Source organism: Microbacterium sp. NPDC087589, from assembly GCF_044743635.1.
In the GTDB taxonomy this organism is placed as follows: Bacteria; Actinomycetota; Actinomycetes; order Actinomycetales; family Microbacteriaceae; genus Microbacterium.
This window is the reverse complement of record NZ_JBIUWV010000003.1, coordinates 367,231-423,345: the sequence shown is the minus strand read 5'-3', so window position 1 is coordinate 423,345 and position 56,115 is coordinate 367,231. Positions and strand designations below refer to the sequence as shown.

Annotated in this window: 50 protein-coding genes, 1 pseudogene and 1 riboswitch (1 of these 52 only partly in view); of the genes and pseudogenes, 35 read left to right on the top strand and 16 right to left on the bottom strand. The window is 68.6% G+C overall.

Features of this window, described 5'->3' with window-relative positions; translation table 11 throughout:
* From pdhA to ACIOU8_RS10140, 4 genes are all read left to right on the top strand, one after another.
* Positions 1-987, top strand: the 3' portion of a protein-coding gene (gene pdhA, locus ACIOU8_RS10155) for a pyruvate dehydrogenase (acetyl-transferring) E1 component subunit alpha (RefSeq protein WP_400788760.1). The gene continues 114 nt to the left of window position 1, outside the view; 987 of the gene's 1,101 nt are visible here — the last part of the coding sequence; its start codon lies off the left edge, out of view; the stop codon is at positions 985-987.
* On the top strand, positions 984-2,012 hold the full coding sequence (locus ACIOU8_RS10150; protein WP_400788758.1) for an alpha-ketoacid dehydrogenase subunit beta: 1,029 nt from the start codon (positions 984-986) through the stop codon (positions 2,010-2,012). Before pdhA ends, ACIOU8_RS10150 begins: the two co-directional genes overlap by 4 nt.
* Positions 2,009-3,382 (top strand): dihydrolipoamide acetyltransferase family protein, encoded by a 1,374-nt coding sequence (locus ACIOU8_RS10145; protein ID WP_400788756.1) that lies wholly within the window; start codon positions 2,009-2,011, stop codon positions 3,380-3,382. Before ACIOU8_RS10150 ends, ACIOU8_RS10145 begins: the two co-directional genes overlap by 4 nt.
* A gap of 154 nt (positions 3,383-3,536) precedes the next feature.
* Positions 3,537-4,856, top strand: coding sequence for an MFS transporter (locus ACIOU8_RS10140; RefSeq protein WP_400788754.1), 1,320 nt, complete (start codon positions 3,537-3,539; stop codon positions 4,854-4,856).
* Positions 4,857-4,916: 60 nt separating this feature from the next.
* On the opposite strand, the gene ACIOU8_RS10135 is transcribed toward ACIOU8_RS10140, so the two are convergent.
* From ACIOU8_RS10135 to dhaK, 5 genes and pseudogenes are all read right to left on the bottom strand, one after another.
* On the bottom strand, positions 4,917-6,203 hold the full coding sequence (locus ACIOU8_RS10135) for a hypothetical protein (protein ID WP_400788753.1): 1,287 nt from the start codon (positions 6,201-6,203) through the stop codon (positions 4,917-4,919).
* A 28-nt stretch (positions 6,204-6,231) separates the two neighbouring features.
* Positions 6,232-7,887 (bottom strand): phosphoenolpyruvate--protein phosphotransferase, encoded by a 1,656-nt coding sequence (gene ptsP, locus ACIOU8_RS10130; RefSeq protein ID WP_400788808.1) that lies wholly within the window; start codon positions 7,885-7,887, stop codon positions 6,232-6,234.
* A 114-nt stretch (positions 7,888-8,001) separates the two neighbouring features.
* A pseudogene (locus ACIOU8_RS10125) lies at positions 8,002-8,706 on the bottom strand (HPr family phosphocarrier protein); the annotation flags it as partial.
* Positions 8,706-9,347, bottom strand: a complete 642-nt coding sequence (gene dhaL / locus ACIOU8_RS10120; RefSeq protein WP_400788751.1) for a dihydroxyacetone kinase subunit DhaL — start codon at positions 9,345-9,347, stop codon at positions 8,706-8,708. The pseudogene ACIOU8_RS10125 and the gene dhaL, both read right to left, overlap by 1 nt.
* Complete coding sequence (gene dhaK / locus ACIOU8_RS10115) at positions 9,347-10,339, bottom strand: dihydroxyacetone kinase subunit DhaK (protein ID WP_400788749.1); 993 nt, start codon at positions 10,337-10,339, stop codon at positions 9,347-9,349. The genes dhaL and dhaK overlap by 1 nt, the downstream gene beginning before the upstream one ends.
* 160 nt (positions 10,340-10,499) lie before the next feature.
* On the opposite strand from dhaK, the gene ACIOU8_RS10110 reads away from it, so the two are divergent.
* The gene (locus tag ACIOU8_RS10110; protein ID WP_400788747.1) at positions 10,500-11,267 is read left to right on the top strand and encodes an IclR family transcriptional regulator; all 768 of its coding nucleotides are present in this window, start codon (positions 10,500-10,502) and stop codon (positions 11,265-11,267) included.
* A gap of 4 nt (positions 11,268-11,271) precedes the next feature.
* On the opposite strand, the gene ACIOU8_RS10105 is transcribed toward ACIOU8_RS10110, so the two are convergent.
* Positions 11,272-11,883: a TetR/AcrR family transcriptional regulator gene (locus ACIOU8_RS10105; protein WP_400788745.1), complete on the bottom strand. Its 612-nt coding sequence runs from the start codon at positions 11,881-11,883 to the stop codon at positions 11,272-11,274.
* A gap of 111 nt (positions 11,884-11,994) precedes the next feature.
* Between ACIOU8_RS10105 and ACIOU8_RS10100 the strand changes: the two genes are divergently transcribed.
* The 7 genes from ACIOU8_RS10100 to ACIOU8_RS10070 are packed head-to-tail and all read left to right on the top strand — an operon-like array spanning position 11,995 to position 19,501.
* Positions 11,995-13,182 carry a thiolase family protein gene (locus ACIOU8_RS10100; protein WP_400788742.1) on the top strand — a complete coding sequence of 396 codons (1,188 nt, stop codon included), beginning with the start codon at positions 11,995-11,997 and terminating at the stop codon, positions 13,180-13,182.
* Positions 13,179-13,910: an enoyl-CoA hydratase/isomerase family protein gene (locus ACIOU8_RS10095; protein WP_400788739.1), complete on the top strand. Its 732-nt coding sequence runs from the start codon at positions 13,179-13,181 to the stop codon at positions 13,908-13,910. Before ACIOU8_RS10100 ends, ACIOU8_RS10095 begins: the two co-directional genes overlap by 4 nt.
* Positions 13,907-14,815, top strand: coding sequence for a 3-hydroxyacyl-CoA dehydrogenase family protein (locus ACIOU8_RS10090; RefSeq protein WP_400788736.1), 909 nt, complete (start codon positions 13,907-13,909; stop codon positions 14,813-14,815). The genes ACIOU8_RS10095 and ACIOU8_RS10090 overlap by 4 nt, the downstream gene beginning before the upstream one ends.
* Complete coding sequence (paaZ, locus tag ACIOU8_RS10085) at positions 14,812-16,893, top strand: phenylacetic acid degradation bifunctional protein PaaZ (RefSeq protein ID WP_400788733.1); 2,082 nt, start codon at positions 14,812-14,814, stop codon at positions 16,891-16,893. Before ACIOU8_RS10090 ends, paaZ begins: the two co-directional genes overlap by 4 nt.
* A 5-nt stretch (positions 16,894-16,898) precedes the next feature.
* A complete protein-coding gene (paaI, locus tag ACIOU8_RS10080; RefSeq protein ID WP_400788730.1) occupies positions 16,899-17,282 on the top strand; it encodes a hydroxyphenylacetyl-CoA thioesterase PaaI in 384 nt (127 codons plus the stop codon).
* Positions 17,283-17,327: 45 nt separating this feature from the next.
* Entirely contained in the window at positions 17,328-18,623 is a 1,296-nt protein-coding gene (gene paaK / locus ACIOU8_RS10075; protein WP_400788727.1) for a phenylacetate--CoA ligase PaaK, read from the top strand.
* 50 nt (positions 18,624-18,673) lie between these two features.
* A complete protein-coding gene (locus tag ACIOU8_RS10070) occupies positions 18,674-19,501 on the top strand; it encodes a HepT-like ribonuclease domain-containing protein (protein ID WP_400788724.1) in 828 nt (275 codons plus the stop codon).
* 29 nt (positions 19,502-19,530) lie between these two features.
* Here the strand turns inward: ACIOU8_RS10070 and ACIOU8_RS10065 are convergent, their stop codons facing one another.
* Positions 19,531-21,651, bottom strand: coding sequence for a RecQ family ATP-dependent DNA helicase (locus tag ACIOU8_RS10065; RefSeq protein WP_400788721.1), 2,121 nt, complete (start codon positions 21,649-21,651; stop codon positions 19,531-19,533).
* A gap of 92 nt (positions 21,652-21,743) precedes the next feature.
* On the opposite strand from ACIOU8_RS10065, the gene ACIOU8_RS10060 reads away from it, so the two are divergent.
* The 8 genes from ACIOU8_RS10060 to ACIOU8_RS10025 all read left to right on the top strand — a co-directional run bounded on the left by ACIOU8_RS10060 (position 21,744) and on the right by ACIOU8_RS10025 (position 28,477).
* Positions 21,744-22,163, top strand: a complete 420-nt coding sequence (locus ACIOU8_RS10060; protein WP_400788718.1) for a pilus assembly protein CpaE — start codon at positions 21,744-21,746, stop codon at positions 22,161-22,163.
* Positions 22,164-22,250: 87 nt separating this feature from the next.
* Positions 22,251-23,228, top strand: coding sequence for a 1,2-phenylacetyl-CoA epoxidase subunit PaaA (gene paaA / locus ACIOU8_RS10055; RefSeq protein ID WP_400788715.1), 978 nt, complete (start codon positions 22,251-22,253; stop codon positions 23,226-23,228).
* Complete coding sequence (gene paaB / locus ACIOU8_RS10050) at positions 23,228-23,533, top strand: 1,2-phenylacetyl-CoA epoxidase subunit PaaB (RefSeq protein WP_042539384.1); 306 nt, start codon at positions 23,228-23,230, stop codon at positions 23,531-23,533. Before paaA ends, paaB begins: the two co-directional genes overlap by 1 nt.
* 5 nt (positions 23,534-23,538) lie before the next feature.
* A complete protein-coding gene (gene paaC / locus ACIOU8_RS10045; protein WP_400788806.1) occupies positions 23,539-24,348 on the top strand; it encodes a 1,2-phenylacetyl-CoA epoxidase subunit PaaC in 810 nt (269 codons plus the stop codon).
* Entirely contained in the window at positions 24,342-24,836 is a 495-nt protein-coding gene (gene paaD / locus ACIOU8_RS10040) for a 1,2-phenylacetyl-CoA epoxidase subunit PaaD (RefSeq protein ID WP_400788711.1), read from the top strand. The genes paaC and paaD overlap by 7 nt, the downstream gene beginning before the upstream one ends.
* Complete coding sequence (paaE, locus tag ACIOU8_RS10035) at positions 24,836-26,017, top strand: 1,2-phenylacetyl-CoA epoxidase subunit PaaE (protein WP_400788708.1); 1,182 nt, start codon at positions 24,836-24,838, stop codon at positions 26,015-26,017. Before paaD ends, paaE begins: the two co-directional genes overlap by 1 nt.
* 70 nt (positions 26,018-26,087) lie before the next feature.
* Positions 26,088-26,858, top strand: coding sequence for an enoyl-CoA hydratase/isomerase family protein (locus tag ACIOU8_RS10030; protein WP_400788705.1), 771 nt, complete (start codon positions 26,088-26,090; stop codon positions 26,856-26,858).
* A 95-nt stretch (positions 26,859-26,953) separates the two neighbouring features.
* The gene (locus ACIOU8_RS10025; protein WP_400788702.1) at positions 26,954-28,477 is read left to right on the top strand and encodes an ATP-dependent DNA ligase; all 1,524 of its coding nucleotides are present in this window, start codon (positions 26,954-26,956) and stop codon (positions 28,475-28,477) included.
* Positions 28,478-28,495: 18 nt separating this feature from the next.
* Here ACIOU8_RS10025 and ACIOU8_RS10020 read toward each other — a convergent pair whose 3' ends face one another.
* The 4 genes from ACIOU8_RS10020 to ACIOU8_RS10005 are packed head-to-tail and all read right to left on the bottom strand — an operon-like array spanning position 28,496 to position 32,492.
* Entirely contained in the window at positions 28,496-29,005 is a 510-nt protein-coding gene (locus ACIOU8_RS10020) for a phosphoribosyltransferase (protein ID WP_056375913.1), read from the bottom strand.
* Between the two features lie 48 nt (positions 29,006-29,053).
* Complete coding sequence (locus ACIOU8_RS10015; RefSeq protein WP_400788698.1) at positions 29,054-29,899, bottom strand: transglutaminase N-terminal domain-containing protein; 846 nt, start codon at positions 29,897-29,899, stop codon at positions 29,054-29,056.
* A complete protein-coding gene (locus tag ACIOU8_RS10010) occupies positions 29,896-30,822 on the bottom strand; it encodes an alpha-E domain-containing protein (protein WP_400788695.1) in 927 nt (308 codons plus the stop codon). Before ACIOU8_RS10010 ends, ACIOU8_RS10015 begins: the two co-directional genes overlap by 4 nt.
* The gene (locus ACIOU8_RS10005) at positions 30,816-32,492 is read right to left on the bottom strand and encodes a circularly permuted type 2 ATP-grasp protein (RefSeq protein WP_400788692.1); all 1,677 of its coding nucleotides are present in this window, start codon (positions 32,490-32,492) and stop codon (positions 30,816-30,818) included. Before ACIOU8_RS10005 ends, ACIOU8_RS10010 begins: the two co-directional genes overlap by 7 nt.
* Positions 32,493-32,695: 203 nt before the next feature.
* On the opposite strand from ACIOU8_RS10005, the gene ACIOU8_RS10000 reads away from it, so the two are divergent.
* A complete protein-coding gene (locus tag ACIOU8_RS10000) occupies positions 32,696-34,450 on the top strand; it encodes a thiamine pyrophosphate-binding protein (protein WP_400788690.1) in 1,755 nt (584 codons plus the stop codon).
* Positions 34,451-34,493: 43 nt separating this feature from the next.
* Positions 34,494-34,928 carry an NUDIX hydrolase gene (locus ACIOU8_RS09995; protein WP_400788688.1) on the top strand — a complete coding sequence of 145 codons (435 nt, stop codon included), beginning with the start codon at positions 34,494-34,496 and terminating at the stop codon, positions 34,926-34,928.
* Positions 34,929-34,952: 24 nt separating this feature from the next.
* Here ACIOU8_RS09995 and ACIOU8_RS09990 read toward each other — a convergent pair whose 3' ends face one another.
* Positions 34,953-35,333 (bottom strand): VOC family protein, encoded by a 381-nt coding sequence (locus tag ACIOU8_RS09990; RefSeq protein ID WP_400788685.1) that lies wholly within the window; start codon positions 35,331-35,333, stop codon positions 34,953-34,955.
* Between the two features lie 228 nt (positions 35,334-35,561).
* Positions 35,562-37,433 (bottom strand): FAD-dependent monooxygenase, encoded by a 1,872-nt coding sequence (locus ACIOU8_RS09985; RefSeq protein ID WP_400788682.1) that lies wholly within the window; start codon positions 37,431-37,433, stop codon positions 35,562-35,564.
* Positions 37,434-37,565: 132 nt separating this feature from the next.
* Between ACIOU8_RS09985 and ACIOU8_RS09980 the strand changes: the two genes are divergently transcribed.
* Positions 37,566-38,267 (top strand): IclR family transcriptional regulator, encoded by a 702-nt coding sequence (locus ACIOU8_RS09980; protein ID WP_400788680.1) that lies wholly within the window; start codon positions 37,566-37,568, stop codon positions 38,265-38,267.
* 114 nt (positions 38,268-38,381) lie between these two features.
* Here the strand turns inward: ACIOU8_RS09980 and ACIOU8_RS09975 are convergent, their stop codons facing one another.
* Positions 38,382-39,761, bottom strand: coding sequence for an MFS transporter (locus ACIOU8_RS09975; RefSeq protein ID WP_400788678.1), 1,380 nt, complete (start codon positions 39,759-39,761; stop codon positions 38,382-38,384).
* A gap of 155 nt (positions 39,762-39,916) precedes the next feature.
* Here ACIOU8_RS09975 and ACIOU8_RS09970 point away from each other — a divergent pair, with 155 nt between their 5' ends.
* The 9 genes from ACIOU8_RS09970 to ACIOU8_RS09930 all read left to right on the top strand — a co-directional run bounded on the left by ACIOU8_RS09970 (position 39,917) and on the right by ACIOU8_RS09930 (position 49,019).
* On the top strand, positions 39,917-41,407 hold the full coding sequence (locus ACIOU8_RS09970) for a fumarylacetoacetate hydrolase family protein (RefSeq protein WP_400788805.1): 1,491 nt from the start codon (positions 39,917-39,919) through the stop codon (positions 41,405-41,407).
* Positions 41,404-42,090: a GntR family transcriptional regulator gene (locus ACIOU8_RS09965; protein WP_400788675.1), complete on the top strand. Its 687-nt coding sequence runs from the start codon at positions 41,404-41,406 to the stop codon at positions 42,088-42,090. The genes ACIOU8_RS09970 and ACIOU8_RS09965 overlap by 4 nt, the downstream gene beginning before the upstream one ends.
* Entirely contained in the window at positions 42,087-43,583 is a 1,497-nt protein-coding gene (hpaE, locus tag ACIOU8_RS09960) for a 5-carboxymethyl-2-hydroxymuconate semialdehyde dehydrogenase (RefSeq protein WP_400788673.1), read from the top strand. Before ACIOU8_RS09965 ends, hpaE begins: the two co-directional genes overlap by 4 nt.
* Positions 43,584-43,597: 14 nt before the next feature.
* Positions 43,598-44,761, top strand: a complete 1,164-nt coding sequence (gene hpaD, locus ACIOU8_RS09955) for a 3,4-dihydroxyphenylacetate 2,3-dioxygenase (protein ID WP_400788671.1) — start codon at positions 43,598-43,600, stop codon at positions 44,759-44,761.
* Between the two features lie 10 nt (positions 44,762-44,771).
* Positions 44,772-45,557: a fumarylacetoacetate hydrolase family protein gene (locus tag ACIOU8_RS09950; protein WP_400788668.1), complete on the top strand. Its 786-nt coding sequence runs from the start codon at positions 44,772-44,774 to the stop codon at positions 45,555-45,557.
* Entirely contained in the window at positions 45,542-46,345 is an 804-nt protein-coding gene (locus ACIOU8_RS09945; protein ID WP_400788666.1) for an HpcH/HpaI aldolase/citrate lyase family protein, read from the top strand. Before ACIOU8_RS09950 ends, ACIOU8_RS09945 begins: the two co-directional genes overlap by 16 nt.
* 29 nt (positions 46,346-46,374) lie before the next feature.
* Positions 46,375-47,652 carry an MFS transporter gene (locus ACIOU8_RS09940; protein ID WP_400788664.1) on the top strand — a complete coding sequence of 426 codons (1,278 nt, stop codon included), beginning with the start codon at positions 46,375-46,377 and terminating at the stop codon, positions 47,650-47,652.
* A gap of 22 nt (positions 47,653-47,674) precedes the next feature.
* Complete coding sequence (locus ACIOU8_RS09935) at positions 47,675-48,397, top strand: DUF6882 domain-containing protein (RefSeq protein ID WP_400788662.1); 723 nt, start codon at positions 47,675-47,677, stop codon at positions 48,395-48,397.
* A 61-nt stretch (positions 48,398-48,458) separates the two neighbouring features.
* Complete coding sequence (locus ACIOU8_RS09930; RefSeq protein ID WP_400788660.1) at positions 48,459-49,019, top strand: hypothetical protein; 561 nt, start codon at positions 48,459-48,461, stop codon at positions 49,017-49,019.
* A 105-nt stretch (positions 49,020-49,124) separates the two neighbouring features.
* Here the strand turns inward: ACIOU8_RS09930 and ACIOU8_RS09925 are convergent, their stop codons facing one another.
* Positions 49,125-50,003, bottom strand: coding sequence for a bifunctional methylenetetrahydrofolate dehydrogenase/methenyltetrahydrofolate cyclohydrolase (locus tag ACIOU8_RS09925; protein WP_400788658.1), 879 nt, complete (start codon positions 50,001-50,003; stop codon positions 49,125-49,127).
* A complete protein-coding gene (gene glyA / locus ACIOU8_RS09920; RefSeq protein WP_400788656.1) occupies positions 50,000-51,274 on the bottom strand; it encodes a serine hydroxymethyltransferase in 1,275 nt (424 codons plus the stop codon). The genes ACIOU8_RS09925 and glyA overlap by 4 nt, the downstream gene beginning before the upstream one ends.
* Before the next feature lie 36 nt (positions 51,275-51,310).
* Positions 51,311-51,395, bottom strand: a riboswitch (ZMP/ZTP riboswitch).
* A 52-nt stretch (positions 51,396-51,447) separates the two neighbouring features.
* On the opposite strand from glyA, the gene ACIOU8_RS09915 reads away from it, so the two are divergent.
* From ACIOU8_RS09915 to ACIOU8_RS09905, 3 genes are all read left to right on the top strand, one after another.
* Positions 51,448-52,974, top strand: coding sequence for a beta-N-acetylhexosaminidase (locus ACIOU8_RS09915; protein WP_400788653.1), 1,527 nt, complete (start codon positions 51,448-51,450; stop codon positions 52,972-52,974).
* A complete protein-coding gene (nagA, locus tag ACIOU8_RS09910; protein WP_400788651.1) occupies positions 52,971-54,137 on the top strand; it encodes an N-acetylglucosamine-6-phosphate deacetylase in 1,167 nt (388 codons plus the stop codon). Before ACIOU8_RS09915 ends, nagA begins: the two co-directional genes overlap by 4 nt.
* A 536-nt stretch (positions 54,138-54,673) precedes the next feature.
* Positions 54,674-56,115: sigma-70 family RNA polymerase sigma factor (locus tag ACIOU8_RS09905; protein ID WP_400788648.1), on the top strand; the 1,442-nt coding region annotated here is incomplete at its 3' end.

Genomic DNA, 56,115 nt, shown 5'->3' with positions numbered 1-56,115 from the left:
GCCTATCGCGGTCTCGTCGAGGGGCGCCGCATCAACGATCAGGCCAGCGCCCTTGTCCGGCAGGGCCGCCTCGCGGTCTACCCGTCGTCGCACGGCCAGGAGGCCTGCCAGATCGGCGCCGCACTCGCTCTCGCCGATGACGACTGGCTCTTCCCGACATACCGCGACTCCGTCGCGGTCATCGCACGGGGCGTCGCGCCGGCCGAGGCGATGGTGCTGCTCAAGGGCGACTGGCACTCGGGCTACAACGTACGAGCGCACCACGTCGCTCCTCAGGCCACTCCCCTCGCCACGCAGCTGCTTCACGCGGTCGGCTTCGCGTATGCCGCGAAGAGGCGCGGCGAGCGCACCGTGGTCGTGGCCCTGTGCGGAGACGGCGCGACCAGCGAGGGCGACTTCCACGAGGCCATGAACTTCGCCGCCGTCTTCCACGTGCCCGTCGTCTTCTTCGTGCAGAACAACGAGTTCGCGATCTCAGTGCCGCTCAGTCGTCAGACCGCGGCGCCCTCCCTGGCCCACAAGGCGATCGGATACGGGATGCCGGGGCAGCGTGTCGACGGCAACGACGTCGCCGCGGTGCTGGCGGTGCTCGGCGAAGCGGTCGATCGGGCGCGAGCAGGCGGCGGACCGACGCTCGTCGAGGCGCACACCTACCGGATGCAGGCGCACACGAACGCCGACGACGACACCCGCTATCGCGAGCGGGCCGAGGTGCAGGCGTGGGTCGCGCGCGATCCACTCGCGCGCCTGCGCGCCCATCTCACGAGCACGGGCGCGCTCACGGAAGAGCTCGAGGCCGAGTTCGCCGGAGGGGCTGAGCAGACGGCGTCTGCGATGCGCGAGGCCCTCAACACGGATGCCGACATCGACCCCGAGGATCTCTTCCGATTCGTCACCGAGTCCCGCTCGCCGCAGCGCGAAGAGCAGTGGCGGATGCTGAGCGGCGAGATCGAGCTCGCGCACGAACCAGCCGGAGGTGCACGATGACCATCGCCCACGACGACGTCCGCGTCGACGCGCACACGACGACCGTGTCGACCATGAGCATGGCCGCCGCTCTGAATCTCGCCCTCGCTGATGCCATCGAGCATGACCCGGAGGTCGTGGTGTTCGGCGAAGACGTCGGCGCGCTCGGCGGAGTGTTCCGTATCACCGACGGCCTCACTGCGCGGTTCGGCGAGGATCGCTGCTTCGACACCCCGCTCGCCGAGTCCGGCATCGTCGGCACGGCCGTCGGCATGGCGATGAACGGCATGAGGCCCGTCGTCGAGCTGCAGTTCGATGCCTTCGCCCTCCCGGCGTTCGAGCAGATCGTCAGCCACGTCGCGAAACTCGGCAACCGCACGCGCGGCGGGGTGCGGATGCCGCTCGTGATCCGCATCCCGTTCGGCGGAGGAATCGGCGGGGTCGAACACCACTGCGACTCGTCTGAGGCGTACTACGCCCACACCCCCGGTCTCACGGTCGTGAGTCCGTCGACGCCGCAGGACGCGTACTCGATGCTGCGCGCGGCGATCGCCTCGCCCGACCCGGTGATCTTCCTCGAACCGAAGAAGCTGTACTGGACGAAGGGCGAGGTCGACACCTCGGTGATCACCGAGATCGGCACCGCCCGGGTCGCGAGAGAGGGCACTGACGTCACCCTGATCGCCTACGGCGCCTCGGTGCCGCTCGCCCTCGAGACGGCTGAGGTCGCGGCATCGGAGGGGCGCAGTGTGCAGGTCATCGACATCCGTTCGCTGTCTCCGTTCGATGACGAGGCGGTGACCGCCGCCGTGCGTTCGACGGGTCGGGCGGTCGTGATCGCCGAAGCCCCTGGATTCGCCAGCGTGGCATCCGAGATCCAGGCGCGGGTCTTCGAGCGCTGTTTCGAGTACCTGGAGGCGCCCGTGCGCCGGGTCACCGGATTCGACACCCCGTATGCGCCTCCCAAGCTCGAGCACTGGTATCTGCCCGATGTCGACCGCGTCCTCGACGCGATCGACTCGCTGCACTGGGAGGACGAGTCATGACCGCCCTGACCGGCCGCGTGTTCCGTCTTCCCGATCTCGGCGAGGGACTGACCGAAGCAGGGCTCGTGCAGTGGCTCGTCTCCGTGGGCGACACCATCGTCATCGATCAGGCGATCGCCGAGGTCGAGACGGCCAAGAGCATCGTCGAGCTGCCCTCGCCGTTCGCGGGCGTCGTGACGGCGCTGCACGGAGAGCCCGGCGCGACGATCGACGTCGGCGCCCCGGTGCTCGAGGTCGCCGATGCGGCGCAGTCAGCGAGCGCGAACGGAACCGACGCGCCCGAGACTCCGGATGCCGCAGAGCACGAGGCCTACCGAGAAGAGGAGCGAGCGGGGTCGGGAAACGTCCTGATCGGCTACGGCACCTCCGAGAGAGCGACGACAGCCCGCCGCCGTCCGAGGGCGACGACGACGTCGTCGACACCGCCCGAGCCGACAGCCGGAGGCTCGGCGCAGTCCTCTCCTGCGGGCGCCGCACCGCGCCGCCCGGTCGCGGTGCGCTCGCCTCTCGTCCGCAGACTGGCGCGAGATCTGGGGCTCGACGTGCACGACATCACCCCGACCGGGCATGACGGCTCGATCACCCGCGCGGACGTCCTCGCCGCGGCCGTCGACGACGCGGTCGACGGTGCAGCGGCGCAGCATCGCAGCACGAGCGAGCAGGACCTCGACGGCCTCCCCGTGGTCTCCCGCGAGCGCCTGTCGGCTCTGCGCCGAGCCGTGGGCGCGAAGCTCAGCCGCAGTCGCTCCGAGATCCCCGAGGCGACCGTGTGGGTCGATGTCGATGCGACCGAGCTGTGGGCGCTGCGCGCCGGCATGACGCCCGAGGGAGGCAAGGCTCCCTCCATCACCGCGCTGATCGCGCGCTTCGTGCTGCTCGCTCTCGCGGATCACCCCGTGCTCGCCTCGCGACTGAGCGAAGACTCATCGGAGCTCATCACGTTCGACGGAGTCAATCTCGGCGTCGCCGCCGACACCGACCGCGGACTCATGGTCCCCGTCATCCCGCGGGCACACGACCTCACGGTCGAACAGCTCGACGCGGCGCTGCGTGAGCTGACGACCGAGGCGCGCGCCGGGTCCATGGCACCGGAGCGCCTGCGCGGATCGACGTTCACCCTGAACAACTACGGCGGGCTCGGCGTCGACGGCTCGGCCGCGATCATCAACCACCCCGACGTCGCGATCCTCGGGATCGGTCGCATCATCGAGCGCCCCTGGGTCGTCGACGGTCAGATCGTGCCACGCCGCATCGCACAGCTGTCACTCGTCTTCGATCACCGCGTCTGCGACGGCGGGTACGCCGCCAGTTTCCTGCGCCGTGTGACGGAGCTCATCGAGCATCCGCTGCGTGCGTTCGGGAGAGTGTGAGGGCCACTCACCTCGGTCTTCGCCGCTTTATCGACGCAGCGCTTGGACCCAGTGTCAGCGTGCGCTACTCTCGACAATTACTGACCGATCATTCGGTAAGTGCCCCGGGCGACGCGGCGTCGCTCTTCCCCCACCGCAGAACAATGGAGTTCGCATGACGTCAACAGTCTCCGCCCGCAGCCCGAGAACGAGAATGGCCCACGAGGAACGCCGGGTCCTCGCCGGCACCCTCGTCGGCACCTCGATCGAGTGGTACGACTTCTTCATCTACGCGCAGGCCGCCGGTCTCGTCCTCGCCCCGCTCTTCCTGGCCCCGATCGCCGAGGAGAACCCCGGGTTCGCGCAGATCCTGTCCTTCGCCACGATCGGAATCTCCTTCCTCTTCCGCCCGCTCGGGGCGATCATCGCCGGACACCTGGGCGACAAGCTGGGCCGCAAGAAGATGCTGGTCTTCACGCTCGTCATGATGGGCCTCTCCACGTCGCTGATCGGCGTGCTCCCGACGTACGCAGCGATCGGTGTCGCCGCTCCGATCCTGCTCATCGTGCTCCGCATCCTGCAGGGATTCTCCGCAGGCGGCGAATGGGGCGGCGCGGCGCTGATGGCCGTCGAGCACGCCCCGACGAAGCGGCGAGGCCTCTTCGGAGCGTTCCCGCAGATCGGCGTCCCGATCGGCATGATCCTCGCGACGGCCACGCTCTGGGTGCTGACGAGCTCGATGTCGCCCGAGGCCTTCCTCGCCTGGGGATGGCGCATCCCGTTCCTGCTGTCGATCGTGCTGATCGCCGTCGGCTACGTGATCAGGCGCGCGGTCGACGAGAGCCCCATCTTCGAAGATCTCCGCCGTCGCCGTCAGGAGGCCTCGGCGCCGCTGGGTCGTCTGTTCCGCAAGAACACCAAGCAGGTCGTGCTCACCGCGCTCATCTTCATCGGAAACAACGCCGCCGGCTACCTGCTCATCGCCTTCTTCGCCACCTATGCCGTCACCGCCCTCGGCATGGAGCGTCCTCCCGTGCTGCTGGCGACGACGCTCGCGTCCTTCGGGTGGCTCATCTTCACGCTCTGGGGCGGCCACCTGTCCGATCGGCTCGGGCGGGTCCGCACCTTCCAGATCGGGTACACCGCGCTCGCGCTCTGGGCAGTGCCGATGTGGTTCCTGATCGACACGGCGAACATCCTCTGGTACTTCGTGGCGCTGTTCGTGATGACATTCGCACTCGGGCTCTCATACGGTCCGCAGGCCGCTCTCTACGCTGAGATGTTCCCCGCCAACGTTCGGTACTCGGGCGTCTCGATCGGGTATGCAATAGGCGCCATCCTCGGCGGGGCCTTCGCGCCGATGATCGCCGAGACGCTGATGAACCAGTTCCAGGCGGCCTGGACGATCGGCGTCTACATCGCCGTCGCGGCCGTGATCTCCCTCATCGCAGTGTCGATGGTGAAGGAGACGAAGGGCGTCGATCTGCGGGCGTGACCGACACACTCACGCAGGCACGCAGCGGGCCGGTCGGTCACCCGACCGGCCCGCTGTCGGTCACCCGAAGACGAGGTCCTTGCGAGCCGTGGCGTCCTCGACAGTGATGCCGACGATCGTCGAGCCCTCCTCGACGACGTCGCGGTCGGCCTGGAAACGGAAGACCTGACCGTCGCGCGTCGTGACGGCGTAGTAGTCGTCGCCCGACGACGTGACGTCGACCACTGTGCCCCCGGGGTACGCGGCCATCGCATCGGCCACGGGAGCGCCGAGGCGGATGTCGCCCCGATGCGGCAGCGCGGCTCCGTCATCGAACGCCTCGTCGAGACTGCGCTCGTTCCCGACGGTGATCGACCGCACGGCATCGCCGGCGTCGACGGGCTGCACCAGGATCGACCCGGCGTCCCCGGGCGCGACGACCCTCCACGGCCCGCCGTCGTACTCAGGGTCTACGACCTGCGCGTCCTCTCCGGCTGCGGCGAGCGCGGAGTCGACCGAGTCGCCGAGGCGCAGCGGACCGACCCCGCCCACACCGATCTGCCAGTCGCTCCACACAGTGCCGGGGTCGCCGGACGGGTCGGTCTCGGCGACCGGTGGATTCTCAGTGAGCTCCTCGATCAGTCCCGCCCGCGCCTCCTCGGCGCGGGTCTGCAGCAGCAACGCGGCGGCCTCGGCATCGAAGGTGCGATCACCCGTGAAGGGCTGCCAGAGCTGCACGATCACGTTGCCCGTGGCGGCGAACGCGCTGAACGTCTGCCAGTCGAGGCCGGGATCGACGAGGGTTCCCGCAAAGGCTCGGACATCGCCGGACGGTTCGGGAATGACGGCGTCGAAGGTGACGGGCCCTCCCTTGGTGAACGCAGCGCACTCCTGCGCCGCCTGCAGGAGCTGGTCCATCCGCGCCTGCGTCTGCGCTTCGTCGGCCAACTGCAGCACGTGGAGCCGCCCGAAGCCGTAGCGGGGATCCGCCGGCACCTTCCACTCGATCGTTCTCGCGCCGACCGCGCCGAGCGACTGCTCCGCGTAGAGAGCCTCGCAGATGGAGGGATCCGCGGGATCCCCACCGCCGTCAGAGATCTGCTCGAGCACCGGTGATGAGTCCCCGACCTCGGCGGCTTCGGGCACGATCCCCATGATCTCCGCGTCGGTGAGCGCGAACGCGGCGAGCTCGTCGCCGACGAACACGATGGGCCCGGCGTAGGGCTCAGGAGCCGGAGTGGTCTGCGATGGCGAGGGCGTCGGCGAGGACGATGTCTGAGGGGTCGGGGCGCAGGCGGCCAGAGCGACCAGAGCTCCGATGCCGATCGCTCCGAGCATCACGCGCGCTCGATCCGTGGTGAAGTGCATGTCAACCCTCCAACTTCAACCTACATTCTCAGCCGATCGCGGCAGACGCGGCGGCGCGGGCATCGGCTGCCGTCGCGGCTCTCAGCACCGCCTCCGCGGCGGCATCGCACTGCTCGCCCGTGACCTCGGCCAGCGCCGCCGCGACGCGGCCCAGCGCGCGGGGCGTCATCGACAGGGAAGTGACCCCGAGGCCCACCAGCACTGCAGCGAGAGTCGGATCGGCCCCGGCCTCTCCGCATACGCCGACCGGCAGGTTCCACCGGCGTCCGGCTGCACCCGCCTGGCCGATCAATCGCAGAACGGCCGGCTGCCACGGATCGTTCAGGTCGCCCAGCTCCCCCAGCAGGCGGTCCGCCGCGAGCGTGTACTGGGCGAGATCGTTGGTCCCGATGCTGACGAAGTCGACGACCTCGAGCATCTCGGAGGCGAGGAGTGCGGCAGAGGGCGTCTCGACCATCACCCCCACCTTCTCGAGTCCGGCCGACCGCGCGCGGTCTGCGAAGTCTCGCGCCTCCTCGACCGTGGCCACCATGGGAGCCATCACCTCGACGAGCGCCGACTCAGCCGCCGCCGCGAGCGCGAGCGCCCGCAGCTGATCGTCGAGCAGCCCGGGCGACCGCCGTGCGATCCGAACCCCGCGCACCCCGAGGGCAGGGTTCTCCTCCGTGTCGGCGTTGGCGAACGGCAGCGGCTTGTCGCTGCCCGCATCGAGCGTGCGCACCACGACCCTCCGCTTCGGGAACGCCGCGAGGACGCCTCTGTACGCCTCGACCTGCTCGTCGACAGACGGCGCATCGATGCGGTCGAGGAAGCAGAACTCGGTGCGGAAGAGACCCACTCCCTCGGCCTTCGACGCGGCGGCGGTCACCGCTTCGGCCGCGCCGCCGACGTTGGCGAGCAGTGCGACCCGGCGCCCATCGGCGAGCGCACCCTCTCCGTCGAAAGGCACGACGATCGACGCGGCCTTCGCCTCGGCGATCCGGGAGCTGCTCGGGTCGATCTCGACAGTGCCCCGGTCTCCGTCGACCAGTACGCCGGCACCGGATGCGATCCCCGTCGCCCCGGCCACCCCGACCACCGCGGGGATGCCGAGCGAGCGGGCGATGATCGCGGTGTGCGACGTGGGCCCACCCTGTTCTGTCACGAGCGCGACGCAATTGCCGCCGTCCAGCGCGGCGGTGTCGGCGGGTGCGAGGTCGGTGGCCACGAGCACGAAAGGCTCGTCCCGTTCCGGAACACCCGGCATCTCGACGTCGAGGATCTCGGCGATGATCCGGTCTCTGACGTCGCGGATGTCGGCGGCGCGCTCGGCCATCCGACCGCCCAGAGCTCGGAGCCCCTTCTCGTGCGCGACAGCCGCCTCCCACACGGCGCGCGCGGCGGTGCGTCCCTTCGACCGAACGAGCGCCGTCGCATCGGCGACGAGTTCGGGGTCTGAGGCGAGCAGACGCGAGGCATCGAGGATCGCTCGCGCCTCTCCGGTGGCGTTCGACGTGCGGCGGCGCAGCTGATCGGCCACCGCCACGGCCGCCCACTCGATCGCCGACACCTCGCCCTCACGGTCACCGACGTCGAGCGTGGTGCGGGGGTCGGGCTCGTCGAGCGGCGCAGCCAGCAGCACGGCCTGCGCCGCGACCCGCCCTGCGCTCACTCCTCGCCCGCTCAGCACCGTTCCGGACTCCACGGGCGCTGTCGTCGTCGGCGAATCCGTCGATCGCGTGTGCGTGGCCTCTCTCACAGGCGAGGCGGCGTCGGTTCCTTCGCCGAACCCTTCGCCGAACCCCTCGTCGAACAGCGCGGCCAGCCGATCGAGGGCGACCTCGGCATCCGCCCCTGTCGCGGAGAGCTGCACCTCGTCACCCTGCGTGGCCCCGAGCATCAGCAGTCGTGACAGGCTGGCGGCCGCGGCCTCGGGGCCGTCCGGCAGTCGCATGAGTCGCACATCCGTCCCCGCAGAGGCCTCGGCGATCAGTGCGGCCGGGCGAGCATGGATGCCGAGCGGGTTGCGCACGGTGACCACGCGCGTCACCGTGTCGCTCGCTGCGAGCGACGGTGCGAGTGTCGGAGCGGCGACGGGTTCGTCCGGCTCGCCGAGCTGGCCGGTCTTCGCGCCCAGCGCGGCGAAGGCCTCCTCAGCAACGACCTCGAGCGATCCGCCGGCCGCCGCAGACACGACCGCCGCGAGCAGCCCTTCCACGAAGGGTGCGGGCGTGAGACGGACGGGGACGTCACTCGTCCGCAGTTCGAGGGCGAGCTCAGCGCTCAGCACCGCCGATCCGAGGTCCATCAGCACCAGCACGCCAGCGCAGTCGGCCGACAGGTCATCGATGGCCGTCGCGACGGCCACCGCATCCGTTCCCAGGACGGCAGTGCCGTCGGCATCCGTGCCCGCACCCGCCGCGACCAGGACCCGCACTCCCCCACCTCGCACCATCTGCAGGGCGAGCTCGAGGGCCGCCTCCCCGAGTCGAGCGCTGTGGGAGACGGCGACGATGCCGATCATCAGGACGATTCCGCGGTGGCCTGAGCAAGCGCCTCGAACAGCAGCGTCGTCGATGCCGCGCCGGGATCGATGTGTCCGGCACTGCGCTCACCGAGGTAGCTCGCGCGTCCCTTGCGTGCCACGAGGGGCTCCGTGGCGTCACGTCCCGCCGCCGCAGCTGCCGCCGCGGTCATCATCGCCGCGGCGAGATCCGCCCCGCCTGCGATCGCCGCGTCGAGCGCGTCCACCGCCGGCGCCATCGCGTCGAACATGGTCTTGTCGCCGGCTTCGGCCTTGCCCCGAGCGACGATCCCGTCGAGCCCCGCTCGCAGCGCACCGGCGAGCCCGGTGGCGTCCAGTTCGATCACAGGCCCGGCCGCCATGCCCATCCTCAGGAACAGCGTTCCGTAGAGCGGCCCGCTGGCACCCCCGACCGAGCTCACGAGAGTCATGCCGACCGTCTTGAGCAGTTCGTCGACCGTCTCAGGAACACCGCCGTCGAGCTTCGCCACGACCGCATCCATGCCACGGGCCATGTTCGCGCCGTGGTCCGCATCGCCGATCGCCGAGTCGAGCTCGGTCAGCCAGTCGCGCTTCTCGGCGATCACGTCACGGAACCGCCGGATCCACTCGGCGAGGGCCGCTGTGTCGATCGCCGCCATCATGCTCCCCACCGCAGTCCCGGCGTGTTCACCGGGGCATCCCACAGCCGCAGCAGCTCGTCGTCGGCCTTCAGCACGGTGAGCGAGCATCCGGCCATGTCGAGTGACGTGATGTAGTCGCCGACCAGGTTGCGGGCGACCTGCACCCCCGCCTTCTCGAGCAGCGACACGACCTCGCCGTACATCAGATACAGCTCGATCAACGGCGATCCGCCCATGCCGTTGAGCATCACGATCGCGGGTCCTGACGCATCGAGATCGGCGAGGATCGGCTCCACGAGCTGACGGGCGATCTCGGATGCCGGCGCCAGCGGTTCGCGGTGCCGACCGGGTTCGCCGTGGATGCCGATGCCGATCTCCATCTGGTCGTCGGGCAGATCGAACGTGGGCTTGCCGGCAGCAGGAACCGTGCAGCTCGTGAGCGCCATTCCCATCGAGCGACCCTGACTGTTGATGCGCTTCGCGAGCTCGACAACCGCGGCCAGATCCTGCCCCTCTTCGGCCGCCGCTCCGACGAGCTTCTCGAGCAACACGGTCAGCCCGACGCCACGACGCCCCGCCGTGTAGAGAGAATCCTGCACGGCGACGTCGTCATCGACGATCACGGTGCCGACCTCGATGCCCTCCATCGACGCGAGCTCTGCGGCCATCTCGAAATTCAGCACGTCACCCGTGTAGTTCTTGACGATGTGCAGCACGCCCGCGCCACGGTCGACGGCCTTGGTCGCCGCCTGCACGCGATCGGGAGTCGGTGAGGTGAACACCTCACCGGCGACGGCGGCGTCCAGCATGCCCACCCCCACATATCCGCCGTGCAGTGGCTCGTGTCCTGACCCGCCACCGGAGACGACGGCGACCTTGCCCTGCGCCTTCGGCGTCGCGCGCGTGATCACGTGCGTCTCGAGGTCGACCGACAGCTCGGGATGCGCGAGGGCGACGCCTCGCAGCGACTCGACCAGCACATCGGCGGGGTTGTTGATGAGCTTCTTCATCGTTCGATCTCCCTTGATCTCTGCGGTGGCGATCTTTCGCAATATTGGAAAGTTATTCGTCAATGTCGAATATGCTCGGGCGCAGTCGAGTTGTCAAGGCCTACTGAGACGACCGACGTGACTGTCCGGTTCGACGGCGAACCGGAGGAAAGGTGGCACCGTGATCCAGGCCATCGATCGTGCGGCGAAAGTGCTCGAGCTGCTGCAGGGTGCGCGCCACCTCGGCATCACCGATCTCTCTCTCGCGCTGGGCCTTCCGCCGTCGACTGTGCACGGCATCGTCAAGTCGCTTCGGGAACACGGGCTGGTCGCGAAAGAGCGTGGCGGACAGCGCTACATGCTCGGCCCCACGCTGCTGAAGCTGAGCAACGTGTACCTCGACACGCTCGATGTCAGGGCGCGCGCGATGCGGTGGACTCAGGAACTCGCTCGGCGGACGAACCTGCCCGTGAGGCTCGGTGCTCCGCACTTCCACGAGGTGCTCGTGATCCACCACGATCTGCGCCCCGACGACAGCCAGCAGATGCTCGAGACCGGCGTCGCGATCCCCGCGCACGCATCGGCGATGGGGAAAGTGCTGCTCGCGCACGATCTGGGTTTCCAGCGCACGGTCTTCGAACGGGCACTGCACAGCCTCACCGGCGACACGGTCACCGATATCGCCAGGCTGATGCTCGAGTTCCCCGCGATCATCGAACGCGGCAGCGCGTCCGAGACCGACGAGGCCGTGCTCGGAGAGTCGTCCGTCGCCGCACCGGTCGCCGACGCGTCGAACGACATCGTCGCCGCCGTCGCAGTCGTGATGCCCACCTCGCGGGCCCCCGCCTCCGACGCCGTGCTGAACGCGCTCCGCGAGACCGCCCGAAACATCTCGCGCGAACTCGGAGCGACCAGCTGGCCACCCCGGGTGGCCCCGGCCGACGACTAGCGGCTCAGCGCGACTGCAGCCCGTCCAGGCTCACTCGCAGGATGTCCTCGCCCAGCTCGTCGGGGTCGACGGGTCCACCTGGGCGATACCACTCGACGACCGAGTTGATCATGCCGAAGATGAGCCTGGTCGCGACCGCCGCATCGACATCGTCACGGATCAGCCCCTCGGACTGAGCCTCGGCGACGATCGCGGTGACCCGCTGGTCGAACGCGCGCCGACGCACGAGCGCAGCGGTCTCGACATCGCCGTTGCCGCGCACGCGCAGCAGCAGCGTGACCGACGGGAGCTTCTCGGTCAGCACCCGCACGGCTCCGCGGATGATCGACCGCAGGCGATCGGAGGCGAGCGGATGCTGCGCGGTCGCGTCGTCCACGACGGCCTCGAGGGCGTCGAGGGCGTCGTTCAGTGCGAGCTCGAGGATCGCCGACTTGGACTCGAAATGGTGGTACAGCGCCGACTTGGTGAGCCCCAGCGTCGCGCTCAGGTCGGCGACGCTGGTCGCGTCATAGCCCTGCTCGTTGAACACCTTGACGGCGACAGCGAGCACCTGCTCGCGGTCGTAACCTGGCCGGCCGCGCTTGGGGGCCGGCGCGTCGAATCCGAGCTGCACCATGGCCCAAGTCTGTCAGTCCCGATGAGTTGCCATTCGCTCCGCGATCTGAGATCGTATTCCTGACCGATCGGTCTGAAATTATCGCCAGCGTTGGCGATCGAGAGGATGACGATGTCCGAGGCCTATCTCGTCGATGGCGTCCGCACCCCCGTCGGCCGCTACGGAGGCGCGCTCGCCTCCGTCCGTCCCGACGATCTTGCAGCCCTCGTGGTGGGCGAGACCGTCACCCGATCGAGGATCCCCGCCGAGGCGATCGACGAGGTCATCCTCGGAGCCGCGAACCAGGCGGGCGAGGACAACCGCAACGTGGCGCGCATGGCCGTGCTGCTCGCGGGCCTCCCGGATTCGATCCCCGGACTGACCGTCAACCGCCTCTGCGCCTCGGGGATGTCGGCCATCGCCCTCGCCGCGAATGCTGTGCGCGCGGGCGATGCAGACCTCATCGTCGCCGGCGGCGTCGAGTCCATGACTCGGGCACCCTGGGTGCAGGCCAAGCCCGAGCGGGCGTGGGCGAAGCCCGGCGCGGCTTTCGACACCTCGATCGGGTGGCGATTCACGAACCCGCGCCTGACCGCACGCGACAAAGCGACCTATTCGATGCCCGAGACCGCGGAGGAGGTCGCCCGCGTCGACGGGATCAGCCGCGCGGATGCCGACGCCTTCGCACTTCTCAGCCATCAGCGAGCCGTCGTGGCGATCGAAGCGGGGCGATTCGCCGACGAGATCGTCGAGGTCGAGACGGGCCGCGGAATCGTCGACACCGACGAGGGACCCCGGCGGGACACCACCCTCGACGCACTCGCGAAGCTGCGCGCCGTGGTCGCCGGCGGCGAGGTCGTCACGGCGGGCAACTCCAGCTCGCTGAACGACGGAGCCTCCGCGATCGTCGTGGCGAGCGCCGAGGCCGTCGAGCGGCACGGCCTGCGTCCGCGCGCGCGGATCGTCGCGTCGGCGACGGCCGCACTCGCTCCCGAGATCATGGGCCTCGGCCCCGTGCCCGCCACGCAGAAGGCGCTCGCGAAGGCGGGCCTGCAGCTCGGCGACCTCGGCGCGGTCGAGCTCAACGAGGCCTTCGCCTCGCAGTCCCTCGCCTGCATCCGCCGGCTGGGACTCGACCCGTCGATCGTCAACGCCGACGGCGGAGCGATCGCCCTCGGGCACCCGCTCGGTTCGAGCGGGTCCCGTCTGATCGTGACCCTGCTCGGTCGCCTCGAACGTGAGGACGCACGCTACGGTCTGGCCACGATGTGCGTCGGCGTCGGTCAGGGAACCGCGATGATCGTGGAGCGTCTCGCATGACCCTGCGCATCGAGGAACAGGACGACCGGGTGGTCGCGACCCTCGACCGACCCGAGAAGCGCAACGCGATCGACCAGGCTATGGTCGACGCGTTGCACGAGCTGTGCGCGATGCTCGAAGAGACGCCGCGCACGTTGATCCTCACCGGCTCGTCCGGCGTTTTCGCGGCCGGTGCTGACATCGCCCAGCTGCGCGACCGCACGGCGGACGATGCCCGGCGAGGCATCAACGCCACCGCGTTCATCCGCATCAACGAGCTGCCGATGCCGGTGATCGCGGCGATCGACGGCTTCGCGCTCGGCGGTGGAGCTGAGCTCGCCTATGCCGCCGACATCCGCATCGCCACGCCGTCGCTGCGCATCGGAAACCCCGAGACCGGGCTCGGCATCATCGCCGCCGCCGGCGCGACCTGGCGGCTCCCCGAGATCGTCGGCGACGCGCGCGCGAGCGAGCTCCTGCTCACGGGGCGCGCACTCGACGCCGACGAGGCTCTCCGGTGGGGGCTGATCTCGTCGGTGCACCCAGCCGCTGAACTCCTGCCGGCGGCGCACGCGATAGCCGACCGGATCGTGGCGAACGACTCGCTCGCCACGCAGCACACGAAACGGGCCCTTCGCACCCCACGGGCACAGCATCCGGCGATCGAGCTCGAGCTGCAGGCCGAGCTGTTCGAATCGCCCGAGAAGCATCGCCGCATGACCGCATTCCTCGAGAGGAAGAACCGATGAGCGACCCCCACGCCCGTTCGTCGAGCGAGCGGAGCGAGACGAAGCGTCCGGACCACGCCCCCGCGGCCGTCGGCGTGCTCGGCGGAGGGCGCATGGGCGCGGGCATCGCTCACGCCTTCCTGCTCGCAGGTTCGCGCGTCACGGTCGTCGAGCGCGACGCGGCGAGCGCCGACGCGGCACGGGAGCGCATCGGCGACAGCATCCGCCGCTCCGTCGAACGCGACTCCTCCCTCGACGGAGAGGAGATCGCCGGTCGCCTCACGACAGGGACCTCGACAGAAGTCTTCGCCGACCTGGACCTCGTGATCGAGGCGGTGCCCGAGGACCGGGCTCTCAAAGACGATGCCCTTGCCCGCGCCGAGGCCGTGATGCCCGAGCATGCGGTTCTGGCGAGCAACACCTCGTCGATCTCCATCGACGACCTGGCGGCGGGCCGTCTGCGCCCCGAGCGATTCCTCGGTCTTCACTTCTTCAACCCCGTGCCCGCATCGGCGCTCGTCGAGATCGTGCGGGGTGCGGCAACCGACGCGGCAGTCGCCGAGAGCGCGAGCGGATGGGTGAACGCCCTCGGCAAGACGCCTGTCGTCGTCAGCGACTCCCCCGGATTCGCCTCATCGCGGCTGGGAGTGATGCTCGGACTCGAAGCGATCAGAATGCTCGAGGAGGGTGTCGCTTCTGCGGCCGACATCGACGCCGCGATGACGCTCGGATACCGGCATCCGATGGGCCCGCTCCGCACCACCGACGTGGTCGGGCTCGATGTGCGGCTCGGCATCGCCGAGGAGCTGGAGAGCGCACTGGGAGAGCGATTCGCTCCGCCGGATCTGCTGCGGCGCATGGTCGCCGACGGAAAACTCGGCCGCAAGAGCGGCGAAGGGTTCTACACATGGAACGAGGAGAGATGACCGAGTATCTGCCGAGCTACGTCCAGGGCGAGTGGTGGACCCCCTCGTCTCCCGCCCGATCCACGGAGGTCCGCGACGCGTCCAGCGGCGACGTGGTCACCCTCGTCTCCACCGAAGGCCTCGATCTCGCCGGTGCGCTGGAGCATGCTCGCTCTGTGGGCCAGAAGAGCCTCGGTGCACTCACATTCCACCAGCGCGCCGTGCTGCTCAAGCAGTTCGCCCTCGCCCTCACCGAGCGCAAGGACGAGCTCTACGCGCTGTCCTCCCGCACCGGTGCCACGAAGAGCGACTCCTGGGTCGACATCGACGGCGGCATCGGTGTGCTGTTCTCCTATTCGGGCAAGGGACGACGCGAGCTGCCGAACAGCCGTGTGCACGTCGACGGCCCGGTCGAGCCGCTCTCGAAGGACGGGTCGTTCCTCGGTCGCCACGTCTACACGACGCTGCCCGGCGTCGCCGTGCAGATCAACGCGTTCAACTTCCCGGTGTGGGGATCGCTCGAGAAGTTCGCTCCGGCGTTCCTCGCCGGCATGCCGACCCTCGTGAAGCCCGCGACTCCCACCGGCTACGTGGCCGAAACGATGGTGCGCATCCTCGTCGAGTCGGGGCTGCTGCCCGAAGGCTCACTGCAGTTGGTGAGCGGCAGCGTGCCCGATCTCTTCGAGAACCTGCAGCTCGGCGACATCGTCGGCTTCACGGGCAGCGCGTCGACCGCCGAGAGCCTCAAGGCCCACGCCGCCGTGCAGACCGGCGGCGTGCGCTTCACCGCCGAGACCGACTCGATCAATGCCTCGGTGCTCGGCACCGACGCGGTCGAGGGCACACCCGAGTTCGATGCCTATGTGCGCCAGCTCGTCACCGAGATGACCACCAAGGCAGGGCAGAAGTGCACGGCCATCCGCCGCGCCATCGTGCCGACCGGATCGGCGGATGGCGTGATCGCGGCCGTGCGGGCGCGCATAGCCGAGAAGACCGTGCTGGGCGACCCCCGCGCCGAGGGTGTCACCATGGGGCCGCTCGCCTCGACCGCACAGCGCGACGAGGTGCTGCGCCAGGTGGGCAGGCTGCAAGAAGCCGGCGGACAGATAGTCGTCGGGACGACGGATGCCCCCAAGGTGCGGCTCGTCGACGGCAGCGCGGGGCTCTCTCCTGACGGAGCGTTCGTCTCACCTGTGCTGCTGCGCTTCGACGACTCTCAGTCTGAGGCCGCGCACTCGATCGAGGCGTTCGGCCCTGTGTCGTCGCTGCTCACCTACGACACGACAGCAGAGGCGGCAGCGCTCGTCGCCCGAGGCGGCGGGTCGCTCGTCACCAGCATCGCCACGCATGACCCGGCACAGGCGGTCGAGTTGGCCACACGCATCGCGCCCTTCAACGGCAGGATGCTGTTGCTCGACCGCGACGACGCACGCTCGTCGACAGGCCATGGCTCGCCGCTGCCGAATCTCGTGCACGGCGGCCCTGGACGCGCGGGCGGTGGCGAGGAGCTGGGCGGTATCCGTGCGGTGCTGCACCATATGCAGCGCACCGCGGTGCAGGGCTCTCCCGAGATGCTCACCGCGCTGACCGGAGTGTGGCACGCGGGAGCCGCGGCACACGCCGATGGTCGGCATCCGTTCCGCAAGTCGCTCGCCGAGCTGCGTATCGGCGACCAGATCGTCTCCGCCTCGCGCGAGGTGACACTCGCCGACATCGAGACGTTCGCGCACTTCACCGGCGACACGTTCTATGCGCACATGGACGAGGCGGCCGCCGCTGCGAACCCGTTCTTCCCCGGACGAGTGGCACACGGCTATCTGCTCGTCTCGTGGGCGGCCGGTCTCTTCGTCGACCCGGAGCCCGGCCCGGTGCTCGCGAACTACGGGCTCGAGAACCTGCGGTTCATCACCCCCGTCTCCCCCGGCGACACGATCCGTGTCGAGCTCACGGCCAAGCAGATCACGCCGCGCGAGACCGACGAGTACGGCGAGGTGCGCTGGGATGCCGTGATCCGCAACCAGGCCGACGAGCTCGTCGCGACCTATGACGTGCTCACGCTGGTCAGCAAGGAGCCCAGCCCCGAGGTCGCGGCCGCATGAGGGCCATGATGCAGCGCGACGCCGCGTCAGCGATGCTGGGGATGGTCATCGAGATCGACGAGCCCGGCGAGGCCGTGGTCTCGATGACGGTGCGTGACGACATGCTGAACGGCTTCGCGATCACGCACGGCGGCCTGGTGTTCACTCTCGCCGATACGGCCTTCGCCATCGCCTGCAACGAGGACGAGCGGGTCACGGTCGCCGGCGGCGCCGACATCGCCTTCCTCAAGTCCACGACCGCGGGGCAGCGGCTGACGGCACATGCAGTTCGCCGGGTCGTCAGCGGTCGGAACGGGCTCTACGACGTGACGGTGACCGACGAATCGGGTGACGTCGTCGCCGAGGTGCGCGGCCGTTCACTCACCACGAACCGGTCGCACCCGGGCTGACCCGGCGCACCTGACATGGCCCTGCCCGCGACGAAGGAGTCGACGATGAATGAAACCCCTGCCGAGATCGGCACCGAGACCGAGCTGCATTCTCGTGAGGCGCTCGCTCGTCTGCAGCTGCAGCGTCTGCAGTGGACAGTGCACCACGCGTACGAGAATGTGCCGACGTACCGACGCAAGTTCGATGATCACGGCGTGCATCCCGACGACATCCGCACCCTCGACGACGTGCAGAAGCTGCCCTTCACCACCAAGGCCGATCTGCGTGAGAGCTATCCGTTCGGGATGTTCGCGGTTCCCATGCCCGAGGTTCGACGGATCCACGCGTCGTCGGGCACGACAGGGCGGCCGACCGTCGTCGGGTACACAGAGGGCGATCTCGACCGCTGGGGTGATCTGGTCGCACGGTCTTTGCACGCCGCGGGCATCCGAGCGGGAATGAAGGTGCACAACGCCTACGGCTACGGACTCTTCACCGGTGGGCTCGGTGCCCACGCAGGCATCGAGCGTCTCGGAGCCACGGTGATCCCGGTCTCCGGCGGTCAGACCGCGCGGCAGGTGCAGTTGATCGCCGATTTCGAGCCGGATGCCATCCTCTGCACGCCGAGCTACCTGCTCACGATCGCCGATGCGATGGAGGCGGCAGGCATCGACCCGACGCAGACCTCGTTGCGGGTGGCAGTGCTCGGGGCCGAGCCGTGGACCAATGAGATGCGGCGGGAGATCGAGCAGCGACTGCACATCGACGCCGTCGACATCTACGGGCTCAGCGAGGTGATGGGGCCGGGCGTAGCGAGCGAGAGCGTGCTCACGAAAGACGGCCCGCACGTCTGGGAGGACCACTTCCTTCCGGAGATCATCGACGGCGACACCGGATCACGACTGGCGGATGGCGAACTGGGCGAGCTGGTCTTCACCTCGCTCACGAAAGAGGCCTTCCCCGTGATCCGCTATCGCACCAGGGATCTGACGCGCCTGCTGCCCGGGACGACCTATCCCGCCCTCCGGCGGATCGAGAAGATCACCGGTCGCAACGACGACATGATCATCCTCCGCGGAGTGAATCTCTTCCCGACGCAGATCGAGGAGCTGGTGATGGGCATCGAGACTCTCACGCCGCACTTCGTGCTGGAGCTGCACCGCGCCGCCCAACTCGACACCATGACCGTGCGCATCGAAAGGCACCCGTCGTTGAGTGTCGAGGAGTGCGACGCCGCCGCTGCAGTGCTCACGCATCGCATCAAGGTGCACATCGGCACCAGCGTCGAGGTCAAGGTCGAGGAGCCTGGCACGCTGCCGCGGAGCGAGGGCAAGTACAAGCGGGTCTATGACCTTCGATAGACGTCGGGAATCCATCCCGAAATATCGCGCTTTCGCGATACTCTGAATGCATGAGTCGAGCCGCCACGTTGATCCGCTATGCCCGCCGACAGAGCGGGCTGACGCAATCGGCACTGGCGAAGTTGGCCGACATGACGCAGAGCGTCGTCAGCGAGTACGAGAACGGCAGGCGCGAACCGTCATTCGACGCTGTCGACAGACTGATCTCAGCGGCCGGCCTCGTCGTCAAGGTCGCTCCGCGCACCTTGGCGGAGACGATCGCACGCGATCAGGTGATCGCTCTGTCCGCCGATCTCAGACGCGCACTGTCGCCGCTCGGGGCCGAGCGCATCCGACTCTTCGGCAGCGTCGCACGTGGCGAGGAATCAGAATCGAGTGACATCGATCTGGCTGTCGACGTCGCGCCGAGTGTCGGCGTGTTCGCTCTACTGAGAATGCGGCGAGAGGCGGAGCAGATTCTCGGTCGACCGGTGGATCTCGTGCCGTTCGATGGCCTCAAACCCGCCGTAGCGCGGGCTGTCGAACGCGAGGCCGTCACTGTGAGCCGTCAGCCAGGAGAGCGACTACAGGACATCGCGGCCGCCTGTGAGGCGGTGGCTCGTTACGAGAAACGCATCGACATCGATGACGAGATCGTCTTCGACGCGATTCGTGCACGCCTCATCGAGATCGGCGAGGCCGTCAAGGATCTCGATGAGGCGGTGACTGCCACTGACCCCGGCATCCCCTGGGCGGAGGTCGCCGGAATGCGCGACTACCTCGCGCACCGCTACTTCGATACAACGCATGCCATCGTCATGACGACGGCTCGGTCAGACGTACCACTACTCGCCGCAGCTGTTCGGAGGATGCTGGCACGAGTGGTGACGAGTCGGTGAGGCGCTGACGGACACTCCGATCGCCGGCGTCAGCCGCGGAGCGCGAGCACGAACGGGAGCACGTCGGTGGCTCCCGCCTGTCGGAGAGTGCGGGCAGCGACGGTCAACGTCCAGCGACTGTCGGCCATATCGTCGACGAGGAGCACGGGCCCCTCGGGTATGTCGAAGTGCTGAGCACTGAACCGGTCCCACAATCCGGCGAGCCGGAACACGCTGTTGCCCCCGGGCTGCCCCGTCGGCCCACCGCCCACCGGATCGAGCGCGCCGAGGTATGGGAGCCGACCGATCTCGGCGATCCCCCGAGCGAGCGAGTCGACGAGGAGCGGATGCGACCGCGACGGCATCGCGACCACCGCGACCGGGCGCTCGGTCCACCCCCAGTCGGCGAGCACGCGCACGCAGCCGCCGAGGACCTGCGGAGTCACGGCGGCATCGGGCGCCCCCGCCGCGAAGAGCTCTCGCAGAGCGCCGCCCCACCCGAGATCGGTGAGTCGAGCGAGAGCGCGCCCTTCGCCTGCCTGCTCCCCCGCCGGGATGCGCCCCTTGACGGGCACGTCGAGCTTGTCGGCGCCGGTCGGCCAGGCGCGGCGTGGTTCGACGGGGACGCCCACTCGGTCGAGCGACTCCGCAGCCTGAGTCGTCGCCGATTCGCCGATCTCGCTCGGGAACCAGATGCCGGCGCAGTTGTCGCATCTGCCGCAGGGCGCTGCAGTGTCGTCGTCGAGCGAGCGCTGAAGGAACTCCATCCGGCATCCGTCGGTCTGCTCGTAGTCGATCATGTGCTGCTGCTCGGCTCGGCGCTCGCCCGCGATGCGCTCGTAGCGCTCGGCGTCATAGGTCCAGGGCTCACCTGTGGCGACCCACCCGCCCTGCACGCGCCGCACCGCACCGTCGACGTCGAGCACCTTGAGCAGCAGCTCGAGCGGCGTACGACGGATGTCGACCATCGCCTCGAGGGCCGGGGTCGAGATCGGCTGATCACCGAGTGCGGCGATCACCCTTTCAGCGCGCTCACGATCGGGCATCGACGCGGTCGCGAAGTAGTGCCAGATGTCGCGATCTTCGACGCCAGGGAGCAGCAGCACGTCTGCGCTCTCGCTCGCGCGGCCGGCGCGACCGACCTGCTGGTAATACGCGACAGGTGACGATGGTGCGCCGAGGTGGAGCACGAATCCGAGGTCGGGCTTGTCGAAACCCATGCCGAGTGCGCTCGTGGCCACGAGCGCCTTGACCTCGTTGCGCTTCAGCATCCCCTCTGATTCTGTGCGTTCGTCGGTGTCGGTCTGCCCCGTGTACGCACGCACGTCGTGGCCGTGGTCGCGCAGCAGCCGGGCCGTGTCGACCGCTGCCGCGACGGTGAGCGTATAGATGATGCCCGAGCCGGGCAGGTCGTCGATGTGGCTGAGCAGCCAGGCGAGCCGGCTCGCCGAGTTCGGCAGACGCAGCACTCCGAGCCGCAGCGATGTGCGGGCGAGGGGCCCGCGGATCGTGAGGACCTCAGAGGGTCCGTCACCCGATGAGCCCCCGGTGCCGAGCTGCTCGGCGACGTCGGCCACGACCCTGCTGTTGGCGGTCGCCGTGGTCGCGAGCACCGGAACCTCTGGCGGCATCTGCTCGATGAGGTCGCGCAGTCGACGGTAGTCGGGGCGGAAGTCATGCCCCCAGTCGCTGATGCAGTGCGCCTCGTCGACCACCAGCATGCCGATCCTTCGCACGAGCGCCGGCAGCTGCTGCTCGCGGAACGCGGGGTTGTTCAGCCGCTCGGGTGAGACGAGCAGCACGTCGACCTCGTCTCGGTCGAGCTGCTCCATCACCTCCGCCCACTCGTGCGCGTTCGTGGAGTTGATCGCCACGGCGCGGACACCAGCGCGCTCGGCGGCGGCGATCTGATCGCGCATGAGAGCCAACAGCGGCGACACGAGCACGGTCGGCCCCGCGCCCTGTCGTCGCAGCAGCAGCGTCGCGACGAAGTACACCGCCGATTTCCCCCACCCCGTGCGCTGCACGACGAGCGCGCGGCGGCGCCCCTCGACGAGCGCCTCGATCGCCTCATACTGGCCGTCATGGAAATCGGCGTCAGCGCGACCGACCAGCTCTCGCAACGCAGAGAGCGCAGCAGTGCGGGTGTCGACAGAGGAGGGGGAAGTCATGCTTCCACTCTGCCTGAGGCCGCCGACATCCGGGGTCCGTTCATCCACAGGCGGAACGGCCCGCACCGGGCCGCGTCGTCTAGCGTGGAATCGTGATCACCCGAGAATTGGCCGTATCCCTGCGCGACGCCGGACTCGTGTGGCATCCCGCCGAGGGAGATCGCTTCCAGCTCGATCTCCCGAACGATGTCGAGCTCGAAGCCGAGGCTGACGTCTTCACGGTCAGCGAGATGACGATCGAGGCGCGACAGACCCCGAGCGGCACCGATCTGGCCTTCAACGGCACGACCGAGTGGGCCCTCGACGCCGTCACACTGGCGGATGCCGTCTGGCTGCCGCGGGAAGACCAGCTGCGCGAGCTGCTGCGTGGCACCTTCCGCGCACTGACTCGCCTCCCCGACGCCTTCGTCGTCGAGGTCGAGATCGCCGGGGAGACGCTGAGATTCGAGCATCCGGATCCCTCCGAGGCCTACGGTCGAGCGCTTCTGGACCTCGTCTCGCGCTCCCGCTGAGCGCCACGTCTTGCGCGCAGCGCACCTCCGTGTCAGAATTACCTAACGACCGGTCAGTAAAGCCGATCGGACACCGAGGAGTCGATGATGACCAGCCCCGCAGATCTCTCTCTCGTCGATGACGAGCTCTCCGACGATGAGCGCCTGTTCGACGAGCTCATCGCGAACGAGCAGCGCATCGAGCCCCGCGACTGGATGCCCGATGCGTACCGCAAGACGCTGATCCGTCAGATCTCGCAGCATGCGCACTCGGAGATCATCGGCATGCAGCCGGAGGGCAACTGGATCACCCGCGCCCCGAGCCTCAAGCGCAAGGCGATCCTGATGGCCAAGGTGCAGGACGAGGCCGGCCACGGTCTCTACCTCTACTCGGCGGCCCAGACCCTCGGCATCACTCGTGACGAGATGATGGACCAGCTGATCACCGGCAAGGCCAAATACTCTTCGATCTTCAACTACCCCACACCGACCTGGGCCGATATGGGCGCGATCGGCTGGCTCGTCGACGGAGCCGCGATCTGCAACCAGGTGCCGCTGTGCCGCGCGTCCTACGGCCCTTACGGCCGCGCCATGGTGCGCGTCTGCAAAGAGGAGTCGTTCCATCAGCGCCAGGGCTTCGAGATCCTGCTCTCGCTGATGCAGGGAACCGACGAGCAGAGGCAGATGGCGCAGGATGCCGTGAACCGCTGGTACTGGCCGAGTCTGGCGATGTTCGGGCCGCCGGATGACCAGTCACCCAACTCCGCTCAGTCGATGAAGTGGAAGATCAAGCGCTTCACCAACGACGAGCTGCGCCAGCGCTTCGTCGGGATGCTCGTGCCGCAGGCCGAGATCCTGGGCGTCACCCTTCCCGACCCCGATCTGCGCTTCGATGACGAGACGGGCCAGTATGCGATCGGCGAGATCGACTGGGACGAGTTCTTCGAGGTGCTGCGCGGCAACGGCCCCTGCAACGCGGAGCGGCTCGAGCGTCGCCGCACGGCGCACGAGGAGGGCGCGTGGGTGCGCGAGGCCGCCGCCGAGTACGCCCGCAAACAGGCTCTCAAGACGAAGGCCGTCGCGTGATGGCGACGCCCGGCGCCGATGAGCGCGAGCCCTGGCCGCTCTGGGAGATCTTCGTCCGGGCGAATCGCGGCCTGAGCCACGTGCACGTCGGATCCCTGCACGCCCCGGATGCTGACATGGCGATCCGCAACGCCCGCGACCTCTACACGCGTCGCGGCGAGGGGGTGTCGATCTGGGCCGTGCCCGCCGACGCGATCACCACGAGCGACCCCGACGCGAAGGGCGCCTACTTCGAGAGCCCGGCGGGAAAGAACTACCGGCACGCCGTGTACTACACGGCCTCCGAGGGGGTGCCGCACCTGTGAACGACATCCACGGAGAGGTCTCCGTCGACGAGCTGCAGTTGAGCGACGAGCTCACGGGAACCGGCTCCGCAGCGGCATCCGCCGACATCGCCGAGTACGCGCTGTGGCTGGGCGATGACGCTCTGATCCTCTCGCAGCAGCTCGGCGAATGGATCGCGCGCGCCCCCGAGCTCGAAGAGGACGTCGCACTGGGCAACATCGCACTCGATCTGCTCGGCCACGCCCGCTCGTTCCTGCACTTCGCCGGATCATTCGACGGACGCTCCGAAGACGACCTCGCGTACTTCCGCGACGAACCCGAGTTCCGCAGCGCGTGGATCGTCGAGCAGCCCAACGGCGACTTCGCGCAGACGATCGCGCGGCAGTTCGTGGTGTCCACGTACATGTTCGAGCTGTACTCGGCGCTGCGGGCCAGCACGGACGAGACGTTCGCGGCGATCGCCGAGAAGTCCCTCAAAGAGGTCGACTACCACCGTGACCATGCGGTGCAGTGGGTGCTGCGCCTCGCCGGCGGGACCGACGAATCACGGCGTCGGATCATCCGCGCGCTCCGCGACGTCTGGCCCTACGTCGACGAGCTGTTCCGCGATGAGCCCCTGATCGATCGCCTCGGCGATGGTGCCGTGCGCCCGTCCACGCTTCGTGACGGTTTCGACGCGGTCGTCGACACCGTATTCGCAGAGGCGGGCCTGGAGACGCCCACCGTCGCTGCATCCTCCGCAGGAGGGAGACGGGGTGCGCACGCGTCTCCGCTCGGCCACCTGCTCGCCGAGATGCAGGTGCTCGCGAGACGGCATCCGGGGGCATCATGGTGACAGAATCCCTGCAGGCAGACGCGTGGCGGATCGCCGCTGCCGTCGCGGATCCCGAGGTTCCGGTGCTCACGATCGAGGATCTCGGCGTCCTCCGCTCGGTGGTGGTCGACGGCGAGAACGTGCAGGTCGACATCACCCCCACGTACAGCGGGTGCCCCGCGATGGACACGATTCGCGACGACGTCATCCTGGCGCTCACTGCTGCCGGGTACGCGCAGGTCGACGTGCGCCTCGTGCTCTCCCCCGCCTGGACGACGGACTGGATGTCGGATGCCGGCAAGCAGAAGCTCTCGCAGTACGGCATCGCCCCTCCGACCGGGCGCTCCGCACTGTCGTCAGGCCCGATCCGCCTGGCCATCAGCGTGCGATGCCCGCGATGCGGGTCGCTCGACACTCACGAGGTCTCGCGCTTCGGTTCCACCTCGTGCAAGGCGCTGTTCGAATGTCGCGCGTGCCTCGAGCCCTTCGACCACTTCAAGGTGCACTGATGTCGCTGTTCGCCCCGCCAAGTGCCGTCACACCGGCATCCGTTCGCTCGTCCTCCGCAGCGAGCACGAAGAAGCGCGCCCGCTTCCACACTCTCACCGTCGAAGAGGTGCGGCCGCTCACCGACGACTCCGTCGAGGTGACCTTCACGGTTCCCGCCGAGCTCGCCGACGACTACGACCACCTTCCGGGCCAGTATGTCGCCCTGCGCACCACCCTCGAGGGCACCGAGGTGCGCCGGTCGTACTCGCTGTGCCGCGCGCCGGAGCATCGCACGGCGGAGCAGATCGCGGCGGACGTGCCCACCCGGCTCAGTGTCGCCGTGAAGCGCGACGAGGGCGGGCTGTTCTCCACCTGGGCGCAGACCGGCCTGCACGCCGGATTCGAGATCGATGTGATGAGCCCGCAGGGCACGTTCACGTCCGGCCTCGACGGGCTCGATCAGCGCCACGTCGTCGGCATCGCCGCGGGCTCGGGCATCACGCCGCTGATGGCCCTCGCGCACACCGTGCTGGCGCGCTCGGAATCGTCGCGCTTCACACTTCTCTACACGAACCGCTCGACGCTCGACGTGATGTTCCTCGAGGACCTCGCCGACCTGAAGGACCGGTACCCGACGCGCCTGACGCTGCACCATGTGCTCTCTCGCGAGCAGCGCACGGCTCCCGTGCTGTCGGGTCGGATCGACGAGGAGAAGCTGCGCACGATCCTGGGGATGCTCATCGATCCGAGCGACGTCGACGAGTGGTTCCTCTGCGGGCCGCTCTCGCTCGTCGATCTGTGCCGCGAGGTGCTCGCCGACGTCGGCGTGCCCCGTGAGCACATCCGGTTCGAACTCTTCACGACGGGCGACGAACCTGTGCGCGCCGCCCGCCCGGTCGAGGTGCGGGCGGGCGCGAAGACGATCCGCATCGAAGTGAACCTCGACGGCGTCTCGTCGACCGTCGAGAGTCCTGCCGATGCCCACGAGTCCGTGCTGAACGCGGCGCTGCGGGTGCGGCCCGATGCCCCGTTCGCGTGCGCCGGAGGCGTGTGCGGCACGTGCCGCGCCAGAGTCATCGAGGGCAGCGTGACGATGACCGAGAACTATGCGCTCGAGCCGGACGAACTCGAACGAGGCTACGTGCTGACCTGCCAGTCGCACCCGACGAGCGACCGCGTCGTGGTCGACTACGACGTCTGAACAGCTTCACCCCCCTTGGGTCCCTGAGCCTGTCGAAGGGCCCATTCCGCATCAGCGACGAGGAGCACCCATGATCGATCTCACCATCGCCGACGACGTCGCCACGGTCGTGCTGGATGCACCGGCCCAGCTGAACTCGCTCGACGAGCAGGCGCTGCGCGATCTGGGCCGTGCATACGACGAGGCCGATGCGGCGGGAGTGCGCGCACTCGTGCTCCGGGGTGAGGGACGCGCGTTCTGCGCCGGACGCGACATCTCGGCGGTCGACCCGCGCGACGACGACGTCATGGGCTACCTCGACGGGCTCGTGACTCCCCTGCTGCAGAGGATGGCGCGTTTTCCCGCGCCGACGTTCGCGGTCGCCCACGGCGCGTGCCTCGGCGTCGGACTCGGACTGCTGATCGCCACGGATGTCGTCTACGTCGCGGAGTCGGCGAAGATCGGTTCGCCGTTCTCCGCGCTCGGCGCCACGCTCGACTCGGGCGGACATGCCCTGTTCGTCGAGCGCCTCGGCGCGCACAGGACGCTCGACCTCATCTACACGGGGCGCCTGATGAGCGGCACGGAAGCCGTGGCCGCGGGGCTGTTCTCTCGCGTGCTCCCCGACGACGAGGTGGTGCGGGCGACGACGGATGCCGCTGCCCTCGCCGCGCGCGGCGCCACCGCCGCGTTCCTCGCGAGCAAGCAGCTGGTCGCGCGGATCCGCGACGAGCGGCTGGCACTGTGGGACTCGATCGAGGTCGAGAACGCTGCGCAGGCCGCGCTGTGCGACACCGATGACTACCGCGAGGGGTTCGCCGCATTCCAGGAGAAGCGGAAGCCGGAGTTCCGCGGGCGCTGAGGCGACCACCGTTCCGCGTGCCGGTGTCATAGCGCCGCGTCGAGGACCGATGCAAGGGCGTCGCCGATGTCGGATGCCGGTGCCAGACTGCTTCCATGTTGCTCTCGGACCTCGTCTCGACCGCTGAAGAGGTCACCGCCACCGCATCGCGCCTCGCCAAGATCGAGTCGCTGTCACAGCTGCTCGCGCGCGCCGACCGCGACGAGATCCCCGTCGTGGTCGGGATCCTCCTCGCCGCTCCGCGCCAAGGACGGCTCGGCGTCGGCTGGCGCGGAGTCGCCGCTCTCGATGTCTCACACGCAGAGAACCCGACTCTGTCGATCGGCGATGTCGACGAGGGGTTCGAGTCGCTCGCTCGCACATCGGGTTCCGGCTCCGCTGCGGCACGCACCGCCACGCTCGCATCGCTCGCGACGCGGGCCACCGAGCACGAATGGGATCTCCTCTCCCGCGCGATGCTGGGCGAGCTGCGCACCGGAGCGCTGGGTGGCGTGCTGCTCGACGCGATCGCTCGGGCATCCGGGCGGGATCCAGCCATGGTGCGGCGTGCAGCCATGCTCTCGGGTGATCTCGGCGAGACGGCGCTGCTCGCGCTCACCGGCACCGAGGCCGAGCTCGACGCCGTGAGCCTCGTCGTCGGTCGCCCCGTGCTGCCGATGCTCGCCTCCACCGCGGCGACTCCGACCGCGGCCCTCGAGGTCACGGGCAGGGCGTCGGTCGAGTACAAGCTCGACGGAGCACGCATCCAGGTGCACCGCAGCGGCGACGACGTGAGCGTGTACACCCGCAGCCTGGCCGACATCACCCACCGCGTGCCCGAGATCGTCGAGATCGTGCGAGGTCTTCCCGCCCACGACCTGATCCTCGACGGCGAGACCCTGTCACTCGACGAAGACGGCGGCCCGCGGCCGTTCCAGGAGACGATGTCGCGGTTCGGCGCCGACGTGTCTCGCGAGCTCGTGCTGCGCCCCTGGTTCTTCGACCTCCTGCACATCGACGGACACGATCTGCTCGACGAGCCGCTCTCGACCCGCCTGGCCGAACTCGAGAAGGCCGTCGGCGAGTGGCGCATGCCGGGCGTCGTCACCGACGACCCCGAGGCTGCCGAGCAACTGTCACGAGAGTCTCTGGCGGCCGGACACGAGGGCGTCGTCGTCAAGGGGGTCGACGCGCCCTATGCCGCGGGGAGGCGCGGCAAATCCTGGGTCAAGGTCAAGCCCGTGCTCACCTACGATCTGGTGGTGCTCGCAGCCGAGTGGGGGTCGGGTCGACGGCAGGGGTGGCTGTCGAACCTGCACCTGGGCGCACTCGATCCGAGCGGCGAGTTCGGCGAGCCGGGTGGACTCGTGATGGTGGGCAAGACGTTCAAGGGCCTGACCGACGAGCTGCTGCGCTGGCAGACCGAGCAGTTCCCGTCGTTCGAGACACGGCGCACACAGTCGACGGTGTTCCTGCGCCCGGAGTTCGTGGTCGAGATCGCGATCGACGGCGTCCAGCGCTCTCCGCGCTACCCCGGTGGCATCGCTCTGCGCTTCGCGCGCGTCAAGACCTACCGCCCCGACAAGGCCGTCGCAGACGCCGACACGATCCAGACCCTGCGCTCACTCCAGCGTGGCTGAGTCGACGCCAGGGCGACATCAGGCCGACGGGGCGAGCCCGAGATCCTCTTCACGCACCGTGCCCTGGAACGACCACGGGAAGTTGATCCACAGATCGGTGTCCTTCCACGCATAGTCGGGCTGGATGATGGTCGACGGCTTGGTGTAGATCGTGACCGACCGCACGTCGGCGCCTTTGTCCTTCAGCAGCTGCACCGCGAGTGCCAGTGTGCGGCCCGAGTCGGCGACGTCGTCGACGAGCAGCACGCGACGACCGTCGAGATAGGCCATGTCGAGTTCGGGCGGCAGCACCTCCGGGGCGTCGAGCACCGTGCCGATGCCGGTGTAGAACTCGACGTTGATCGCGCCGCAGTTCTTGGCGCCGAGACCATAGGCGATGGCGCCGGCGGGCAGCAGACCGCCGCGAGCGATGGCCACCACTACCTCGGGCACGAAGCCGCTCTCGAGGATGCTGCGCGCGAGATCTCGCGTCGCGGATCCGAAGCCGTCCCAGGTGAGCGTCTCGCGCTCGATCGATGCATCCGTCATCGTCTCATTCTTCCCCACTGGCGCTTGTCGTCAGGCCACGCCATCGCCTCAGCCGAGGCGCGTGATCTCCACAGAGACGAAGAGCTCCGACGCACTCGGCCCGGCGTATACGCCGCGGAGCGGAGCGACATCGGCATAGTCGCGTCCATGGCCGACGTAGACGTGGGATTCGCCGATGTCGACGAGGTTGGTGGGGTCGTATCCGCGCCATTCGCCGGAGTACCACTCCACCCAGGCATGCGACTCCCCCGTCACCGACTGTCCGATCTCGGCCGTCGGGTCGGGGTGCAGGTACCCCGACACATACCGTGCCGGAATCCCCGCTGCCCGCAGCACGCCGAGAGCCACGTGAGCGATGTCCTGACAGACGCCGGATCGCGCGGGCCAGGCGTCGCGAGCCGTCGAGCTCACGCCGGTGACGCCACTGCGGTACTCCATCGCCTCCCCGACAGCGCGGCAGATGTCGAGGGCGGTCTCGTCCACCCCGCCGCCCTCCGCTTCGAAGTGCAGGGCGAGATCGCGCATCTCGTCGTCCGGAGCGGTGGCCGGGGTCTGCGCAACGCATTCTGCCAGCGCGAGCGACTGAGGGATCCGGGCTTCGAGCTCATCCCAGTCGATCCCGGCGCTCGACGCCGGCAACGGTCTGACGTCGACCACGCTCGTCGCCGTGACCGAGAGCATCTGATGCGGGGTCAGCAGCTCGAACGTCGAGACCCGCGTGTCCCAGTAGTCGGAGTACGAGTGCTGGGTGGCCGCCGGCGAGATGTCGAGCGTCGCCTGCAGCACGAACTGCCCCTCTCGTGAGTGCGGCAGCATGCGCGCCTCGTTGTACGACGCCGTGGCCGGCTGCTCATAGCGGAAGCCCGTGCGGTGCACGATCTTGAGGCGGCTCACAGCGCTTCTCCGATCCACACCGGCATCGCGATCGACGGGAAGTACCGCTCCCTGATCGCGTCACTCGCGACCGACATCCCCACCTGGACCTCCTCCATGCTCTCCGACAGCCGGTGCACGGTGTCACCGATCGGTCGATATTCCAGCTCCGACCGCATGCGACCGAGCACTCGATGAGCACGGTCGGGCACTCCGAACGCACCGGCCGGATCGATGCCGCGCAGGCACTCCTCAGCCTGCAGGATGCTCGAGAGCACCGACCGGGGGAACAGACGGTCGATCAGGAGGAACTCCACCGCAGACGCGCCTGTCGGCACCGCTCGGTGGCTGCGCAGATGGGCCTCGTAGGCACCGCAGCTGCGCAGCAGCGTCGTCCAGCTCGGACCACCCGCCTCGGTCAGCGACCGCGTCGCGAGCAGACGCGCGGTCATGTCGGCGCGCTCGATCGAGCGGCCGAGAACGAAGAAGTGCCATGCTTCATCGCGGCTCGTCGAGGAGTCGACGACGCCGAAGGCCAGCGCCGAACGATCGCGCACCCATCGGAAGAACGGATGCGTCTTGTCTGAGGCGATGCGACGGGGCATCCGGGCGTTCGACTCATTGAGGGTCTCCCACAGATCCGTCGAGATGATCTCGCGTGCGCGGCGTGCGTTCTCCCTGGCGGATGCGATCGAGTGGGCGATCGACGCGGAGTGCTCGCGGTCGAGAGCGAGACGGCTCACCACGTCGTCGCGGCTCAGCACGGTGTCGGCGTCCGCTGTCGTCCCCATCACCGAGAGCAGCGCACGGCAGGCCGTGTCCTCCTCGACCCACGGGTCTTCGAGCAGCAGCTGCAGATGCACGTCGAGGATGCGCGCGGTGCCGTCGGCCCGCTCGACATATCGGCCGATCCAGAACAGCGCCTCGGCGATGCGGCTCAGCATCCTGCTCCTCCCAACTGCTGCTGTTGTTGCTGCTGGTGGTGCCGCAGCTCGAGGTCCTCGTCCTGCGGGGACGAGAGGAAGGGCGGGTGCGGATCCTCGCGCGCCGGCGCCACGACGGCGATCGCCCCGGTGGCGAGCGACACCTCGTCGGCCGCCGCATCCTGGTCACCCTCCACGGTCGCCGTCGGCCCGGTGAACAGCGACGGATCCAGCACCCAGGTGTCCTTCGAGCCGCCGCCCTGGCTGGAGTTCACGACGAGCTGCCCCTCAGGCAGAGCCACCCTGGTGAGACCGCCGGGCAGCACCCAGATGTCGTTCCCGTCGTTCACGGCGAAGGGACGCAGGTCGACGTGCCGCGGTCGGAATCCGTCTTCGACGAGTGTCGGGATCGTCGACAGCTGCACGACCGGCTGAGCGATCCACCCTCGAGGATCGGCCCGCAGCGACGTGCGCAGCTCGTCCAGCGTCTTGCGCGACGCATCGGGTCCGACGACCAGCCCTTTTCCCCCGGATCCGTCGACCGGCTTCACGACCAGCTCGTCGAGCCTGTCGAGCACCTCCTCCAGCGCACCGGGATCCTCGAGCCGCCAGGTGTCGACGTTCGGGATCACCGGCTCCTCACCCAGGTAGTAGCGGATGAGGTCGGGGACGTACGTGTAGACGAGCTTGTCGTCGGCCACGCCGTTGCCCGCGGCGTTGGCGAGCGTCACGTTGCCGAGACGAGCGGCGAGCATCAGACCGGGGGCGCCCAGCACAGAATCGGGGCGGAAATGCTGCGGGTCGAGGAACTCGTCGTCGACCCGCCGATAGATCACGTCCACCCGAGTGGGGCCGGCGGTCGTGTGCATCCACACCCGCCCGCCCGAGCAGAACAGGTCGCGCCCCTCGACGAGCTCGATGCCCATCATGCGTGCGAGCAGGGTGTGCTCGTAATAGGCCGAGTTGTGGACGCCGGGGGTCAGCACCACGACCGTCGGGTCATCGACACCGTCAGGAGCAGCGGCGCGCAGCGCCTGCAGGAGGCGGCCGGGGTAGTCGACGACCGGGCGAACCCTGAGACTCGTGAACAGCTCCGGAAGCGTCTGCGCCATCACACGTCGATTCGCCAGCACGTAGCTCACGCCGCTCGGCACGCGCACGTTGTCTTCGAGCACGCGCCAGGATCCGCGCTCGTCGCGGATGACGTCGATGCCTGCCACGTGGATGCGCACCCCGTTCGCTCCGACGATCCCGGCCGCCTGACGATGGAAATGCGCGGACGAGCTGATCAGCGACGCGGGGATCACACCGTCATGCACGGCGAGCTGCGGCCCGTAGACGTCGGCGAGGAATGCCTCGAGGGCCCGCACACGCTGCTTCACCCCCGACTCGACATAGCGCCAGTCATCTGCAGCGACCACCCGAGGGACCACGTCGAGCGGAAACGGGCGCTCCTCCCCGGCGAAGTCGAACGTGACGCCCTGTGCGAGATACGAACTGGCGAGGGCATCGGTGCGCGCCCTCAGCTCTGCGTCGTCCATGGCCGCGAGCGCCGGATACATGTCCTGATAGGGAGGGCGCACGCCCTCTCCGCCGGGTGGCGCGTCTGCGGGGAACATCTCGTCCCACGGTGCGGCACCGGCCCGCTGCGGCGACCGGCGCGAGGTGTATCCGTCGAACAGTGACTCCATGGCCGCATGTTTCCTGGTCGCCGTTTCGGCGGTGTTACGCGCGCGAGTCGGCGCCGCGTCGGCGTGGGCGCGATAAGATCGACCGTCCGGCGCTCTCTGACGCCGGTGCCTGAAAAAGAGGCACGAAGCTCCCCACGATGACGCGGGGGCGAGACACATACGGAATACGAATGTTCTCCGTCCCTGTCTCGAAAGGCTCTCGCATGCCCTCGGTCTCCGCGCACGTCGCACTCACTCTCGCTCAGCACATCGACGCCGTCTTCGGCGTGATGGGCAACGGCAACGCCTACTTCCTCGACGCGATCGAGACCCGGACGGATGCCGTCTTCACGGCCGTCCGACACGAGCAGGGCGCTGTGGTCGCCGCCGATGCGCACTTCCGAGCCTCCGGGCGGATAGCCGCGGGCACCTCCACCTACGGCGCAGGATTCACCAACACCCTCACCGCCCTCGCCGAGGCAGTCCAGGCGCACGTGCCGCTCGTGCTCGTGGTGGGCGACGAGCCGACCTCCGGCCCGCGCCCGTGGGACGTCGACCAGATCGCTCTGGCTTCCGCCGTCGGCGCCCGCACCTATACGGTCGGGCACGCGGATGCCGCCGCGACCACCGTGATCGCGATCGAGCACGCCCTGACCTACCGCGTGCCCGTCGTGCTCGCCATTCCCTATGACGTGGCGTCGCTCGAGGCCGGCCAGGTGCCCGAGGCGCCGGTGCCCCGCATCCCCGCGCCGCTCACTCCGCGCGGCGAGTTCGCCGAGGGCACGCTCGACGAGATCGCCGAGGCCCTGAGCGGCGCATCCCGCCCGTTCCTGCTCGCCGGCCGGGGTGCCTGGCTGGCCGGTGCCGGCGCGGCGCTGGGCGAGTTGGCAGCTCTGACCGGCGCCCTCACCGCGTCCTCCGCGCTGGGGCGCGGCGTCTTTCCTGAGGCCCAGTACGACCTCGGCGTCACGGGAGGCTTCGGAGCCGACGGCGCCATGGAACTCGTGCGCACGGCCGACGTCGCCGTCGTCTTCGGCGCCTCGCTGAACCAGTTCACGATGCGGTTCGGCGAACTCTTCGCACCCGGCACCAGGGTTTTCCAGATCGACATCGCCCCTGCGGCCACGCACCCGCACGTCGGCGGTTTCGTCCGTGCCGACGCGCGGGTCGCGGCAGAGGCACTGGTCGCCCGGGTCCGCTCGCTCGCATCTTCTCCCCGCTCCGTTGCCGGGCGCAGCTTCGGAGCAGGGTCCCGCCACGCCGAGACGCAGTCGGTCACTCACGGCGCGTCGACGCCGGCATCCGAAGTGATGACCGGACAACCATGGCGCGAAACCGTCGATGTCGCGGCCGCCCGAGCCTACGACGAGGGCGATGAACTCGCCCCCGACGGACGTCTCGATCCCCGCTCAGCCGCACGCCGCATCGCCGAGCTGCTGCCGGCCGATCGGGTCGTCGTCTCGGACGGCGGTCACTTCATCGGCTGGGCGAACATGTACTGGCCGGTCGAGGCCCCCGATCGGATGATGATGGTCGGCACCGCGTTCCAGTCGATCGGACAGGGGTGGCCGAGTGTCGTCGGTGCGGCCCTCGCCCGGCGCGATTCGACGGTCGTCCTCACCTCGGGTGATGGTGGCGGGCTCATGGCGATCGCTGACCTCGAGTCCGCGGTCCGAGCGGCAGCGGGCCGCGGCATCGCCGTGATCTGGAACGATGCCGCGTACGGCGCCGAAGTCAACCTCTACGGCCTGAAGGGTCTGGCCGAGGGGCCGATGCTCATTCCCGAGGTCGACTTCGCGGCGTTCGGCGCTGCGGTCGGCGCCGAGGGGGTCGTCGTCAAGACCCTCGCCGATCTCGATCGGCTCGGTACCTGGGCGCAGGAGGATGCCGCACGCCGTCGCTTCCTGCTGCTCGACCTCCGGATCTCGGGCGATGTCATCGCGCCGTATCAGCAGGAGATCATCCGCGTGAACTCCTGACGGCGCGCCGAGACGCTCGGCGCTCCTGCGCTAGCCTTCCGGGATGCCTGCCATCCGCAACATCGCTGTCGGCCTTCCCGTGAAGGACGGGCATCTGCTCGCCCTGGAAGGACACGACCGCTCGCGAGGGCTCGACTTCCTGCGCGCGATCGGCGGAGGCATCGAATTCGGCGAGACGTCCGTCGACGCGCTGCGCCGCGAGTTCATGGAAGAGCTGGGCGTCACACTCGAGGATGCCGAGCCGCTCGGGGTCTTCGAGAACATCTTCACGTACGAGGGCGCGCCCGGCCATGAGATCGCGCACGTGTTCGCAGTGTCTTCCGCGGCGCTCGATTCCGTGCCTCTCGACGCCGAACTCCGCATCCTCGACGAGGGAAGTCCCGTGCGGTGGGTGCCGATCGACGACATCCGTTCCGGAGTGCGGTTGCTGTTCCCCTCGGGCGCACCCGAGGCGCTGTTCGCGCTCACGCAGCGCTGAGCGCCTCGGGCTCTCCTCGGGCGCTCAGCTCTGCGCGCTGTAGTCGGGCAGCTCCTGCAGCGTCCAGGTGTTGCCGTCCGGGTCGTCGAACGTCACGAACCGACCCCATGCCTGCTCATCGACACCCTGTGCCGCGACCCCGAGCCCCTGAAGATGGGCGAGCGCCTCATCGGCATCCGGAACGACCACCTGGATCGTGTTCTGCTGGCCCGGTTCGAGGGGAATCTCGAGCCCAGTGCCGAAGGCTATCGAGCAGGCTGAGCCGGGAGGCGTCATCTGCACAAACCGCAGGCCGTCATACGGCACCTGGTCGTGATCGGGGTGAAAGCCGATCTTCTCGTAGAACTCCTTCGACCGGTCGACATCCGAGACCGGGACGAAGATCAGCTCGATCTTCCAATCCATCACACGCTCCTCCTGTCGGGGCGGCTTCGCCCATCGGCCCTCAGGGTACGCGTGGCCTCCGACACTCACCAGAGGCGTCTCACCCGTGCGAGACGCCTCCTCGGTCCGGCATGCGGAGCCCGCCCGCCCTCGGGAGGAGAACTGCGCCTCGGGAGGAGAACTGGCCCGAAATCCTCCTCCCGAGGGGATGTCTCCTCCCGGAGGACACGCACGGTTCTCGCAACAGAGTCAGGATGCCGGCAGCAGTGCTCCGTCGAGGAAGGCCCCCAGCTCGTCCGCCGCATCCAAGGGGAGGATCGCTGCGACGTATTGGTCAGGGCGCACCACGATCACGACACCGTCCCGCGACAGCTCGCGCGCCTCGAAGATGTCGGTCTCGGTCCACTTCGACGGCCCCGCGGCGTAGACCTTCTCCCAGTCGGTGAGCCCGAGCGGACCGGTCTTCGGCTGGAACAGAGCCGGCGCCGAGGTCACCTCGACCTCCTCATACGACTGCTGGTAGATCGCCTTCACATCGAACACCGCGTCGGTGTCGGCATCCGAGGGCGTGAACCGCTCGAAGACGGGTGCAGCCTCGGCGGCCCACGCGTCGAGCGTCGCCGCATCGCGGCCCGCGAAGGCGTAGACGCGCCAGCGACCGTCTGCCCTGGCATGGTGACCGAGGTGGATCGCGTTGCCGTCGCCGACCCGCACGACCTCGGCGGACTTGAAGCGCTTGCCCAGCGGGAAGCCGCCCGCGAGCGCCTGATGGGCGTCCGAGCCGGTGATCATCGACGAGGTGTACTGCGTCATGAACCCGGAGGGGAACTCCGCGGTCGCGAGATAGTACGTCGCGAGGTCCGTCGGATCGGTGATCTCGGAGGGCTTGCGCGCCATGAGCGTCGACCACTCCCGGTCGAAGTCGATGAGCTGCTGGGCCACGGGCCGACGCTCGGCGCCGTACGTCGCCAGGAGCGCCTCCGGTGCCAAGCCGCTGAGCACCGACCCGAGCTTCCAGCCGAGGTTGAACCCGTCCTGCATCGACACGTTCATGCCCTGGCCCGCCTTGGCACTGTGTGTGTGGCAGGCATCACCCGTGAGGAACACCCGCGGCGTGCGGCCCGACCCGTCGATCACGTCGTCGAACCCGTCGGTGACCCGGTGCCCCACCTCGTAGACGCTGTGCCAGGCCACCTCCTTCACGTCGAGCGTGTAGGGGCTGAGGATCGCATTCGCCTTCGCGATGATGTCCTCGATCGGCGTCTGGCGCACACGGTGGTCGTCGTCCTCGGCGACCTCCCCGAGGTCGATGTACATCCGGCTGAGGTAGCCGCCCTCGCGAGGGATATGCAGGATGTTGCCCGCCTCCGAGTTGATCGCGCACTTGGTGCGCCAGTCGGGGAAGTCGGTGTTCACGAGCACGTCCATGACGCCCCAGGCGTGCGCGGCGCTGCCGCCGACGTGCGTGCGTCCGATCGCCTGGCGCACACCGCTGCGCGCACCGTCGCATCCGGCCACGTACTTGGCGCGGATCGTGCGCTCCTCACCGGCCCGCTCCCCCGCGACGTGACGCAGCGAGACCTCGACCGGGTACTCGCCCTGCTCGTGCACGGTCAGCCCCACGAACTCGATGCCGTAGTCGGGAACGATACGGCCTGGGCCGTTCGCCGCGGCCTCGGCGAAGTAATCCAGCACACGTGCCTGGTTCACGATCAGATGCGGGAACTCGCAGATGTCGTAGGCGTAGTCGGCGGTCCGCGAGGTGCGGACGATCTCGCTCGGCCGCTCCGGATTCGGTCCCCAGAAGTTCATCCAGCCGATGTTGTACGCCTCGGCGATGATGCGCTCAGCGAAGCCGAAGGCCTGGAAGGTCTCGACGCTGCGCGGCTGGATGCCGTCGGCCTGCCCGAGCACGAGGCGCCCCTCGCGCTTCTCGACGATGCGCGTCGAGACCTCGGGGTACTGCGACATCTGGGCGGCAAGCAGCATGCCGGCCGGGCCGGACCCGACGATCAGCACATCGATCTCGTCGGGGAGGTCTGCGGGGCGCTCGGTGCCGATGCCCTGGGCATCCTTGACACGCGGGTCTCCCGAGACATAGCCGTGGTGGTGGAACTGCATCGTCGTCGATTCCTTCCGGACGTCACTGTCGGGTGTTGCCTTCGAACGCATCGTGTTCTATATTCGAACACAACGTTCTACTATTGAACACAGCTTAGGGACGCTCGTCCCGGAACGCAAGGGAGCGCACGCATGCCCGAGAGCACCCCGGCCTCGCAGACGCTGAGCCGCGGCATCCGGATCCTGGAGGTTCTCGCCGACGCGCGCATCCCGCTGACGATCGACGAGATCGCATCGAGACTCGAGGTGCATCGCTCGGTCGCCTACCGCCTCCTCCGCACGCTCGAGGACCACCGGCTCATCGGGAGAGACGCATCGGGTGCCGTGACGCTGGGCCCGCGCATGGCGGCATTGGCGGCCGGCGTCGCCCACGACCTTCAGGCCGAGGCGATCCCAGAGCTGACCGCGATCGCGAACGAACTCGGCATGACCTGCTTCCTCGGCGTCCTCGATGGAGACGACTGCATCACGCTCGCGAGCATCGAGCCTCGCCATGCGATCGCGAGCGTCGCGCAACGGCCGGGCGCCAGGCACTCTGTCATGGTCGGCGCACCGGGCAAGGCGATCCTCACGCAGCTCCCGCTCTCCCAGTGGCCGGATGACCCGCGAGCAGGACTGCACGCAGAGGTCGACGAGGCGCGCGTACGCGGATATGCCACGAGCCACGACGAGGTCATCCCCACCGTGCAGGCGGTCGCGGTGCCGCTCGCGCTGCGTGGTCAGCGCCCGGCGGCGATCGCGGTCGTGCATGTGGCCACCGACCTCGACGACGCGGAGATCGCGGCCCGTCTGCGCCGCTCCGCGTCGGCAATCCGCGACGCGCTCGACGGCTGACGTCGTTCACGATTCAGCATGAATGGGAGACGGCAGATGCGTCGCCCCCGAAGAACCGGAGCGACGCATCGCCTGCACCATCGTCGATGCTGAATCATGAACGTCTGATCGAGATCAGACCTTGGCGAGCCCGCGGATCGGACTCACGGACTGCTCCTCCTCGTGGTCGGGTCCCAGGGGGATCCCGGAGCGATCACGCAGCAGCAGCGTCGCCACGAGGCCGAGCAGCGTCATGCCGGCGAGATACCAGGTGACGGCCTGCGTCGAACCGGTCGCCTGCACGATGGCGGTCGCGATGGTGGGGGCGAACGCGCCTCCGGCGATCGCGCCGATCGCGTACGAGATCGAGACGCCCGAGAAGCGGATGCTCGCCGGGAAGAGCTCGGTGTACAGAGCCGCCTGAGGGCCGTAGGTGAATCCGAGACCGATCGTGAGGATCGCGAGGCCGGCGAAGAGAAGCCCGATCTCACCCGTGTTGACCAGCGGGAACAGCGTGAAGACGCCGACGAGCTGCATCACCCAGCCGATGATGTAGGTCGTGCGACGACCGATGCGGTCCGACAGCCACCCTGCGACGAGCGTCGTGATGAGCCAGGTGACGGCGGAGCCGGTCACCGCCCACAGCACGGGCCCGCGCTCGAGTCCGATCGGCCCCTCCGGGTTGGTGGCGTATCCCTGGATGTACCCACCGGTCGTCATGTACCCGACCGCGTTGTTGCCGGCGAAGACGAGAGCAGCGACGATCACCAGCAGCAGGTGCTTGCGGAACAGCTGCACGATCGGCATGCTCGCCTTCTCCTTGCGCTCGGCGAGCTCGATGAAGACCGGGCTCTCCTCCACCTTCCGGCGCACGTAGTAGCCGACGAGGATCAGCACGACGCTGAGCAGGAAGGGAATGCGCCAGCCCCACTGGAGGAACTGATCGCCCGGGGCGATCACCGTCATCAGCGCCATCACGCCCGACGCGAGCAGCAGCCCGAGCGGCACGCCGATCTGCGGCGATGCGCCGAAGATCCCGCGCTTCGCCTTGGGAGCGTGCTCGACGGCCATCAGCACCGCACCGCCCCACTCGCCACCCGCCGAAATGCCCTGCAGGATGCGCAGCAGCACCAGCATGATCGGTGCAGCGATCCCGATCGCCTCGTAGGTCGGCAGGATGCCGATGAGCGCGGTGGCCGCACCCATCAGGATCAGCGTCCACATGAGCACGGTCTTGCGCCCGAGCTTGTCACCGTAGTGGCCGGCGAGGAAGGCCCCGAGCGGGCGGAAGAGGAAGCTGACGCCGACGGTGGCGAACGCGACGATGGCGCTGTTCGCTCCGAGCGGCTCGAAGAACAGCTGTCCGAAGACCAGGCCGACGGCCGTGGCGTAGATGAAGAAGTCGTACCACTCGACCGTGGTGCCGACGACTGTGGCGAACACCACCCGGCGCCGATCGGCCGGTGTCGCGATGGTTCCGGTGGGTGTGAACCCAGCCTGTGACTGCCCGCTCATAGGGGTATCTCCTTTGATTGTGACCGCATTGTCACGGCTCGCGTACGAGGGGTGTCGAGTTGCTTGCCGAGGGGTGACACGATGATATATGATTTCGAATACGACGCACAAGGCGTCGATTCTCAGCGCGAGGAGGCGCCCCCGTGACGGCATCCATGACCCGCCCCGGCAAGATCATCGCGATCCATCTGAGCTACGCCTCCCGTGCCGATCAGCGCGGCCGCCGGCCCGCAGCTCCCTCCTACTTCTTCAAGCCGGCCAGTTCGGTCGGCGTCTCCGGCGGCACGGTCGAACGCCCTGCCGGCACCGAGCTGCTGGCCTTCGAAGGCGAGATCGCCCTCGTGATCGGCACCGCCGCTCGTCGTGTCTCGCTCGACGACGCCTGGAGCCACGTCGGCTGGGTCACCGCCTCGAACGACCTCGGGCTCTACGACCTGCGCGCCAACGACAAGGGCTCCAACGTCCGCTCCAAGGGCGGCGACGGCTACACGCCCCTGGGCCCCGAGCTCATCGACGCCCGAGCTGTCGACCCGGCCGCCTTGCGGGTGAGGGCCTGGGTCAACGGCGAGCTGCGCCAGGACGACACCACGGCGGGACTCATCTTCCCGCTGGCACAGCTCGTGACGGATCTCTCCCAGCACTTCACGCTCGAACCCGGCGATGTCATCCTCACCGGCACTCCCGCCGGATCGTCCGTGATCGTCCCTGGCGACGTCGTCGAGGTCGAGGTCGACGCACCGGATGCCGAGGGCTCCCCCTCCTCCGGCCGGCTCATCACCACCGTCACGCAGGGCAAGGTCCCGTTCGATGAAGGGATCGGCTCGCTCCCCGCCGTCGACGACCTGCAACGCACCGAGGCCTGGGGTTCGCGCGAAGAAGCGGGTCTCCCCGCCGAGGACGCAGCGCCCACCCTCTCCCCCGAGCTCCGCGCCAAGCTGCTCGAGGCGCCGACCGCGGGCCTGTCCGCGCAGTTGCGCAAACGCGGCCACCACTCGTGCTTCATCGACGGAGTCGCCGTCAACATCCCCGGCAGCAAGATCGTCGGCACCGCCAAGACGCTGAGATTCGTCCCGTTCCGTGAGGACCTCTTCAAGACCCACGGCGGAGGCTACAACGCGCAGAAGCGCGCCTTCGACTCGGTCGACGAGGGCGAGATCATCGTGATCGAGGCCCGCGGCGACGCGACCACAGGCACCCTCGGCGACATCCTCGCACTGCGTGCTCGTGCCCGTGGCGCGGCCGGCGTCGTCACCGACGGTGGCGTGCGCGACTTCGACGCGGTCGCCGAGATCGGGCTCCCCGTCTTCTCTCAGGGCGCTCACCCCTCGGTGCTCGGACGCAAGCACGTGCCGTGGGATGCCGACATCACCATCTCGTGCGGCGGTGCCACCGTGCAGCCGGGAGACATCATCGTGGGCGACGGCGACGGTGTCGTCGTGATCCCACCGGCCCTGGCCGAGCAGGTCGCGGACGACACTCTCGCGCAGGAGATCGAGGACGCCTGGATCGCCGAGCAGGTCGCGGCCGGGCACCCCGTCGATGGACTGTTCCCACTCAATGCGGAATGGCGCGCCAAGTACGAGGCCGCGACGGGCCCTTCGACAGGCTCAGGGCCCCAGAGTCCGGTTGCCGGGACCGCCCGATGACCGCCGTGTCCAACGCCAGCAAGTCGGAGCAGGCCTATACCTGGATCCGCTCCCGCATCTCCGGCCACATCTTCGGGCCCGGCTATCGCCTCGTCCTGGGATCGCTGGCGGAAGAGCTGGGCATGAGCGTCGTGCCGGTGCGCGAGGCCATCCGTCGCCTCGAGGCCGAGGGTCTCGTGACCTTCGAGCGCAACGTCGGCGCCCGTGTCACCCTCGTCGACGAGAGCGAGTACGCGCACACCATGGAGACGCTGGGGTTGGTCGAGGGCGCAGCCACAGCCCTGTCCGCGCCCCTGCTCGACGATGCGACGCTCGACGCGGCCGAAGCGGTCAACGAGCGGATGACGCAGATGCTCGGTCACCTCGACGCGCATGCCTTCACCGAGCTCAACCGCCAGTTCCATTCCCTGCTCTTCGAACCCTGCCCGAACCCGCATCTGCTCGATCTCGTGCACCGCGGATGGGCGCGCCTGTCCGGCATCCGCGATTCGACGTTCGCCTACGTGCCGGGCCGCGCCCAGCACTCCGTCGAGGAGCACACACAGATCCTCGAGCTCATCCGAGCGGGTGCCGAGCCGCTCGAGATCGAGCTCGCCGCCCGCAACCACCGCCTGCGCACGAGGGATGCCTTCCTCGACGCGCTGCACAACCGTTCTCACCACCAATCAGGAGACGAGTCATGACCGATTCCCGCATTCCCGCCGACCTGCCCGACCACATCCAGCACTACATCGACGGCGCGTTCGTCGACTCGGTCGACGGCGACACCTTCGACGTGCTCGACCCGGTGACGAACAAGACCTACACCACGGCCGCCGCCGGCAAGAAGGCCGACATCGAGCTCGCCGTCGCCGCCGCCAAGCGCGCGTTCGACGAAGGTCCCTGGCCGCGGATGCTCCCGCGAGAGCGCTCGCGGGTGCTGCACCGGATAGCCGACCTCGTCGAGTCGCGGGATGCCCGCCTCGCCGAGCTCGAGTCGTACGACTCGGGTCTCCCGATCACCCAGGCGCTGGGCCAGGCCCGCCGCGCCGCCGAGAACTTCCGCTTCTTCGCCGATCTGATCGTCGCGCAGTCCGACGACGCGTTCAAGGTGCCCGGCAAGCAGATGAACTACGTCAACCGCAAGCCGATCGGCGTCGCAGGACTCATCACGCCGTGGAACACCCCGTTCATGCTCGAGTCCTGGAAGCTCGGCCCGGCGCTGGCCACCGGCAACACCGTGGTGCTCAAACCCGCCGAGTTCACGCCGCTCTCCGCCTCGCTCTGGGCCGGCATCTTCGAGGAGGCCGGGCTGCCGCAGGGCGTCTTCAACCTCGTGAACGGCCTCGGCGAAGACGCCGGAGACGCGCTCGTGAAGCACCCCGAAGTGCCGCTCATCTCGTTCACCGGCGAGAGCTCGACCGGGCAGCTGATCTTCGGCAACGCCGCCCCCTTCCTCAAGGGGCTCTCGATGGAGCTCGGCGGCAAGTCGCCCGCCGTCGTCTTCGCCGACGCCGACCTCGAGGCCGCTGTCGACGCGACGATCTTCGGAGTCTTCTCGCTCAACGGCGAGCGCTGCACCGCAGGATCCCGCATCCTGGTCGAGCGCTCGATCTACGAGGAATTCGTCGAGAAGTACGCCGCGCAGGCGAAACGCGTCAAGGTCGGCTACCCGCACGACCCCGCGACCGAGGTCGGCGCCCTCGTGCACCCCGAGCACTACGACAAGGTGATGAGCTACGTCGAGATCGGCAAGACCGAGGGCCGCCTCGTCGCCGGTGGCGGCCGCCCGGACGGGTTCGACGAGGGCAACTTCGTCGCACCCACGGTGTTCGCAGACGTCTCCCCCGACGCCCGCATCTTCCAGGAGGAGATCTTCGGGCCCGTCGTCGCGATCACCCCGTTCGACTCCGACGAGGAGGCGCTCGCGCTCGCGAACAACACGAAGTACGGTCTCGCCGCGTACATCTGGACCAACGACCTGAAGCGCGCGCACAACTTCGCGCAGTCCGTCGAAGCCGGCATGGTGTGGCTGAACAGCAACAATGTGCGCGACCTCCGCACCCCGTTCGGCGGCGTCAAGGCCTCCGGTCTCGGTCACGAGGGCGGCTACCGCTCGATCGACTTCTACACCGACCAGCAGAGCGTGCACATCACGCTCGGCGGTGCCCACAACCCGACCTTCGGCAAGAACTGAGCAAGGACGCTGCAATGACCGACAAGACTGCGAAGACGCCGACCTCCTCGGGCTACTACGTGAGCCAGGAGGCTCCGATCCAGACCGACAACCCGGTGCCGACCCCCGAGAGCACTCCTCCCGACGTGCTGCGCTGCGCCTATATGGAACTGGTCGTCACCGACCTGGCCGCGTCGCGGGTGTTCTACGTCGACGTCCTCGGGCTGTACGTCACCGAAGAGGACGACGAGGCGATCTACCTCCGCTCGACCGAGGAGTTCATCCACCACAACCTCGTGCTGCGCAAGGGCCCGATCGCCGCGGTGGCGGCTTTCTCGTACCGAGTCCGCGACGCCTCCGACCTCGACCGGGCCGTGGAGTTCTACACCGAGCTCGGCTGCGACGTGCGCCGCAACCCCGACGGCTTCGTGAAGGGCGTGGGCGACTCGGTGCGCGTGGTCGACCCTCTCGGCTTCCCGATCGAGTTCTTCCACCAGTCCGATCACGTCGAGCGGATGTCGTGGCGCTACGACCTGCACATCCCGGGCGAGCTCGTGCGTCTCGACCACTTCAACCAGGTCACCCCCGATGTTCCCCGCGCGGTCAAGTTCATGCAGGACCTGGGCTTCCGCGTGACGGAGGACATCCAGGACGACGAGGGCACCGTCTACGCGGCCTGGATGCGCCGCAAGCCCACCGTGCACGACACCGCGATGACCGGCGGCGACGGGCCCCGCATGCACCACGTGTGCTTCGCGACCCACGAGAAGCACAACATCCTCGCGATCTGCGACAAGCTCGGCGCCCTGCGGCGCTCCGACGCGATCGAGCGCGGCCCCGGCCGTCACGGCGTCTCGAACGCGTTCTACCTGTACCTGCGCGACCCCGACGGCCACCGTGTCGAGGTGTACACCCAGGACTACTACACAGGCGACCCCGACAACCCCGTCATCACCTGGGACGTGCACGACAATCAGCGACGCGACTGGTGGGGCAACCCCGTCGTGCCCTCCTGGTACACCGAGGCCTCGCTCGTGCTCGACCTCGACGGCAACCCCCAGCCGGTCGTCGCTCGCACCGACAGCTCGGAGATGGCGGTGACCATCGGCGCCGACGGGTTCTCGTACACGCGTCCAGACGACGACGAGGCCATGCCCGAGTACAAGCAGGGCGAGTACAAGCTCGGCCACCAGCTCTGAGGAGGACCGGATGCTGTCAGCAGACACCGTCACGCAGATCGCCGCGGAACTCGCCGAGGCCGACCGGAACCACTCCGTGATCCCGCGCATCACGGCGCGCTACCCCGACGCCACCGTCGAGGACTCGTACGCGATCCAGGGTATGTGGCGCGACTCGCAGATCGCCGCCGGGCGCCGCCTGGTCGGCCGCAAGATCGGGCTCACCTCCAAGGCGATGCAGCAGGCCACGGGCATCACCGAGCCCGACTACGGCGTCATGTTCGACGACACGGTCTACGAGTGCGGCGCCAAGATCCCCGTCGATCACTTCTCGAACGTGCGCATCGAGGTCGAGCTCGCGTTCGTGCTCAAGCATCCACTCGAAGGACCCGACTGCACGCTCGATGACGCCCTCGCGGCGATCGACTATGCGGTTCCGGCGCTCGAGGTGCTGAACTCGCACATCGAGCTCGAGGGCCGGACGATCGTCGACACGATCAGCGACAACGCGGCCTACGGCGCGATGGTGCTCGGCACGGTGCGCAAGCGTCCGGACGAGATCGACCTGCGTTGGGTGCCCGGAGTGCTGTCACGAAACGGCGAGATCGAGGAGACCGGCGTCGCGGCCGGCGTGCTCGGTCATCCGGCGACAGGTGTCGCGTGGCTCGCGAACAAGTTCCACCAGCACGGCGCGCGGCTCGAGGCCGGGGAGATCATCCTGGCAGGATCGTTCACACGCCCGATGTGGGTGTCGCGCGGCGATGAGGTGCTGTGCGACTACGGACCGATGGGAACGATCGCATGCCGCTTCATCTGAGCCCCTCCTTCCGCGAGCAGCTCGCTGCCTCCGACCGATCGCTCATCGGCATGTGGGCGTGTTCCGGCAGCCCGCTCGTCACCGAGGTCGCCGCCGGGTCCGGGCTCGACTGGCTGCTCATCGACATGGAGCACTCGGCCAATACGCTCGAGTCCACCCTGCTGCAGCTGCAGGTCGCCGCCGCCTACCCCATCGTTCCGGTCGTGCGCGTCCCGTTCAACGACGCCGTCGCGATCAAGCAGGTCCTCGACCTCGGCGCACAGAACATCATCGTCCCGATGGTGTCGTCGGCCGACGAAGCGCGCACCGCGGTCGCTGCGACGCGCTACCCGCCGAAGGGTGTGCGCGGAGTCGGCAGCGCGCTCGCCCGCAGCGCGCGCTGGAACCGCGTCGACGGCTATCTGCAGGATTCGGCACGGCACACCTCGCTGACCGTGCAGATCGAGACGACGTCCGGAGTCGCCGCCGCCGCCGAGATCGCGTCGGTCGACGGCGTGGATGCGGTGTTCGTCGGCCCGTCCGATCTCTCCGCATCGATGGGGCTCCTCGGCCAGCAGACGCACCCTGATGTCGTCGGCGCGGTCGAACAGGTCTTCGCCGCGGTGAGGGCCGCGGGCACTCCCGTGGGCGTGAACGCCTTCGACCCCGCCACCGCCGATTCGTACATCGCGGCCGGGGCCGATTTCGTGGCCGTCGGCGCCGACGTGGCGATGCTCGCACGAGCATCCGAGGCTCTCGCCGCCCGCTTCATCTCGGCATCCGACGACGCGACCCGCGCCAGCTACTGACGCCCGCGCCGCCCGTCATGGTGGCAGGATTGACGGATGCAGAGAAGCGGGGCGCCGTCATGATCCGCGCGCTCGCCGCGATGCAGGACAAAGGATTCCGCTGGTTCTTCGTCGCCCGCGCGATCACCTTGATCGCCGGCTCGATGTCGTCGATCGCCCTCGCCTTCGCGGTGCTGGAGATCGACAACGATGCACGATCGCTGTCGCTCGTGCTCGCAGCCTTCACGATCAGCAACATCGTGTTCCTGCTGTTCGGCGGGGTGATAGCCGACCGTCTCCCCCGCGCGCTGATCATCCAGTCCTGCTACGTCATCGACATCGTCGCGGTCGGAACGATGGCCGCGCTGCTTTTCACCGGCACGGCCACAGTTCCGCTGCTGGCGCTGCTCTCTGTCGTGAACGGCGCATCGACCGCGTTCGTGCTGCCGGCGATGCAGGGCATCATCCCGCAGCTGACCTCTGCAGAGCACCTCCAGCAGGCCAACGCGATGCTCTCGTTCGTGCGCTCGGCGACGACGATCGGCGGGCCGATCATCGCGGGCATCGTGGTCGCCACCGCAGGGCCAGCCTGGGCGATGGTCGTGCAGGCGATCGGATGGGTCATCGCGATCCCCGTTCTCGCGATGGTGCGGCTGCCGCCACCCGACCACGGCGGCGGGACCACGATGTTCCACGACCTCCGCGTCGGCTGGCAGGAGTTCTGGAGCCGCACGTGGCTCTGGGTCATCGTGATCGCGTTCATGGTGATGAACGCGATCCACATCGGGGCGTGGGGTGTCGTCGGTCCGTACATCGCGAAGAACGACGAGCGACTCGGCATCGCGGGGTGGGGGTGGGTCGTCAGCGCCGAAGGCGTCGGCATCCTGCTGATGACCCTCATCCTGATGTGGCTTCCCCTGAAGCGACCGCTGCGCTACGGCATGATCGGCATGGCCGCGTTCGCGATTCCCCTGACTGTTCTCGGGGTGCACCCGGCCGTGGTCCTCCTGGCGATCGCCGCGTTCATCGCCGGTGCCGGCGTCGAGATCTTCAGCACCGGCTGGAATCTCGCGATGATGGAGAACATCCCCGGAGACAAGCTCTCGCGCGTCTCGAGTTACGACATGCTCGGCAGCTACGTCGTGATGCCGATCGGCACTCTCGTGTACGGCTGGCTGATCATCCACAGCGACGTCGAGACGGTGCTCGTCACCTCGGCGATCCTCTACGCGTCGATCGCCGTCGCGACGCTGATCGTGCCGAGCGTCTGGCGCATGGGTCGGCCGACGGGTGCCCTCTCCGAACGGGAGAAGTTGGCGGATTCATAGCAATCCGGGCGAGACTGTGGGCATGACCTTCGCCGCGCTCCAGCCGCTCGCAGACCGTGCTGCACTGTTCTCCGCCCTCCGTCAGGATTCCCTGGCCATCGCCCTCGAGGACCTCGGCGACAACCGCTGGGATGCCGACATGGCGGCCGGGACCCTCACGTTCACCTCGAACTCCGATGACGCGCACCAGCTCGTGACGCGCGCCCACCTCGTCGCGACGATCGCCCCGGGGCCGCGATCGCTCCTCTGGGCCTGGGCGCACCCGCAGGGCGACCCGGGCGGCGTCGCAGCCCAGCTCCGCGATTACGGCGCTCAGCACGGCATCGCCGAGCTGAGCGAGACCGAGCTCCCCTTCCCCGAGGACGCCGACGGCGATGCCGAGTGGATCACCCGGGCAGCTCACACCGTCGGTGCCGTGGCCGTCGAGCTCACCGGACGCGCGCCCTACTACCTCGCTCCGGTCGGCGGAGGCACCTACGCGGTGTTCCTCCTCGATGCCCCTCTTCCTCCGCTCACCGTCGCGTCCGCCACGACCGTCCTCCCCCGCATCCTCTCGGGTCTGGCGCTGTCCGACGCCCGCACGGCCGTATGGGATGCTGCCCGCCTCGCCGGCTGGAACCTCACCTGGGCCGACGAGTCCTTCTCGGGCGCCACGGTCGCCGATGCGACAGGCACTGCGACGTTCCGCTTCGACGAGCAGGCGCGCATCACGAACATCGAGAGCAGCCTGCACCCGCAGGCCTGATCCGTCGCGAGATGGTGCCCCGCTGATGCCACGGCATCCGCGAGTGTGGAAGTCTGGTCGCATGAAGAACGGAATCGTCCGGTTCGCCGCGCTCTACGTGTTCAACGTCGCGATCCTGCTGCTCATCGGCCTGCTGTCCGGGGGTGTCTCGGTCGGATTCCACGCCTTCTGGGCCGCGGTCATCCTGACTCTCGCGGCGCTCTTCGTCAAGCCGATGCTCACGGGCGCGTTCCGCAAGGCGGCCGCCAAGTCCGCATCCGATCGCACGAAGGCCGGCGAGAAGGTCGTCCAGTACGTCCTCGTCTACCTCGTCGAGCTGATCATCTGGGTGGCCGTCGTATGGCTGAGCGGCGTCCGCGCCTCGGGGTTCTGGAGCTACGCGCTCCCACCGCTCTTCCTGCTTTTCGGCTGGATGATCTACGACCAGGTCGACGACCGACTGAGAGCGAAGGCCGGCGAGCTGTACGACGTCGTGCAGGGCAAGGTCTCGGGTTCGCGGAAGAAGTCAGCGGCCAGCTCCGCAGCCCCCTCCGAGAACTCACCTGCCGCCGCCGAAGCGCGCAAGGAGCTCGCCGACGGACTGACCCCCGAACAGCGACGGATGCTCGACGAACTGGGCTGATCGCAGACGGTCCCGATCTGCGGACCCCGCCCCGATTCGCGGACGAATCAGACGGGAGAGGTCAGCAGATCGGGACCGGATGCGCAGAACGGGACCGGATGCGGCTCAGACGAGCCGCTCGGCCGCCTCGACCACGTTCGTCATGAGCAGCGCGACCGTCATCGGACCGACGCCGCCGGGGTTGGGCGAGACCCAGCCCGCGACCTCTGCGACACCGGGATGCACATCTCCGAAGACCAGGTTCTTGCCCGTCTCTGGGTCGGTCTCGCGAGTCACGCCCACGTCGAGCACTGCGGCTCCCGGCTTGACGTCCTCGGCGCGGATGAGGTGCTTCACGCCCGCAGCCGCGACGATCACGTCGGCCTCGCGCAGGTATCGCGGCATGTCGACCGTGCCGGTGTGCGTCAGCGTGACCGTCGCATTGAGGTCACGACGGGTCAGCAACAGGCCGATCGAGCGACCGATGGTCACGCCTCGTCCGACGACCACCACGTGTTTGCCCTTGAGGTCGTAGTCGTTGCGCAGCAGCAGCTCGATCACACCGCGCGGCGTGCACGGCAGCGGCGTGTGGATCGGGCTGTTGACGTTGAGCACGAGCCGACCGAGGTTGGTCGGGTGCAGGCCGTCGGCATCCTTCGCCGGGTCGATCCGCTCGAGGATCGCATCGGTGTCGATGTGCTTCGGCAGCGGCAGCTGCACGATGTACCCGTGGCAGTCCGGATCGGCGTTGAGCTCGTCGATCAGCGCCTCGACGTCGCCCTGCGTGGCATCGGCCGGCAGCTCGCGCTGGATCGAGTTCATCCCGATCGCCTCGGACTGACGGTGCTTCATCCCGACGTACAGCTGGGATGCCGGATCGGCGCCGACAAGGACCGTCGCTATGCCGGGGACGATGCCCTTCGCCTTCAGCGCGGCGACACGCTCGGTCAGCTCGGCCTTGATGGCGGCGGACGCCGCTTTGCCGTCGAGGATCGTCGCGGTCACTGCTGCAGGTCCGGGTAGAGCGGGAAGACTGCGGCGAGCGCATCGACGCGAGCACGGAGCGCCTCGACATCGGCACCGGGCAGCAGAGCGAGAGCGATCACGTCGGCGACCTCGGTGAACTCGGCGTCTCCGAAACCGCGGGTCGCGAGCGCCGGGGTTCCGATGCGCAGGCCCGAGGTGACCATCGGCGGACGAGGGTCGTTCGGCACCGCGTTGCGGTTCACGGTGATGTGGATGTCGTGCAGCAGGTCCTCGGCCTGCTTGCCGTCGATCTCGGCATCGCGAAGATCGACCAGCACCAGATGCACATCGGTGCCGCCGGAGCGCACTCCGATGCCGGCATCCTTCACATCCTGCTGCGAGAGGCGCTCGGCGAGGATCGATGCTCCGCGCAGCGTGCGCTCCTGTCGTTCCTTGAACTCAGGGGTGCCCGCGAGCTTGAACGCGGTCGCCTTGGCGGCGATCACGTGCATGAGGGGGCCGCCCTGCTGGCCGGGGAAGACGGCGGTGTTGATCTTCTTCGCGATGTCGGGGTCGTTCGTCAGGATGAACCCTGAACGGGGGCCGCCGATGGTCTTGTGCACGGTCGAGGAGACGACGTGTGCGTGCGGCACCGGGTTCGGGTGCAGGCCGGCGGCGACGAGGCCAGCGAAGTGCGCCATGTCGACCCAGAGCAGGGCGCCGACCTCGTCGGCGATCGCGCGGAAAGCGGCGAAGTCGAGCGTGCGGGGGTAGGCGGACCAGCCGGCGATGATGACCTTGGGCTTGTGCTCGATAGCGAGGCGACGCACCTCGTCCATGTCGATCGTCGAGGTCTCGGGGTCCACGCCGTAGGCGACGATGTCGTAGAGACGGCCCGAGAAGTTGATCTTCATGCCGTGCGTCAGGTGACCGCCCTGGTCGAGCGCGAGGCCGAGCAGCGTGTCACCGGGGCGGGCGATGGCGTGCAGCACGGCGGCGTTGGCCGATGCTCCCGAGTGCGGCTGGACGTTGGCGAACTCCGAGCCGAAGAGGTCCTTGGCACGCTGGATGGCCAGCGACTCAGCGACGTCGACCTCTTCGCAGCCGCCGTAGTAGCGACGCCCGGGGTAGCCCTCTGCGTACTTGTTGGTGAGCACTGAGCCCTGCGCCTGCAGCACCGAGACGGGCACGAAGTTCTCGGATGCGATCATCTCGAGGAACGTCTGCTGCCGCGCGAGCTCTCGGTCGAGGACCTGTGCGATCTCGGGGTCGACCTCGGCGAGCGGGGCGTTGAAGTAACGATCGGTCATGACTTGCTCCTCTGACGACGGATTCGAAGGGGTATACCTATCGGCCCAGGCGCGCGGTCGAATTCCGTGGTCAGTCGCTCCCCGGTGGTAGTCCACCCAGACGCCAGTCGCGACGTGAGAAAGCATAGCGGATTTCCCTGGGCTGCCGGCTCTGCGCAGGGTAGGTTTTGTTCATGGTCCTTCCCCATTCCATGCCCCTTGTTCCTCTTCCCGCTTCCGTCATCGCCGGCGATGGTCGGCTGCCCGTCTCCGAGAGCACGCGAGTCATCGGCGACTCCCCCGCCGCACACCGGCTGATCGACGCCGCAGAACGGCGCACCGGCATCCGCTTCGCCCACTCCACGGACGCCACAGACATCGCAGACGCCGCATCGGCGATCGTGCTGCGCGTCGATCCCGCCATCGCAGCCGAGGGCTACACGCTCACGGTCGCCGACTCCGTCGAGGTCGTCGGCGGAGACGAGGCAGGGCTCTTCTACGCGGTGCAGACTCTGCTGCAGCTGCTCCGCGACGGCGACGAGGGCTGGGCGCTGCTGCGCGCCGAGATCACGGACGCGCCGCGGTTCGAGCGCCGCGGCGTGATGCTCGACGTCACGCGCCACTTCTTCGATGTCGACGAGGTCAAGAAGTTCATCGACAGCACCAGCGCCTTGAAGTTCAACCACCTGCACCTGCACCTCAGCGACGACCAGGGCTGGCGCATCCAGATCGATTCGTGGCCCAGGCTCACCGAGCTCGCGTCGTCGACCGCATCGCTCGGCGACCCCGGAGGCTTCTACACCAAAGACGACTATCGCGAGATCGTGGCGTACGCGGCCGAGCGGCACATGCTCGTCATCCCCGAGATCGACCTTCCGGGACACACGCACGCCATCGGCGTCGCGTATCCCGAGCTCGTCGAGGATCCGGTCATGAACGACAGCCTGATCGCCGAATCGGCACGCCTCGGTCAGCCGCTCCCGGTCGCCGGCGAGCCCTACCTCGGGTGGGGCGTCGGACACTCGAGCGTCCGGATCCACGAGAAGCGCACGTACGAGTTCGTGCGCGACGTCGTGCGAGAGCTCGCCGAGATGACGCCCGGCCCGTTCATCCACATCGGCGGAGACGAATCGCTCGGCACCCCGCAGGCGGATTTCGATCACTTCGTCGAGCGCGCGACCGCGATCGTGTTCGAGGAGGGCAAGATCCCCCTCGCGTGGCACGAGGTCGGTGCGGCGAAGGACATCGCCGAGGGCACGATCGGTCAGTACTGGGGCAAGGAGACTCCCGAGGGCTCGCATGCCGCAGAGGCCGCGCACTTCGTCGAGCGCGGCGGCGCCCTCATCATGTCGACCGCCGACGTCGCCTACCTCGACATGAAGTACACCGCCGACTTCCCGCTCGGGCTGACCTGGGCCGCGATCATCGACGTCCGCACGGCCTACGAATGGGAGCCGACCGCGGTGCTCGACGTGCCTGAGGCCGCGATCCTCGGCATCGAGGCTCCCTTGTGGAGCGAGACCACTCGCACCCTGAGCGATGTCGAGCAGCTGGTGTTCCCTCGGGCCGCCGCTCACGCCGAGGTCGCCTGGTCGCCGCAGAGCGCTGTCGGGCGAGACTGGGAGTCGTTCCGCGAACGGCTCGGTGGGCTGGCCCCGCTGTGGAAGGCTGAAGGCGTCGACTTCCACCCCGCAGCCGAGATCCCCTGGAGCGAACGATGACCACCGATTCCGCAGCGACAGGATCGCTCGTCATCCACTCGGTCCGACTGATCGACCACGGGGCCGAGGTCGCGGACTCCTGGGTGCGGATCGAAGACGGCCGGGTCGTCGCCGTCGGACGCGGGCAGACCTGGAGCACTGCAGACGAGGTCGTCGATGCGACGGTCGTCGCCGGACCGGATGCCGTTCTGACGCCCGGCTTCATCGACATCCACTGCCACGGCGGTGCCGGGGCCTCGTTCGACGACGGCGCAGAGGCGATCCGCACTGCTCGCGCTCTGCACCGCTCTCACGGCACCACACGGTCAGTGATCTCGCTCGTCACGGCGCCGGTCGATGCACTCAGCCAGCGCGTCGCGCAGATCGCCGACCTGATGCAGACGGATGCCGACATCCTCGGCTCGCATCTCGAAGGGCCGTTCCTCGACCCCGCGCATCATGGAGCGCACGAGCCGACGTTGCTGCTGGCTCCGGCGCGCGACGATGTCGCTCGGCTGCTCGAGGCCGGCCGCGGCACGATCCGGCAGGTGACGATCGCGCCCGAGCTCCCCGGCGGACTCGACGCGATCCGACTGATCGTCGAGGCCGGAGCTGCGGCGGCGGTGGGTCACACGAGCGCGGACGTCGCGACGGCGAACGCGGCCTTCGACGCAGGTGCGACGGTGCTGACCCACGCGTTCAACGCCATGCCCGGCATCCACCACCGCGCGCCCGGACCGGTGCTCGCCGCAGCCGCCGACCGCCGTGTGGTGCTCGAAGTGATCGCCGACAACGTTCACCTGGATCCGCACGTGATCAAGCTCGTGTTCGATTCGGCGCCCGGCCGCGTGGCGCTCGTCACAGATGCCATGGCTGCCGCGGGCAGCGCCGACGGCCACTACGATCTGGGCGTCGTGAGCGTGACGGTCGAAGACGGCATCGCACGCGCGGACGACACCGGCTCGATCGCGGGTTCGACCCTGACACAGGATGTCGCGCTGCGCCGAGCCACCGCTGCCGGGGCGCCGCTGGCGGAGGCGGTGCGGGCGCTGACCGAGACGCCCGCGGGCGCCATCGGATACGGCGACCGACTCGGTCGCCTCGGCGTCGGATACGTCGGTGACGCGGTGCTGCTGGATGCGCAACTGCGGGTCGTGCGCGTATGGGTGGGCGATCGCCCGTAGTCCGATGTCGCTCAGTCGATGTCGCTCAGTCGATGCCGCGTGGTCCGCGGTCGCGTGGTCCGAGGTCACGCGCGCATCGACGTGCGGTCATGCCTGCTCCGCCACGCCGTCCGAGTGGGTGAGAGGCCGCCGTTCCCCAGATCGGCGGCCCCGTCACATTTCCCTCCCATGTGCGAGAGCTGGCGGGCCGAGCGCTCCTCCCCCGAGGTGCCCGACCCGCCATGCCGGTGCACTTACCCCTTGCACCAGCGCCTGAGCTCCGCCCCCCGGTGGAGCTCCATGGCTGTCTCTAGTGATGAGACGACGGCGAGGCCGATTCATTACGCGATTTCTCAGAAATTTTCCGAACCCGTCGACTCGATCTCGCTTATTCTGCTTTTGATCAGGGATTTATAGGATCTCAGATTTCTGCGATCAGTTTCGCCGAAGGGGTGGCAAGCCTGGGAGATTGGGGAGAGAATGGAGATGGCGCGTGATGAAAATGGGGTTCACGCGTCTCTTTATGTGGAGACGCACACGCGCTCCACGACAGATGGATGACTGTGGATCAGGACAGCACTTCGCACGACGACACGATCGCCGACGCCGATCTCGTCCTGCGCACCCGCTCGGGTGACGCAGCGGCCTTCGGTGAACTCTGGAGGCGGCACTACCCTTCGGGCATGTCCGTCGCTCGGTCGATCACGTCGTCGATCGACCCCGACGATCTCGTGCAGGAGTCCTACACCCGCATCTATCAGGCGATCATCAAGGGAGGCGGGCCTAACGGCTCCTTCCGCGCCTACCTGTTCACGAGCATCCGCAACACGGCCGCCGCCTGGGGCCGCTCTCGCCGCGAGTCGGCGATCGACGAGCTCGACAGCGTCGCCGATCCCGACAGCACGGATCAGGCGGCCAACGAGGCGCTCGATCGCAGCCTGACTGCTCAGGCGTTCCGCAGTCTCCCCTCCCGCTGGCAGGAGGTGCTCTGGTACACCGAGATCGAGCAGATGAAGCCGCCGGAGGCCGGGACCCTTCTCGGCATGAAGGCGGGTGCCGTCTCGCAGCTCGCGTTCCGGGCGCGCGAGGGGCTTCGCGAGGCCTGGATCCAGGCTCATCTCCGCAGCGCGGCCGCTGGTTCGGACTGCCAACGGACCATCGAACATCTGGGTGCCTACTCGCGCGGCAATCTCAGCACACGTGACCACAACCGTCTCGAGCAGCACCTCGAAGAGTGCGCACGCTGCATGATCGTCGCCGCTGAGGCGAAGGACGTGTCGACACGTCTCGCCCTCGTGCTGCTGCCGCTCGTCCTCGGCGTCACGGGTGCTGCAGGGTATCTCGCCACGCTCCAGGGCGGGGGCACGCCGATCGTCGCGCTCGCAGCCATGCCCTCAGGAATCACTGAGGGTGCTGTCGTCGCCGCAGGAGCGGGAACGACGGCGACGGCCGGCTCGTCGACCAGCACGGCTGGCGGGGGCACGGCCGGCGGTGGCGCAGCAGGAGGTGGCGCAGCAGGAGGCGGCGCAGCAGGAGGCGGCGCAGGCGGCATGGCGAGCGGCGGCATCTTCAGCGGTGTCGGTGCGCTGGTCGGCGCCGGCTCAGCCGCCCTGGTGGTTGCGGGCGTCGTAGCCGCTGCCACCATCATCCCGACCCTCACGGGGGCGACACCGGCCGCATCGCTCCCCTTCGCCGGCGACACGGACTCCTCGTCGATCAGTGCCGATGTCGGACCCGACGAATCGATGTCCGATGAGAAGACGCCGATCGTCGACGACATCGAGCCGGACCAGGACACCGAGGTCAAGAAGGACGTCGAGGCACCGCCTGTCGAGGCTCCGCTTCCTCCCGTGCCCGCCGAGGACACGGCACCCGCCGTGACACCGCCGCCCCTTCCGGTCGAGACGGTGAAACCTGCACCGGACGTGGACGCCCCCGAGGAGGAGACTCCGGGCGAGGAAACCCCCGGCGAAGAGACTCCCGGCGGCGAGACCCCCGG

What these genes read in the sequence shown, in the direction of transcription:
- nagA (WP_400788651.1), top strand. Translation starts at nt 52,971, where the DNA reads ATGACCACCGATTCCGCAGCGACAGGATCGCTCGTCATCCACTCGGTC.
- ACIOU8_RS09915 (WP_400788653.1), top strand. Translation starts at nt 51,448, where the DNA reads ATGGTCCTTCCCCATTCCATGCCCCTTGTTCCTCTTCCCGCTTCCGTC.
- ACIOU8_RS10090 (WP_400788736.1), top strand. Translation starts at nt 13,907, where the DNA reads ATGAGCGACCCCCACGCCCGTTCGTCGAGCGAGCGGAGCGAGACGAAG.
- ACIOU8_RS10100 (WP_400788742.1), top strand. Translation starts at nt 11,995, where the DNA reads ATGTCCGAGGCCTATCTCGTCGATGGCGTCCGCACCCCCGTCGGCCGC.
- hpaD (WP_400788671.1), top strand. Translation starts at nt 43,598, where the DNA reads ATGACCGACAAGACTGCGAAGACGCCGACCTCCTCGGGCTACTACGTG.
- hpaE (WP_400788673.1), top strand. Translation starts at nt 42,087, where the DNA reads ATGACCGATTCCCGCATTCCCGCCGACCTGCCCGACCACATCCAGCAC.
- ACIOU8_RS10070 (WP_400788724.1), top strand. Translation starts at nt 18,674, where the DNA reads ATGAGTCGAGCCGCCACGTTGATCCGCTATGCCCGCCGACAGAGCGGG.
- paaZ (WP_400788733.1), top strand. Translation starts at nt 14,812, where the DNA reads ATGACCGAGTATCTGCCGAGCTACGTCCAGGGCGAGTGGTGGACCCCC.
- ACIOU8_RS09980 (WP_400788680.1), top strand. Translation starts at nt 37,566, where the DNA reads ATGCCCGAGAGCACCCCGGCCTCGCAGACGCTGAGCCGCGGCATCCGG.
- ACIOU8_RS09975 (WP_400788678.1), bottom strand. Translation starts at nt 39,761, where the DNA reads ATGAGCGGGCAGTCACAGGCTGGGTTCACACCCACCGGAACCATCGCG.
- ACIOU8_RS10020 (WP_056375913.1), bottom strand. Translation starts at nt 29,005, where the DNA reads ATGACGGATGCATCGATCGAGCGCGAGACGCTCACCTGGGACGGCTTC.
- ACIOU8_RS10065 (WP_400788721.1), bottom strand. Translation starts at nt 21,651, where the DNA reads ATGACTTCCCCCTCCTCTGTCGACACCCGCACTGCTGCGCTCTCTGCG.
- paaD (WP_400788711.1), top strand. Translation starts at nt 24,342, where the DNA reads ATGGTGACAGAATCCCTGCAGGCAGACGCGTGGCGGATCGCCGCTGCC.
- ACIOU8_RS10005 (WP_400788692.1), bottom strand. Translation starts at nt 32,492, where the DNA reads ATGGAGTCACTGTTCGACGGATACACCTCGCGCCGGTCGCCGCAGCGG.
- ACIOU8_RS10030 (WP_400788705.1), top strand. Translation starts at nt 26,088, where the DNA reads ATGATCGATCTCACCATCGCCGACGACGTCGCCACGGTCGTGCTGGAT.
- paaK (WP_400788727.1), top strand. Translation starts at nt 17,328, where the DNA reads ATGAATGAAACCCCTGCCGAGATCGGCACCGAGACCGAGCTGCATTCT.
- dhaL (WP_400788751.1), bottom strand. Translation starts at nt 9,347, where the DNA reads ATGGCGGCGATCGACACAGCGGCCCTCGCCGAGTGGATCCGGCGGTTC.
- ACIOU8_RS10145 (WP_400788756.1), top strand. Translation starts at nt 2,009, where the DNA reads ATGACCGCCCTGACCGGCCGCGTGTTCCGTCTTCCCGATCTCGGCGAG.
- paaB (WP_042539384.1), top strand. Translation starts at nt 23,228, where the DNA reads ATGGCGACGCCCGGCGCCGATGAGCGCGAGCCCTGGCCGCTCTGGGAG.
- ACIOU8_RS09930 (WP_400788660.1), top strand. Translation starts at nt 48,459, where the DNA reads ATGAAGAACGGAATCGTCCGGTTCGCCGCGCTCTACGTGTTCAACGTC.
- ACIOU8_RS09995 (WP_400788688.1), top strand. Translation starts at nt 34,494, where the DNA reads ATGCCTGCCATCCGCAACATCGCTGTCGGCCTTCCCGTGAAGGACGGG.
- ACIOU8_RS09990 (WP_400788685.1), bottom strand. Translation starts at nt 35,333, where the DNA reads ATGGATTGGAAGATCGAGCTGATCTTCGTCCCGGTCTCGGATGTCGAC.
- ACIOU8_RS09970 (WP_400788805.1), top strand. Translation starts at nt 39,917, where the DNA reads ATGACCCGCCCCGGCAAGATCATCGCGATCCATCTGAGCTACGCCTCC.
- paaA (WP_400788715.1), top strand. Translation starts at nt 22,251, where the DNA reads ATGACCAGCCCCGCAGATCTCTCTCTCGTCGATGACGAGCTCTCCGAC.
- ACIOU8_RS09950 (WP_400788668.1), top strand. Translation starts at nt 44,772, where the DNA reads ATGCTGTCAGCAGACACCGTCACGCAGATCGCCGCGGAACTCGCCGAG.
- ACIOU8_RS09945 (WP_400788666.1), top strand. Translation starts at nt 45,542, where the DNA reads ATGCCGCTTCATCTGAGCCCCTCCTTCCGCGAGCAGCTCGCTGCCTCC.
- ACIOU8_RS09985 (WP_400788682.1), bottom strand. Translation starts at nt 37,433, where the DNA reads ATGCAGTTCCACCACCACGGCTATGTCTCGGGAGACCCGCGTGTCAAG.
- ACIOU8_RS10010 (WP_400788695.1), bottom strand. Translation starts at nt 30,822, where the DNA reads ATGCTGAGCCGCATCGCCGAGGCGCTGTTCTGGATCGGCCGATATGTC.
- ACIOU8_RS10025 (WP_400788702.1), top strand. Translation starts at nt 26,954, where the DNA reads ATGTTGCTCTCGGACCTCGTCTCGACCGCTGAAGAGGTCACCGCCACC.
- ACIOU8_RS10000 (WP_400788690.1), top strand. Translation starts at nt 32,696, where the DNA reads ATGCCCTCGGTCTCCGCGCACGTCGCACTCACTCTCGCTCAGCACATC.
- paaI (WP_400788730.1), top strand. Translation starts at nt 16,899, where the DNA reads ATGATGCAGCGCGACGCCGCGTCAGCGATGCTGGGGATGGTCATCGAG.
- ACIOU8_RS10150 (WP_400788758.1), top strand. Translation starts at nt 984, where the DNA reads ATGACCATCGCCCACGACGACGTCCGCGTCGACGCGCACACGACGACC.
- dhaK (WP_400788749.1), bottom strand. Translation starts at nt 10,339, where the DNA reads ATGAAGAAGCTCATCAACAACCCCGCCGATGTGCTGGTCGAGTCGCTG.
- ACIOU8_RS10135 (WP_400788753.1), bottom strand. Translation starts at nt 6,203, where the DNA reads ATGCACTTCACCACGGATCGAGCGCGCGTGATGCTCGGAGCGATCGGC.
- ACIOU8_RS10105 (WP_400788745.1), bottom strand. Translation starts at nt 11,883, where the DNA reads ATGGTGCAGCTCGGATTCGACGCGCCGGCCCCCAAGCGCGGCCGGCCA.
- ACIOU8_RS10095 (WP_400788739.1), top strand. Translation starts at nt 13,179, where the DNA reads ATGACCCTGCGCATCGAGGAACAGGACGACCGGGTGGTCGCGACCCTC.
- ACIOU8_RS10140 (WP_400788754.1), top strand. Translation starts at nt 3,537, where the DNA reads ATGACGTCAACAGTCTCCGCCCGCAGCCCGAGAACGAGAATGGCCCAC.
- ACIOU8_RS09935 (WP_400788662.1), top strand. Translation starts at nt 47,675, where the DNA reads ATGACCTTCGCCGCGCTCCAGCCGCTCGCAGACCGTGCTGCACTGTTC.
- paaE (WP_400788708.1), top strand. Translation starts at nt 24,836, where the DNA reads ATGTCGCTGTTCGCCCCGCCAAGTGCCGTCACACCGGCATCCGTTCGC.
- glyA (WP_400788656.1), bottom strand. Translation starts at nt 51,274, where the DNA reads ATGACCGATCGTTACTTCAACGCCCCGCTCGCCGAGGTCGACCCCGAG.
- ACIOU8_RS09965 (WP_400788675.1), top strand. Translation starts at nt 41,404, where the DNA reads ATGACCGCCGTGTCCAACGCCAGCAAGTCGGAGCAGGCCTATACCTGG.